Source organism: Streptomyces sp. NPDC043853 (assembly GCF_056436025.1).
In genome coordinates this window covers 1-57,671 of record NZ_JBWKDJ010000015.1, presented here as the reverse complement: position 1 = coordinate 57,671, position 57,671 = coordinate 1, and the positions used below count along the sequence as shown (strand labels likewise).

The 57,671-nt window shown below is 71.4% G+C and carries 50 protein-coding genes (1 of these 50 running past the window's edge); 15 read left to right on the top strand and 35 right to left on the bottom strand.

Annotated features, from left to right (window positions below; genetic code table 11):
• On the bottom strand, nt 1-11 hold the start of the coding sequence (locus AC067U_RS30650; protein WP_478833070.1) for a DivIVA domain-containing protein. The gene continues 313 nt to the left of window position 1, outside the view; only the first 11 of its 324 coding nucleotides appear in the window; the start codon lies at nt 9-11; its stop codon lies beyond the left edge, outside the window.
• A 146-nt stretch (nt 12-157) separates the two neighbouring features.
• On the opposite strand from AC067U_RS30650, the gene folP reads away from it, so the two are divergent.
• Complete coding sequence (gene folP / locus AC067U_RS30645) at nt 158-1,018, top strand: dihydropteroate synthase (RefSeq protein WP_478833069.1); 861 nt, start codon at nt 158-160, stop codon at nt 1,016-1,018.
• Nucleotides 1,019-1,052: 34 nt separating this feature from the next.
• On the opposite strand, the gene AC067U_RS30640 is transcribed toward folP, so the two are convergent.
• On the bottom strand, nt 1,053-1,808 hold the full coding sequence (locus AC067U_RS30640; protein ID WP_478833068.1) for an LOG family protein: 756 nt from the start codon (nt 1,806-1,808) through the stop codon (nt 1,053-1,055).
• A gap of 64 nt (nt 1,809-1,872) precedes the next feature.
• Complete coding sequence (dapE, locus tag AC067U_RS30635) at nt 1,873-2,952, bottom strand: succinyl-diaminopimelate desuccinylase (RefSeq protein WP_478833067.1); 1,080 nt, start codon at nt 2,950-2,952, stop codon at nt 1,873-1,875.
• A 75-nt stretch (nt 2,953-3,027) separates the two neighbouring features.
• Here dapE and AC067U_RS30630 point away from each other — a divergent pair, with 75 nt between their 5' ends.
• The gene (locus AC067U_RS30630; protein WP_478833066.1) at nt 3,028-3,996 is read left to right on the top strand and encodes a hypothetical protein; all 969 of its coding nucleotides are present in this window, start codon (nt 3,028-3,030) and stop codon (nt 3,994-3,996) included.
• A gap of 178 nt (nt 3,997-4,174) precedes the next feature.
• A complete protein-coding gene (locus AC067U_RS30625; protein ID WP_478833065.1) occupies nt 4,175-4,474 on the top strand; it encodes an ATP-binding protein in 300 nt (99 codons plus the stop codon).
• Between the two features lie 143 nt (nt 4,475-4,617).
• Here AC067U_RS30625 and dapC read toward each other — a convergent pair whose 3' ends face one another.
• Both dapC and fdxA read right to left on the bottom strand, forming a co-directional pair.
• The gene (dapC, locus tag AC067U_RS30620; protein WP_478833064.1) at nt 4,618-5,715 is read right to left on the bottom strand and encodes a succinyldiaminopimelate transaminase; all 1,098 of its coding nucleotides are present in this window, start codon (nt 5,713-5,715) and stop codon (nt 4,618-4,620) included.
• A gap of 96 nt (nt 5,716-5,811) precedes the next feature.
• Complete coding sequence (gene fdxA, locus AC067U_RS30615) at nt 5,812-6,141, bottom strand: ferredoxin (protein ID WP_393574358.1); 330 nt, start codon at nt 6,139-6,141, stop codon at nt 5,812-5,814.
• A gap of 115 nt (nt 6,142-6,256) precedes the next feature.
• Here fdxA and AC067U_RS30610 point away from each other — a divergent pair, with 115 nt between their 5' ends.
• Nucleotides 6,257-7,282 carry a GNAT family N-acetyltransferase gene (locus AC067U_RS30610; protein WP_478833063.1) on the top strand — a complete coding sequence of 342 codons (1,026 nt, stop codon included), beginning with the start codon at nt 6,257-6,259 and terminating at the stop codon, nt 7,280-7,282.
• The gene (locus tag AC067U_RS30605) at nt 7,279-8,067 is read left to right on the top strand and encodes a transglutaminase family protein (protein ID WP_478833062.1); all 789 of its coding nucleotides are present in this window, start codon (nt 7,279-7,281) and stop codon (nt 8,065-8,067) included. Before AC067U_RS30610 ends, AC067U_RS30605 begins: the two co-directional genes overlap by 4 nt.
• 111 nt (nt 8,068-8,178) lie before the next feature.
• Here the strand turns inward: AC067U_RS30605 and AC067U_RS30600 are convergent, their stop codons facing one another.
• From AC067U_RS30600 to AC067U_RS30520, 17 genes are all read right to left on the bottom strand, one after another.
• On the bottom strand, nt 8,179-10,377 hold the full coding sequence (locus AC067U_RS30600) for a peptidoglycan binding domain-containing protein (RefSeq protein WP_478833061.1): 2,199 nt from the start codon (nt 10,375-10,377) through the stop codon (nt 8,179-8,181).
• 207 nt (nt 10,378-10,584) lie between these two features.
• The gene (locus AC067U_RS30595) at nt 10,585-10,968 is read right to left on the bottom strand and encodes a DUF6113 family protein (RefSeq protein WP_478833060.1); all 384 of its coding nucleotides are present in this window, start codon (nt 10,966-10,968) and stop codon (nt 10,585-10,587) included.
• Nucleotides 10,965-11,915: an N-acetyl-1-D-myo-inositol-2-amino-2-deoxy-alpha-D-glucopyranoside deacetylase gene (mshB, locus tag AC067U_RS30590; RefSeq protein ID WP_478833059.1), complete on the bottom strand. Its 951-nt coding sequence runs from the start codon at nt 11,913-11,915 to the stop codon at nt 10,965-10,967. Before mshB ends, AC067U_RS30595 begins: the two co-directional genes overlap by 4 nt.
• Nucleotides 11,916-12,043: 128 nt before the next feature.
• Nucleotides 12,044-12,238: a hypothetical protein gene (locus tag AC067U_RS30585; protein ID WP_478833058.1), complete on the bottom strand. Its 195-nt coding sequence runs from the start codon at nt 12,236-12,238 to the stop codon at nt 12,044-12,046.
• Between the two features lie 255 nt (nt 12,239-12,493).
• On the bottom strand, nt 12,494-13,558 hold the full coding sequence (locus tag AC067U_RS30580) for an ABC transporter ATP-binding protein (protein WP_478833057.1): 1,065 nt from the start codon (nt 13,556-13,558) through the stop codon (nt 12,494-12,496).
• Complete coding sequence (locus AC067U_RS30575) at nt 13,542-14,534, bottom strand: ABC transporter ATP-binding protein (RefSeq protein WP_478833056.1); 993 nt, start codon at nt 14,532-14,534, stop codon at nt 13,542-13,544. The genes AC067U_RS30580 and AC067U_RS30575 overlap by 17 nt, the downstream gene beginning before the upstream one ends.
• 14 nt (nt 14,535-14,548) lie before the next feature.
• Complete coding sequence (locus AC067U_RS30570) at nt 14,549-15,466, bottom strand: ABC transporter permease (protein WP_478833180.1); 918 nt, start codon at nt 15,464-15,466, stop codon at nt 14,549-14,551.
• Between the two features lie 136 nt (nt 15,467-15,602).
• Nucleotides 15,603-16,526 (bottom strand): ABC transporter permease, encoded by a 924-nt coding sequence (locus AC067U_RS30565; protein ID WP_478833055.1) that lies wholly within the window; start codon nt 16,524-16,526, stop codon nt 15,603-15,605.
• A gap of 34 nt (nt 16,527-16,560) precedes the next feature.
• A complete protein-coding gene (locus AC067U_RS30560) occupies nt 16,561-18,183 on the bottom strand; it encodes a peptide ABC transporter substrate-binding protein (RefSeq protein ID WP_478833054.1) in 1,623 nt (540 codons plus the stop codon).
• Nucleotides 18,184-18,286: 103 nt separating this feature from the next.
• Nucleotides 18,287-19,210 carry a GNAT family N-acetyltransferase gene (locus AC067U_RS30555; RefSeq protein WP_478833053.1) on the bottom strand — a complete coding sequence of 308 codons (924 nt, stop codon included), beginning with the start codon at nt 19,208-19,210 and terminating at the stop codon, nt 18,287-18,289.
• A 106-nt stretch (nt 19,211-19,316) separates the two neighbouring features.
• Nucleotides 19,317-20,399, bottom strand: coding sequence for an ABC transporter ATP-binding protein (locus tag AC067U_RS30550; protein WP_478833052.1), 1,083 nt, complete (start codon nt 20,397-20,399; stop codon nt 19,317-19,319).
• Nucleotides 20,400-20,430: 31 nt separating this feature from the next.
• Nucleotides 20,431-21,492, bottom strand: a complete 1,062-nt coding sequence (locus tag AC067U_RS30545) for an ABC transporter ATP-binding protein (RefSeq protein WP_478833051.1) — start codon at nt 21,490-21,492, stop codon at nt 20,431-20,433.
• Nucleotides 21,493-21,502: 10 nt separating this feature from the next.
• The gene (locus tag AC067U_RS30540; RefSeq protein ID WP_478833050.1) at nt 21,503-22,480 is read right to left on the bottom strand and encodes an ABC transporter permease; all 978 of its coding nucleotides are present in this window, start codon (nt 22,478-22,480) and stop codon (nt 21,503-21,505) included.
• A 114-nt stretch (nt 22,481-22,594) separates the two neighbouring features.
• Entirely contained in the window at nt 22,595-24,400 is a 1,806-nt protein-coding gene (locus tag AC067U_RS30535) for an ABC transporter substrate-binding protein (protein ID WP_478833049.1), read from the bottom strand.
• Between the two features lie 98 nt (nt 24,401-24,498).
• Nucleotides 24,499-25,479: an ABC transporter permease gene (locus tag AC067U_RS30530; protein ID WP_478833179.1), complete on the bottom strand. Its 981-nt coding sequence runs from the start codon at nt 25,477-25,479 to the stop codon at nt 24,499-24,501.
• 566 nt (nt 25,480-26,045) lie between these two features.
• Nucleotides 26,046-27,950, bottom strand: coding sequence for a translational GTPase TypA (typA, locus tag AC067U_RS30525; RefSeq protein WP_478833048.1), 1,905 nt, complete (start codon nt 27,948-27,950; stop codon nt 26,046-26,048).
• Between the two features lie 358 nt (nt 27,951-28,308).
• Nucleotides 28,309-30,888 (bottom strand): ABC transporter substrate-binding protein, encoded by a 2,580-nt coding sequence (locus AC067U_RS30520; RefSeq protein WP_478833178.1) that lies wholly within the window; start codon nt 30,886-30,888, stop codon nt 28,309-28,311.
• Nucleotides 30,889-31,289: 401 nt separating this feature from the next.
• On the opposite strand from AC067U_RS30520, the gene AC067U_RS30515 reads away from it, so the two are divergent.
• The 6 genes from AC067U_RS30515 (at nt 31,290) to AC067U_RS30490 (ending at nt 38,350) form a co-directional block, all read left to right on the top strand.
• Nucleotides 31,290-31,520, top strand: a complete 231-nt coding sequence (locus AC067U_RS30515) for a hypothetical protein (RefSeq protein WP_478833047.1) — start codon at nt 31,290-31,292, stop codon at nt 31,518-31,520.
• A gap of 106 nt (nt 31,521-31,626) precedes the next feature.
• Nucleotides 31,627-32,448, top strand: a complete 822-nt coding sequence (locus tag AC067U_RS30510) for a hypothetical protein (RefSeq protein ID WP_478833046.1) — start codon at nt 31,627-31,629, stop codon at nt 32,446-32,448.
• 1 nt (nt 32,449) lies between these two features.
• Complete coding sequence (locus tag AC067U_RS30505) at nt 32,450-34,348, top strand: fumarate reductase/succinate dehydrogenase flavoprotein subunit (protein ID WP_478833045.1); 1,899 nt, start codon at nt 32,450-32,452, stop codon at nt 34,346-34,348.
• Entirely contained in the window at nt 34,345-35,154 is an 810-nt protein-coding gene (locus AC067U_RS30500; RefSeq protein ID WP_478833044.1) for a succinate dehydrogenase/fumarate reductase iron-sulfur subunit, read from the top strand. The genes AC067U_RS30505 and AC067U_RS30500 overlap by 4 nt, the downstream gene beginning before the upstream one ends.
• Before the next feature lie 211 nt (nt 35,155-35,365).
• A complete protein-coding gene (locus AC067U_RS30495; protein WP_478833043.1) occupies nt 35,366-37,591 on the top strand; it encodes a TPM domain-containing protein in 2,226 nt (741 codons plus the stop codon).
• 45 nt (nt 37,592-37,636) lie between these two features.
• On the top strand, nt 37,637-38,350 hold the full coding sequence (locus AC067U_RS30490; RefSeq protein WP_478833042.1) for a PspA/IM30 family protein: 714 nt from the start codon (nt 37,637-37,639) through the stop codon (nt 38,348-38,350).
• Between the two features lie 95 nt (nt 38,351-38,445).
• On the opposite strand, the gene AC067U_RS30485 is transcribed toward AC067U_RS30490, so the two are convergent.
• The 7 genes from AC067U_RS30485 to AC067U_RS30455 form a co-directional block, all read right to left on the bottom strand.
• On the bottom strand, nt 38,446-41,058 hold the full coding sequence (locus AC067U_RS30485; RefSeq protein WP_478833041.1) for a SpoIIE family protein phosphatase: 2,613 nt from the start codon (nt 41,056-41,058) through the stop codon (nt 38,446-38,448).
• Nucleotides 41,059-41,257: 199 nt separating this feature from the next.
• Complete coding sequence (locus tag AC067U_RS30480; RefSeq protein WP_478833040.1) at nt 41,258-41,686, bottom strand: ATP-binding protein; 429 nt, start codon at nt 41,684-41,686, stop codon at nt 41,258-41,260.
• Between the two features lie 240 nt (nt 41,687-41,926).
• The gene (locus AC067U_RS30475) at nt 41,927-42,334 is read right to left on the bottom strand and encodes a (deoxy)nucleoside triphosphate pyrophosphohydrolase (protein WP_478833039.1); all 408 of its coding nucleotides are present in this window, start codon (nt 42,332-42,334) and stop codon (nt 41,927-41,929) included.
• A 27-nt stretch (nt 42,335-42,361) separates the two neighbouring features.
• Nucleotides 42,362-42,547 carry an SPOR domain-containing protein gene (locus tag AC067U_RS30470; RefSeq protein WP_393574384.1) on the bottom strand — a complete coding sequence of 62 codons (186 nt, stop codon included), beginning with the start codon at nt 42,545-42,547 and terminating at the stop codon, nt 42,362-42,364.
• A gap of 237 nt (nt 42,548-42,784) precedes the next feature.
• Nucleotides 42,785-43,537 carry a GntR family transcriptional regulator gene (locus AC067U_RS30465; protein WP_478833038.1) on the bottom strand — a complete coding sequence of 251 codons (753 nt, stop codon included), beginning with the start codon at nt 43,535-43,537 and terminating at the stop codon, nt 42,785-42,787.
• A 156-nt stretch (nt 43,538-43,693) separates the two neighbouring features.
• A complete protein-coding gene (locus AC067U_RS30460) occupies nt 43,694-44,764 on the bottom strand; it encodes a septum formation family protein (protein WP_478833037.1) in 1,071 nt (356 codons plus the stop codon).
• A gap of 71 nt (nt 44,765-44,835) precedes the next feature.
• Nucleotides 44,836-46,410 (bottom strand): S8 family peptidase, encoded by a 1,575-nt coding sequence (locus tag AC067U_RS30455; protein WP_478833036.1) that lies wholly within the window; start codon nt 46,408-46,410, stop codon nt 44,836-44,838.
• Nucleotides 46,411-46,977: 567 nt separating this feature from the next.
• Here AC067U_RS30455 and AC067U_RS30450 point away from each other — a divergent pair.
• Together AC067U_RS30450 and AC067U_RS30445 are read left to right on the top strand one after the other, a co-directional pair.
• Nucleotides 46,978-47,817 carry an isocitrate lyase/PEP mutase family protein gene (locus AC067U_RS30450; protein WP_478833035.1) on the top strand — a complete coding sequence of 280 codons (840 nt, stop codon included), beginning with the start codon at nt 46,978-46,980 and terminating at the stop codon, nt 47,815-47,817.
• An 89-nt stretch (nt 47,818-47,906) separates the two neighbouring features.
• The gene (locus AC067U_RS30445; RefSeq protein WP_478833034.1) at nt 47,907-48,926 is read left to right on the top strand and encodes an EamA family transporter; all 1,020 of its coding nucleotides are present in this window, start codon (nt 47,907-47,909) and stop codon (nt 48,924-48,926) included.
• Between the two features lie 62 nt (nt 48,927-48,988).
• Here AC067U_RS30445 and AC067U_RS30440 read toward each other — a convergent pair whose 3' ends face one another.
• The 4 genes from AC067U_RS30440 to AC067U_RS30425 form a co-directional block, all read right to left on the bottom strand.
• Nucleotides 48,989-49,774 (bottom strand): trypsin-like serine peptidase, encoded by a 786-nt coding sequence (locus AC067U_RS30440; protein ID WP_478833033.1) that lies wholly within the window; start codon nt 49,772-49,774, stop codon nt 48,989-48,991.
• Entirely contained in the window at nt 49,771-50,922 is a 1,152-nt protein-coding gene (locus AC067U_RS30435; protein WP_478833032.1) for an alpha/beta hydrolase, read from the bottom strand. The genes AC067U_RS30440 and AC067U_RS30435 overlap by 4 nt, the downstream gene beginning before the upstream one ends.
• A gap of 209 nt (nt 50,923-51,131) precedes the next feature.
• On the bottom strand, nt 51,132-52,376 hold the full coding sequence (locus tag AC067U_RS30430; protein WP_478833031.1) for an alpha/beta hydrolase: 1,245 nt from the start codon (nt 52,374-52,376) through the stop codon (nt 51,132-51,134).
• A 154-nt stretch (nt 52,377-52,530) separates the two neighbouring features.
• A complete protein-coding gene (locus tag AC067U_RS30425) occupies nt 52,531-52,968 on the bottom strand; it encodes a MarR family winged helix-turn-helix transcriptional regulator (protein WP_478833030.1) in 438 nt (145 codons plus the stop codon).
• A gap of 80 nt (nt 52,969-53,048) precedes the next feature.
• Between AC067U_RS30425 and AC067U_RS30420 the strand changes: the two genes are divergently transcribed.
• The gene (locus tag AC067U_RS30420) at nt 53,049-54,026 is read left to right on the top strand and encodes an SMP-30/gluconolactonase/LRE family protein (RefSeq protein WP_478833029.1); all 978 of its coding nucleotides are present in this window, start codon (nt 53,049-53,051) and stop codon (nt 54,024-54,026) included.
• 65 nt (nt 54,027-54,091) lie between these two features.
• On the opposite strand, the gene AC067U_RS30415 is transcribed toward AC067U_RS30420, so the two are convergent.
• Entirely contained in the window at nt 54,092-55,237 is a 1,146-nt protein-coding gene (locus tag AC067U_RS30415) for a hypothetical protein (RefSeq protein ID WP_478833028.1), read from the bottom strand.
• A gap of 70 nt (nt 55,238-55,307) precedes the next feature.
• Entirely contained in the window at nt 55,308-55,721 is a 414-nt protein-coding gene (locus tag AC067U_RS30410; RefSeq protein ID WP_478833027.1) for a hypothetical protein, read from the bottom strand.
• A gap of 572 nt (nt 55,722-56,293) precedes the next feature.
• Between AC067U_RS30410 and AC067U_RS30405 the strand changes: the two genes are divergently transcribed.
• Nucleotides 56,294-57,532, top strand: a complete 1,239-nt coding sequence (locus AC067U_RS30405) for a M14 family zinc carboxypeptidase (RefSeq protein ID WP_478833026.1) — start codon at nt 56,294-56,296, stop codon at nt 57,530-57,532.
• The last annotated feature ends 139 nt before the right edge of the window (nt 57,533-57,671 follow it).

The window sequence follows — 57,671 nt, the reverse complement described above, 5'->3', positions numbered from 1 at the left end:
AACACGATCACTCCCTCTGTCCAGGACGGCCCAGGACGGCCCTCGACGGCCCATGACGGCCGACCACCTCCGGCGACGACACCTCCGGGGTCTCGATCGTCGCACGGACCCGCGGCGGTTAAGGTCGCAGGCGGACCGTCAAAGGAGGAAACAGGGGATGCTGCGACTGGGCAGGCGCGAGTTCGACACCCACGAGCCGGTCATCATGGCCATCGTGAACCGGACCCCGGACTCCTTCTACGACCAGGGCGCCACCTTCCGGGACGAGCCGGCCCTGGACCGGGTCGAGCAGGCGGTGGCCGAGGGTGCCGCGATCATCGACATCGGCGGGGTGAAGGCCGGTCCGGGCGAGCACGTGGACGCGGCCGAGGAGGCCCGCCGGACCGTCGGCTTCGTGGCCGAGGTGCGGCGGCGGCACCCGGACGTGGTGATCAGCGTGGACACCTGGCGGCACGAGGTCGGCGAGGCCGTCTGCGAGGCGGGCGCCGACCTGCTGAACGACGCCTGGGGCGGGGTCGATCCGAAGCTGGCCGAGGTCGCCGCCCGGCACGGCGTGGGCCTGGTCTGCACGCACGCGGGCGGGGTCGAGCCCCGCACGCGGCCGCACCGGACCGAGTACGCGGACGTGATGGCGGACATCCTCGGGGTCACCCTGGGGCTGGCCCAGCGTGCCGCCGCCCTGGGCGTGCGCCGCGACGCGATCCTGATCGACCCGGGCCACGACTTCGGGAAGAACACCCGGCACTCGCTGGAAGCCACCCGCCGGCTGGGCGAGATGACGGAGACCGGCTGGCCGGTCCTGGTCTCCCTGTCCAACAAGGACTTCGTCGGCGAGACCCTCGACATGCCGGTCAAAGAGCGCCTGCTGGGGACCCTGGCGACCACCGCCGTCTCGGCCTGGCTGGGCGCCCAGGTCTACCGCGTCCACGAGGTCGCGGAGACCCGGCAGATCCTGGACATGGTCCGGTCCATCCAGGGGCTGCGTCCCCCGGCGGTCGCCCGCCGGGGGCTCGCCTGACGGCCCCCCTACGGGGGCTCCGGCGCCGGGCGGGTTACTTCCCGACTTCCTTGGTGACCAGGGCGATGGCCTCGTCCACGTCGTCGGTGACGTGGAAGAGGAACAGGTCGTGCGGCGAGGCCTTGCCCTGTGCCACCACCGTGTTCTTCAGCCAGTCGACCAGGCCCTGCCAGTACTCGGTGCCGAACAGCACGATCGGGAACCGGGTGATCTTCTGGGTCTGGACCAGGGTCAGCGCCTCGAACAGCTCGTCCAGCGTGCCGAGGCCGCCGGGCAGGACCACGAACCCCTGCGAGTACTTCACGAACATCGTCTTCCGGACGAAGAAGTACCGGAAGTTCAGACCCAGGTCGACGTGCGCGTTGAGGCCCTGCTCGAAGGGCAGCTCGATACCGAGGCCGACGGAGATCCCGTTGGCCTCCCGGGCGCCCTTGTTCGCGGCCTCCATCGCCCCCGGACCGCCGCCGGTGATCACCGCGAAGCCGGCGTCGACCAGCGCCCGGCCGATCCGTACGCCGGCCTCGTACTCCGGCGAGTCCACCGGAGTACGGGCCGATCCGAACACGCTGATCGCGGGCGGCAGCTCCGCCAGCGTCCCGAAGCCCTCGATGAACTCGGACTGGATGCGCAGCACCCGCCAGGGATCGGTGTGCACCCACTCCGTCGGACCGGCCGAGTCCAGCAGCCGCTGGTCGGTCGTACTGCCCGCCTGCACCTGGCCACGCCTCCGCAGCACCGGTCCGAGCTGTTGCTCCTCCGGCTTCCGGCGGCCGTTCTCAGGGTTGGCCATCGTGTGCTCCCTCCTGACGATCGTCCGGCAAGGGTAGGCGCACGAAGGTGGCCGGGAGCGGAATTCAGTCCGTCAACCAGGCACGGAGTCGTTCTTCGCAGTGGAGGATGGCCTTGGTCTCGACCCGCTCGTCGACCTTGTGGGCGAGCAGCGCGTCACCGGGGCCGTAGTTCACCGCGGGCACGCCGAGCGCGCTGAACCGGGAGACGTCCGTCCAGCCGAACTTCGGCATGGCACGGCCGCCGACCGCCTCCATGAAGGCCGCCGCGGCCGGGTGGGACAGGCCGGGCAGGGCGCCGCCGGAGGAGTCGTCGACCACGAACTCGTCGATCGGGCAGTCCGCGAAGACCTCCTTCACGTGCGCCAGCGCCTCCTCCTCGCTGCGGTCGGGGGCGTAGCGGAAGTTCACGGTCACGGTGCAGGAGTCGGGGATGACGTTGTTGGCGACGCCGCCCTCGATGCGGACCGCGTTCAGGCCCTCGTGGTACTCCAGGCCGTCGATCACCGGCTTGCGCGGCTCGTACGCGGCCAGCCTGGCCAGGATCGGCGAGGCCGTGTGGATGGCGTTGGAGCCCATCCAGCTCCGGGCGGAGTGGGCGCGCTCCCCGGAGGTGCGGAGCAGCACCCGCAGGGTGCCCTGGCAGCCGCCCTCGACCTCCGCGTCGGAGGGTTCGAGGAGCACCGCGAAGTCCCCGGCCAGCCAGTCGGGGTGGGCCTCGGCGACCTTGCCGAGGCCGTTCAGGTCGGCGGCGACTTCTTCCTGGTCGTAGAAGACGAACGTCAGGTCGCGGTTCGGCTCCGGCACGGTGGCCGCGATGCGGAGCTGGACGGCGACCCCGGACTTCATGTCGGTGGTGCCGCAGCCCCACAGCACGTCGTTCTCGTCCAGCCGGGACGGCACGTTGTCGGCGATGGGCACGGTGTCCAGGTGTCCGGCGAGTACGACGCGCTCGGCGCGGCCGAGGTGCGTACGGGCCACGACGTTGTTGCCGTAGCGGTCCACGGTGAGGTGCGGCAGCTTGCGCAGTGCTTCCTCGACGGCGTCGGCGAGGACCTTCTCGTCGCCGCTCACGGACGGGATGTCGACGAGCCGGGCGGTCAGCTCGGCGGCGTCCAGGGTGAGGTCGAGCTCGGATTCGGTCATGAGGCACCCTAACTCCAGGAGCTTTGGCCAAGGGGTCTCGTCCGGACACTGGACGTGTCGTGCGGCTCAAGTACGGTGGGCCGCGTGTCCCCCAACGATCAGCGAAGACCACGCTCCCGCCGCCGTCCGGCCCGCCTGGTGGGCGGTTCGCTGGTGCTGCTCGGTCTGGCCGGATATTTCCTGGCGCAGTACGACTCGACGGGTGGTGCCGGGGCCCCGCACTGCACCGTCCGGGCCGCGGACGGCTCGTCCGCCGGGGAGGGTTCCTCCTACGAGCTCAGTCCGGAGCAGGCGGCGCACGCGGCGACCATCGCCGCCGTCGGCACCGCCAAGGGGCTGCCCGAGCGGGCCGTGACGATCGCGATGGCCACGGCCATGCAGGAGTCCGCGCTGCGCAACCTCGACCACGGCGACCGGGATTCGCTGGGGCTGTTCCAGCAGCGCCCTTCGATGGGCTGGGGCACCCCGGACCAGATCAGGGACCCGGTGTACTCGGCGGGGATCTTCTACGACCGGCTGGCGAAGGTGCCGGGCTATTCGCGGCTGCCGCTGACGGTGGCCGCGCAGAAGGTCCAGAAGAGCGGCTTCCCGCAGGCGTACGCCAAGCACGAGCCGGACGCGGTGCTGCTGGCCGCGGCCCTGACCGGCCGCGCGCCGGCCGCGCTGAGCTGCAGCGGGCCCGTACCGCAGACCGCGGGAGACCGGGCGGAGGTGGCGGCGCGCCTGGAGCGGGTGTTCGGCGAGGGGGTGCGGGCGGGTTCCGGCACCGAGGACGACGGGGCGGTGTCCGTGCCCCTGCTGCCGGCGTCCGGCAAGGGCGCTTCGGGCGGGGCCGACGGGGACGAGCGGCGCGGCTGGGAGATAGCCCACTGGGCGGTGGCGAACTCGTCGGGGCTGGGCATCGAGCGGGTGGCGTACGCGGGCCGGGCCTGGACCGCGGGGAACAAGGGGCGCTGGCAGGAGACCGGCGGGCAGGGGAAGTCCGGGGACGGCGATCCGCGGAACGCGGACGACGGCACGGTCCGGATTTTCCTCGCACGGTAGGGCGCGCGGGGGTTCGCACCACAGTTCAGGGAGTCACCTGTCCGGGGTGCGGAATCCCGGTACGGGGCCGATAAAACGACGCATTGCCAGGTCTTTACCCGGCAATTCCGCAACCTCGGCCGCCCCTGGAGGAGTTGTTCACGGCGTAATCGGCAAGCCAACGCTAGGAGCACGCACCATGTCCCTCCCCCTGACCCGTCGGATCGCCCGTGCCGCGCTGCTCGTCGCGGCCGGAGCCGCCCCCGTGGTCGTGGCGGCCGGATCGGCGAGCGCCGCGGGCGTCGAATCCGCCCCCGTCCCCGCGCTGGGTTCGATCGGCGCTCTGGACTCCGCGACCGGCCTCGTCGGCGGCGCCACCCAGGACGGCGGCCTGCCGACCGAGCAGCTGCTCGGCGGTGTGCCGGCCGGCCAGGCGCTGTCCGCCGTGCCCACCACGGACGCGCTGTCGGCGACGCAGAGCCTGCCGCTCGGCGGCTGACCACCGCCGCCGCTCCGTACGGGCGCCGAAGCCGCACGGAACGCACGAACACCGAGAAACACCGGAAACACCGGAAACACCGGAAACACCGAGGGGGCCCGGAGCGTGCGCTCCGGGCCCCCTCGGGCTGTCCGCGGGACCGTTCAGCCCAGGCGCTTGACCGCGGCCTCGACCCGCTCGTCGGTCGCGGTGAACGCGACCCGGACGTGGCTGCCGCCCGCCTCGCCGTAGAAGTCGCCGGGCGCGACCAGGATGCCGAGGTCCGCGAGGTGGGCGACGGTGTCCCAGCAGGGCTCGTCCCTGGTCGCCCACAGGTAGAGGCTGGCCTCGCTGTGCTCGATCCGGAAGCCGTGCGCCTCCAGCGCGGCCCGCAGGGCGGCCCGCCGGGCGGCGTACCGCTCCCGCTGCTCGTGGACGTGCACGTCGTCACCCAGGGCCGCGACCGTGGCCGCCTGCACCGGCGCGGCGGTCATCATGCCGCCGTGCTTGCGGATCTGCAGGAGCTCGCCGAGCACCTCGGCGTCGCCGGCCAGGAAAGCGGCACGGTAGCCCGCCAGGTTGGAGCGCTTGGACAGCGAGTGCACGGCGACCAGGCCCTCGAAGGAACCGCCGCAGACGTCCTCGTGCAGCACCGAGACCGGTTCGGCCTCCCAGCCCAGCTCCAGGTAGCACTCGTCGCTGAAGACCAGGATCCCGTGCTCCCGGGCCCAGGCGACGATCCGGACCAGTTCCTCCTTGGGGAGCACCTTGCCGGTCGGGTTGGACGGGGAGTTGAGCCACAGCAGCTTGACCCGCGCGGGGTCGAGGTCGGCCACCGGGTCCTCGTAGACGACCGGTTCGGCACCGCACAGCCGGGCGCCGACCTCGTACGTCGGGTAGGCGAGCCGGGGGTAGGCGACCTGGTCACCGGCGCCGAGGCCGAGCTGGGTCGGCAGCCAGGCCACCAGCTCCTTGGAGCCGACCACCGGCAGCACGTTGCGGTGGGCGGCCCCGCGGGCGCCCAGACGCCGCTCCACCCAGCCGGAGATCGCGTCGCGCAGCTCGGGCGTCCCCCACACCGTGGGATAGCCCGGGGAGTCGGCGGCGGCGACCAGGGCCTGCTGGATCAGCTCCGGCACCGGGTCCACGGGGGTGCCGACGGACAGGTCGACGATGCCGTCCGGGTGGGCGGCGGCGGTTGCCTTGTACGGCTCCAGCTTGTCCCAGGGGAAGACGGGCAGACGGGACGATACTGCGGCCACGGTGCTGTGCTCGCTTTCTGCGGAGGCTCCGGAGGGCTCTTCCGAAACAAGCCCGGTCCTGGCGGCAGGACTGCCGCGCAGGACCGGGATGGTGGTTCAGTGCCCGGCGTTGATGTCCGCCGGCTGGGACGCGACGAAGGGGTGGTCGCGCTCGATCAGGCCGAGCTTGGAGGCACCACCGGGCGAACCGAGCTCGTCGAAGAACTCGACGTTCGCCTTGTAGTAGTCCTTCCACTCCTCCGGAGTGTCGTCCTCGTAGAAGATCGCCTCGACGGGGCACACCGGCTCACAGGCGCCGCAGTCGACGCATTCGTCCGGGTGGATGTACAAGGACCGCTGGCCCTCGTAGATGCAGTCGACGGGGCACTCTTCGATGCATGCCTTGTCCTTGACGTCGACACAAGGCTCCGCGATGACGTAGGTCACGCTCTGTTCCTCCTCGGTAGGGCTGTCCATATCGCGCGGGAGCGCGGCGTCGTCGATGCCCGCACCTAGTATCGCCGTTCCCGGCCACGAACCGAACAAGAGGGGCTACAGAGCTGTGGAGATCACTGGTGGAGCACTGCTGGAGATTCGCATCACCCCTGCTGACGTGGGTAAACGAGTCTCCGTGCGAAGCCTGCTGTCTGCTCGTGCCGGGGGTGCGGCGTTCACGGATGCGGTCGGTGTTCTCACATCATGGACCAACGGTGTGCTGGTGATCACACGAAAGAGCGGGGAAACCGTCCGGATCGCGGAATCCTCCCTGGTCGCGGGCAAGGTCGTGCCGCCGGCTCCGGCCCGCCGCAGGGGTCCGGCCGCCCGTTTCGAGGAGCTCGCGCGGGTGGGCGCGCGGGCCTGGCAGCCGCTGGAGACCGAGCCCCTGGGCGGCTGGACACTGCGCGCGGCGGCGGGTTTCACCCGGCGGGCGAACTCCGTACTCCCCCTCGGCGACCTGGGGATACCGCTGGACGAAGCACTCGCGCGGGTGACGGCCTGGTATGCGGAACGGGGACTTCCGCCCTATCTGCAGACCTCGACCGGTGCCGCTGACACCCAGGAGGCGCTGTGCGCGGCACTGGAGGAGCGCGGCTGGGTGCGGGAGGTGTCCACGGAGGTCCGGATCGCCTCGCTGGCCCCGATCGCCGACGCGACGGCGCCGGGGGATGTGTCAGGTCCCGGCTCGGGTGCCGCCCCGGGGGCCGGGCCGCAGGTCCTGCTGTCGCGGGAGTGCGACGAGGAGTGGCTGGCGCACTACGGAAAGGTCTCCGACCCCGAGGTGGCCCGCAGGGTCCTGTCGTCCGGCCCCTCCGTCTGGTTCGCGAAGGTGCCCGGGAAGGCGATCGGACGGCTGGTGGTCGACGGCCGGTGGGCCGGGTTCGGCGCGCTGGAGGTCGCCCCGGAGCACCGCCGGCAGGGCCTGGCCACCGCCGTGATGGCCGCACTGGCCCGGCAGGCGCTGGCGGAGGGCGCATCGGCGGCCTGGCTCCAGGTGGAGACCGGCAACGGCGGCGCCCGCGGCCTGTACGACGGCATGGGTTTCGCGACGCACCACCTCTACCACCACTTCCGGGCGGCGGGCTCGTGAGCGACTTCCGGGACGCCTTCGCGGAGGAGGCCCGGTCCGAGCGCCCCGACCTGTCGCTGCTCTGCCTCTACCTGGCCGCGGAGGCCGATCCGGAGCTGGACGAGCGGGCGGTCGACGAGGCGCAGATCGAACTGGACCGGCTGGCCGGAATGCTGCCGTACGGGCGGCGCAGCCCGCGGGCCTGGGCGGCGGCGGTGACGGAACTGCTGGGCGGGCGGCTGGGCTTCCACGGCACCCCGGCGGACTACGGCCGGCTGTCGTCCTCCCTCCTGCACCGGGTGCTCCGGCGGCGGCGCGGGCTGCCGATCCTGCTGTCGGTGGTGTGGCTGGAGGTGGCCCGGAGGGCCGGTGCGCCGGTCTACGGGCTGGGCCTGCCGGGCCACTTCGTGGTGGGCTTCGGCGATCCGGAGGAGCGGGTCACGGTGGACCCGTTCGCGGGCGGGGCCTCGCTGGGCGCGGGGCCGGCGGAACTGGCCTCGGAGCCGCTCGAACCGGCCCGCACCCTGGACATCGTGCTGCGGATCCTGAACAACATCCGGGCCTGGGCGGCGACCCGGCCGGAGCAGTCCGCGGTGGCGCTGTGGGCGCTGGACCTGTCGCTGCTGCTGCCCTCGCACCCCGCGGCGCTCCGCTACGAGCGGGCCCGGCTGCTGGTGGACCGGGGCGAGTTCCTGGGCGGCGCGGCCGAACTGGAGGCGTACGCGGAGGTGGTCGGGGCCGTGGACGAGGGGGCGGCCGCCCGTATCCGCGCGGAGGCCCGCGCCGCCCGCGCACTGCTGAACTGAAGAGGCTGAAGACGCCGAAGACGCCGAAGACGCCGAGAGCCCCTGCCGGGTACGGGCAGGGGCTCTCGGTACGGACGGCCGGTCGGCCGGTCGGCCGACCGGTCAGCCGCGTCAGCTGGGGTCGGTCTCGATGACGGCGACCCGCTCGGCCGCGGTCTTGCCCCGCAGCGCCTTGCCCAGCGCACCCGCGACGTCCTGCGGGGTGACGGCGGTCTTCTCGCCGTTGCCGCGCGTGATCAGGACCCCGTCGAAGGTGTTCCCGTAGAGCTCCTTGAGCGCCTCCAGGTCGTACTTCTCGACCAGCTTCCCGCCTTCCACGGCGGTCATGCTCAGGATCTTGGGGAGGGACTTGCCCGGTCCGAACGGGATGGACTTCCCGCCCGCCTTGACGATGACGTTCCCGGACATCGCCGGCTTGGCGAACTCGTCCATCGCGCGGTCGAGTTCGGCCTGGCTGACGGTCGGGGCCTTGTCGGTCACCGGGAGGTCCACGGGCACGGCCCTGCCGGTCTCCACCTGGGCCCGGTACGCCTCGGTCACCTTCGCGATCGAGGCGTCCACGTCCAGGCTCTTGCCGGCCTTCCCGGGGACCGGGGTGACCTTGTTCGGCTCGAACTTGATGGTGGCCTCGGTGGCGCTGCCGGAGCTGCCGGCCAGTTCCTGGAGGGCGACCAGCAGCTTCTCCTCGTCCACCGGGATGACCGGGGTGGCCGGGCGCTCCTGGCCGATGAGGGAACCGATCACGGTGACCGGGTTGTAGTCGCTGCCGGTCGCGTTGCGCACGGTGGTCTGGCTGTCGAGGGCGAGCCCGGCCTTCTCCGGCTTCAGCTCGACCTGCTTGCCGCCGACGTTCAGCTGGAGCGGCGAGGAGGCGCGGTTGCCGAACGCGGTCTGCATCTTGGCGACGGCCTCCTCGCGGGTGCCGCTGATGTCCACGCCGAGGACCGTGGTGCCCTTGGGTACGTCGGAGTGGTTGAGCAGCAGCCCGGCGCCGTAGGCGACGCCGAGCAGGACGACGATCCCGACGCCGGCCAGGACCAGCTTGGAGCGGCCCTTCTTCTTGGCCGGCCCGGCGGAGGCCGGGGTGCCGGCGGCGGGCCGGCGGGGCGGCGGCAGCGGGTCGTCGAAGACCGGTACGGGGGCCGGGGCGGGCCGGGGCATGGCGGCCGCGGCCACGGCGGCCGGGCTGTCGACGCGCGGCAGGGTCCCGGTGCCGACCTCGGGGCCGGGCCAGCGGGGGGCGTTCGGGTCGGTCTCGGCCGGGGGGCCGGCGACGGGCATACCGCCGAAAGCGGGGCCGCCGGTGGGGCCGCCCGGCCCCCCGGCCGGGACCGCGGCGGCGCCCGGAACGGGGCCGGCGCCGGGCACGGGGCCGGGAACAGGTCCGGCGCCGGGCACGAAACCGCCTCCGGGAACGCCGGGAACGCCGGGGACGCCGGGTGCCGCGCCCTGGCCGGGGCCGGGGGGTGCGAAGCCGCCGTGGGCGGCGGGGGCACCGGCGGCCTGGCCGGCGCCCGGGCCGGGCGGGAAGCCACCGGGCGCGGCGGGGCCGCCGGGCGCCGGGGTGCCCGGGGCTTCGGCCTGGAAGCGGTTCGGGAGCGGGGGGGTGCCCGGGCCGGGACCCTGGCCGAAGCCCTGCCCGGGGCCCTGGGCCGGACCCCGGCCGGGCGCGCCGCCCGGGCCGGCGAAGCCCTCGGGGGCCGGGGCCGGAGCACCGGTGCGGCCCGAGGGGGCGGAGCCGGCGGGGGCGCCGGGACCGGTGCCGCGCGGGCCCGCGCCCACACCGGGACCGCCCGGGCGGGTCGGCAGGCCGGGCCGGGGAGCCGGCGCGGCCTGGGGCGCCGGTGCGGCCGCGCCGGCCGAGGACTTGCGCGGGGCGAACCAGTTGCTGCCCTCGGCGGCGGCCGGTGCCTTCTCGGCGGCGGGCGCGGACTCGCCCCCGGTCGGCAGGGCCCGGGGCGAGGGGGGCGGCGAGGCGGGCGCGGCCTTGGCGGCCGGGGCCTCGGCCCCGCCGTCGGCCTCGCTCTCGCCGACCGGCTTGCGGACGACCACGGGCGGGATCGGCCGGGAGCCCGGAATGTTGATCCGGATCCGGGTCGTCAGCGTGGTCTCGGTCTTCGGCACGTCGGAGTCGGCCGCGTCGCCTGCGGCGCGGCCTGCGGCAGGACCAGTCGGCTTGGAAGTCACAGTGTTCCCCTCCGGGGCGTTCGCCGGGTGCTGGCGTGATCCGTACGGCGGCATACCCGACGGGTAAGCGGCTCCACCGCGCCCCTGGGGCCCGGAGGACGAACTGTCAGTTTCACGACTCAAGGCAGGTTCTCCCGGTTGGCTCCGCCGCCCGTCATACCGTGCGCGGGCAGCTCGGCGGCCCGTACACCATACTGTCCGCCGCCGTGGCGCAACCGGTGGGCGGCGCAAGCGGGGTTCCGGCCGCGGCCGGGGCGGTGTCCACGTGCCCGTTCCGCAACCCCGGGCGCTGTTCCGGGCACTGATGCCGGGACCACCCCGAACGGGACGTCACCTGCCGGGCCGCGCGGCCGAAAACGTTCGGTCGGCGGGCCCGCGCATCGTGGCGCACATCACAGCGGCCGCAGCGCCACCCAAAAGGTATGCATACATGCCGATTCCGGTTGATCCCAGCAGGAAGTCCCCTTCCGGACGCGGCACGCTGAGCACCACGTAGGTGAGGAACCATCCGGCGGCGGCCACACCGACCCCGAGGCCGCTGCCGGTGGCGATCCGGCCCGCCAGGAACACCCCGAGAACCGCCACCAGGGCCAGCAGCAGCCCGCCCGGGAACCACAGGCCGACCACGAGCCAGCCCGCCGCGCCGGTCACCGCTCCGGCCACCAGCAGGGCCAGCAGCGCCGCGATCCGCCCGGCGGTGAAGGTGCCGCTCATGCGGGGACCCCCTCGGCCCCGGCGGCTCCGGTCCCGGCCGGTTCGATTCCGGCGAACAGGTCGTGTTCGCGCGTGCCGGCCGGGGCTCCGGAGCGGCCGGCGGCCAACTCGTAGTACTCGCGCGCGAAGAGCGGCTGGGCCAGGTCGTTGGAGAGCGCGAAGAACGGGCCGTCGACGGCGATCTGGGTGACGTGGGCGCGCATCGCGGCCGCCTTGGCGGCCCGGTAGGCGGTGTCGCCGGCGGCCTCGTCGTCGCCGATCTCGGCGGTGATCCGGTCGTCGTCCACGACCCCCGGCACGTCCGTCGGGCTCGCGACCCCGGGGAACCGGCCCTCGGCGCCGGCCGCCCGGAGCTTCTCGAAGCCCTCCTCGACCACCGAGCGCGGGACCCGGTTCCAGTAGATCTTGGCGATCGCGTGCGGTTCGCCGAGGTCGCGCCGGAACGCCTTCTCCCCGGCCAGTTCGGCGGCGCGCATGGCGACCCGGTGGGCCTGGATGTGGTCGGGGTGGCCGTAGCCGCCATCGGGGTCGTAGGTGACCAGCACCTGCGGACGGAGGGACCGGATCACCTCCACGAGGTACGCGGCGGCCTCGTCGACGTCGGCCGCCCAGAAGGCGCCGGGCCGGTGGTTCTGCTCCACGCCCATCATCCCGGAGTCGCGGAACCGTCCCGGGCCGCCGAGGAACCGGTGGTCGGCGACCCCCAGCTCGGCCATCGCCGCGGCGAGCTCGCCCACCCGGTGCTCCCCCAGGCCGTCCTCGCGGTCGGCCGCCAGGTGCGCCAGCTCCGGCGGGATGACCTCACCCTCCTCGCCCAGCGTGCAGGTGACCAGGGCGACATGGGCTCCCTCGGCCGCGTACTTGGCCATGGTGACGCCGTTGTTGATGGACTCGTCGTCCGGGTGCGCGTGCACGAGGAGCAGACGCCGGGCTGGAAGAGCGTTCATGGGGGTCAGCCTAGGCGCACCCGCTCACCGCGTCAGGCGCACTCCGCGAGGCTCAACGCGTCCGGCTCACGGGGCCCGTCACGGGGTCCTGTCACGGGTCCGGTCCCTGGTCGGGCTCGCGGGTCCGGTCAGAGCTTCAGCCCGCTGATCATCCCCGCCACGCTGTTGGTGAGTTGGCTCATCGTGGGGGCGATGGAGGAACTGGCGAGGTAGAAGCCGAGCAGGATGCAGACGACGGCGTGCCCGGCCTTCAGTCCTGACTTCTTCACCAGCAGGAAGACGATGACAGCCAGCAGCACCGCCGCCGAGATCGAGAGTGCCACGGCGTTTCACCTCCACGTCGGACGGATATCGGGTACGCGCACACGACGGAGTCATACCCACCATGCGCTACGGATCATAACTATCCGTGCGTGAGATCCGGTCGAACTCCGGCAGCATGAGGGGCGCATGCCGCGCATGGGTGGTGCACGGGCATGCCGGCCAGGGTCGGTTTCACGCCGCCCCGGCCGGCCACGGCACCCGCACGGACCGTACGGCGCCCAGCTTCGCCGGTCCGGATATCGCGGGCGAATCGGTCATGTTGCCTGCGGGTAACGCGGGTTGACGGCGGCGAAGTGGCAGGCCGAGGGGTGGGCGGCGGGCCCTCCCATGCGGGCGAACTCCTCGGGGACCGCCAGCGGCGGGACCTCGACGGCGCACCGGGCCTGCGCCTTCCAGCAGCGGGTACGGAAGGGGCAGCCGGACGGCGGGTCGGCCGGGGAGGGCACGTCGCCGCTGAGGATGATCCTCCCCCCTGCCTCACCCGGGAGACCCGCACGGCGCTCGCGGGCCTCCGGGTCGGGCACCGGGACGGCGGAGAGCAGGGCCTGGGTGTAGGGGTGGGTGGGGTGCTCGTAGATCTCGGTGTCGGTGCCGGTCTCGACGATCCGGCCCAGGTACATCACCCCCACCCGGTCGGAGATGTGCCGGACGATCGAGAGGTCGTGCGCGATGAACACGTAGGCGAGCCCGAATTCGGACTGGAGGCGTTCCAGCAGGTTGACCACCTGGGCCTGGACGGAGACGTCCAGCGCGGACACCGGTTCGTCGGCGACGATGATCTGCGGCTGGAGGGCCAGGCCCCGGGCGATGCCGATGCGCTGTCGTTGGCCGCCGGAGAACTGGTGCGGATAGCGGTTGATGTACTCCGGGTTGAGGCCGACCACGTCGAGGAGTTCCCGCACCCTGCGGCGCCGGTCGCCCTTGGGCGCGGCCTCGGGGTGGATCTCGTAGGGCTCGCCGATGATGTCGCCGACCGTCATCCGCGGGTTGAGGGAGGTGTACGGGTCCTGGAACACCATCTGGATGTTGCGGCGGACCGCCTTCAGGGCCCGGCCGGACAGCCGGGTGATGTCCTCGCCCTGGTAACGGATCGCGCCGGCGGTGGGGCGTTCGAGGTGGACCAGCAGCCGGGCCACGGTGGACTTGCCGCAGCCGGACTCCCCGACGATGCCGAGGGTCTCGCCGGCGGCGAGGGTGAAGTCCACCCCGTCGACGGCCTTGACGGCGCCGACCTGCTTCCGGAAGAGGACGCCGCGGGTGAGCGGGTAGTGCTTGACGAGGCCGCTGACCTCGAGGATGGCCTCAGCTGTGCCGGGCATGGAGGCAGTCCTTCCAGAAGTGGCAGGCGCTGGACCGGGGTACGGGCGACGGTGTGACCGGGTGGAGCGGCGGGACGTCCGTGCGGCAGACGTCCTGCGCCATCGGGCAGCGCGGGTGGAAGGCGCAGCCCGGCGGGATGGCCAGCAGGTTGGGCGGCAGGCCCTTGATCGCGTAGAGCTCCTGGCCCTTGCGGTCCAGGCGGGGGATCGAGTCGAGCAGGCCCCGGGTGTAGGGGTGGGCGGGGGCCTTGTAGATCTCGTGGACCCCGGCCGCCTCCACGATCCGGCCGGCGTACATGACGGCGATGCGGTCGGCGACGTCGGCGACCACCCCGAGGTCGTGGGTGATCAGGATCAGGCCCATGTCGAGCTCGCGCTGGAGTTCCGCGAGCAGGTCCATCACCTGGGCCTGGACGGTGACGTCGAGGGCGGTGGTGGGTTCGTCGGCGATGATCAGCGCGGGTTCCAGGGCCAGCGCCATGGCGATCATGATGCGCTGCCGCATGCCGCCGGAGAACTGGTGGGGATAGTCCCCGACCCGCTGCTTCGCGGCCGGAATCCGCACCCGGTCCATCAGTTCCACGGCCTTGGCCCGGGCGTCCTTGCGGGACATGCCTCGGTGGACCTCGAACATCTCCCCGAGCTGGCTGCCCACGGACAGCACCGGGTTGAGGGAGGACAGCGCGTCCTGGAAGATCATCGCCATCTCGGCGCCGCGGATCCGCCGCCGCTCCTCCTCCTTCATCCGGAGCAGGTCCTGCCCCTTGAAGAGGATCTCGCCGCCGGTGATCTTCCCGGGCGGGGAGTCCAGGATGCCCATCACCGCCTGGGCGGTCACCGACTTGCCGGAGCCGGACTCGCCGAGCACGGCGAGGGTCTCCCCCACGTCCACCGCGTAGCCCACCCCGTTGACCGCCTTGGCGATGCCGTCCCGGGTGCGGAACTCCACGTGCAGGTCGCGTACTTCGAGCAGCATGGACGTCGGGCTCCTCAGCGCAGCTTGGGGTCGAGGGCGTCGCGCACCGCGTCGCCGAGCATGATGAAGGCCAGCACGGTGATGCTCAGCGCGCCCGCGGGCCACAGCAGCATGTGCGGGGCGTTGCGGATCTGCGGGGCCGCGTTGGAGATGTCGATGCCCCAGGAGACGGTGGGCGGGCGCAGTCCCACGCCGAGGAAGGACAGGGTGGCCTCCAGGGCGATGTACGTGCCCAGGGCGATGGTCGCGACGACGATGACCGGGGCGACCGCGTTGGGGGCGACGTGCCGGGCCAGCATCCGGCCGTTGCCCGCGCCGAGGGCCCGCGCGGCCTGGACGTAGTCGTTCTGTTTGGCGGTGATCACGGAGCCGCGGGCGATACGGGCGATCTGTGGCCAGCCGAGCAGCACGATGAAGCCGACCACCGGCCAGACCGTGGTGCTGGTGACCACGGACAGGAAGACGAGGCCGCCCAGGACCACGGGGATGCCGAAGAAGATGTCGGCGACCCGGGAGAGGGTGGCGTCGCTCCAGCCGCCGAAGAAGCCGGCCAGGCCGCCGAGGAGGGAGCCGAGCAGGGCGGCCCCGACGGTGGCGCAGATGCCGACGGTGATGGAGGCCTTGGCGCCGTACACGGTGCGGGTGTAGACGTCGCAGCCCTGGGTGTCGTAGCCGAACGGGTGTCCCGGTTCGGAGCCCTGCTGCGATTTGGACAGGTCGCACTGGAGCGGGTCGCCGGAGGCGATGGCCTGCGGCCAGAGGGCGATGAAGACGAGGAAGAGGATCAGCAGCGCCGAGATGACGAACACCGGGTTGCGGCGCAGCTGGTGCCAGGCGTCGGACCACAGCGAGCGGGCCCGCTCGGTGGGGGGCGTCCGCTGTCCGGGAAGGGTCTTCTCCAGGCTTTCCGCATCGTCCAGGGCCAGGTCCATGGGTCCGCCCTGTCCGGTGGGAGCGATGGCTTCCCCCTCTCCGGGTTGCAGCGGGTCGTACGCCTCCGAGCGCCCGGGGGGCTCCAGGCGCTCGGCGTGCTCCAGCTGGTCGGGGTGCTCGGGGCCCTGGTGACGCTCAGGCATACCGGATCCTCGGGTCCAGGACCGCGTAGAGCAGGTCGACGAGCAGGTTCGCCAGCAGGAAGACGATGACCAGGATGGTCACGAACCCCACCACGGTGGGGGAGTTGTTGCGCAGGATGCCCTGGTAGAGCTGGTAGCCCACGCCGTGGATGTTGAAGATCCGCTCGGTGACGATGGCGCCGCCCATCAGGGCGCCGATGTCGGTGCCGATGAAGGTGACGACGGGGATGAGGGAGTTGCGGAGCAGGTGCCGGGTGATCACCCGGTGGCGGGGCAGGCCCTTGGCCACGGCGGTGCGGACGTAGTCGGCCTTGGTGTTCTCGGCGATGGAGGTCCGGGTGAGCCGGGTGACGTAGGCGAGGGAGACCAGGGCGAGCACGATGCCGGGCAGCAGCAGTTCGCCGAAGCCGGCCTCGGAGGAGACCGTGGGCCGCACCCAGCCCCATTTCACGCCGAAGAGGTACTGCAGCAAGTAGCCGGTGACGAAGGTGGGCACCGAGATGACGACCAGGGTGAGCACCAGCACGGTGGTGTCCACGGACCGGCCCCGGCGCAGTCCGCTGACCACGCCGAGGGTGATGCCGACGAGGATCTCGATGACGATCGCGACGCAGGTCAGCCGGAGGGTGACGGGGAAGGCGGTCGCCATCAGCTCGGTGACCGGCTGTCCGTTGAACGCGGTGCCGAAGTCCCCCTGGAAGATCTGCCCCATGTAGTGGAGGTACTGCTTCCACAGGGGTTGGTCGAGGTAGAGGTCCTTGCGGATGCGGGCGGCGGTGGCGGGGTCGGGGGCCTTGTCGCCGAACAGCGCCGCCACCGGGTCGCCGAGCGCGTACACCATGAAGAAGATCAGGAACGTGCTGCCGATGAACACCGGGATCATCTGGAGCAGCCGCCGGATCACATAACGTCCCATGCAATGCTCCGGGGTGTGCGGCGGGAGCGGGAGCTCAGCCGACCGTGATGCGGTCGTACACGGGGACGCTGAACTGGTTCAGCTCCACGTTGCTCAGCCGGTCCGAGTAGCCGGCGCTGCCGTTCTGGTACCAGAGCGGGATCGATGGCATCTGTGCGGCGAGGATCTTCTCGGCGTCCTGGAAGAGCGAGATGGCCTTGGCGGTGTCGGACTCGCGGTTGGCCTCGTCGACGAGCCGGTCGAAATCGGGGTCGGAGAACTTGCCGTAGTTGGAGGAGGCGCCCGTGTAGTACAGCGGCTGCAGGAAGTTCTGGATGAGCGGGTAGTCGCCCTGCCAGCCCGACCGGAACGGGCCGGTCAGCTTGAAGGAGGTGGTCTGGTTGCGGAAGTCCGCGAAGGTGCCGATCGGGTTGACGGTGCAGACGGGGCCCTTGCCGAGGGCGTTGTTGATGCTGTTGCAGACGGCGTCCATCCAGGCGCGGTGCGAGCCGGTGTCCACGTTCGAGGTGAGGGTCATCTTCCCGCCGGGCAGACCGCCGCCCTCCTCGATGAGCTGCTTGGCGGCCGCCGGGTCGTAGGTGCACAGCTCCCCGCACATGTCCTTGAAGCCGCCGGCCGCGCCGAGCGCGGAGGAGGTCCAGTCCTGGGCGGGGCTGCGGGTGTTCTGGAAGATCTGCTTGGTGATCTCGGGGCGGTTGATGGCCCGGGAGATGCCCTGGCGGACCTTCTCCATGCCCGGTTTGCCCCACTGGGGGTCGTAGAGCGGGAAGGTGAGGGTCTGGATGATCAGCGCGGGCTGGTTGATGTAGCGGTCGCCGAGGTCGTTCTTGACGTTCTTGAGCTGCGAGGCCGGCACGTCGTCGACCAGGTCGAGGTTGCCGGCGATGAGGTCCGTGTAGGCGGTGTTGTTGTCGGTGTAGACCTTCAGGTCGACCCCGTCGTTCTGCGCCTTGTCCGGGCCGGTGTAGCCGTCCCAGGCGCGCAGCTGCATGGCGGTGCCCTTGGTGTACGACTCCACCGTGTACGGGCCGTTGCCGACGGGTTTGGCGAGCCAGCCGGCGTGGTCGGTGAAGAAGGACTTCGGCAGCGGGGAGAACGCCTGGTAGCCCAGCGTCTGCGGCCAGGTGGAGAACTTGTCCTTGAGGGCGACGGTGAAGGTCTTCGGGTCCTTGACCACCAGGCCGGACATGGTCTTGGCCTTGGGTTCGCCGGAGGCCGGGTGCAGGTCGTCGTAACCGACGATGTCGGCGAAGAACGGCGCGTTGTTCTGCTTGTTGCGGACGTCCGCGGCGTAGTTCCAGGCGTCCACGAAGGACTGGGCGGTGACGGCTTCGCCGTTGCTGAACTTCCAGCCGTCCTTCAGGGTGACGGTGAAGTGCTGGCTGTCGGTGGTGTCGATGCTCGCGGCCACCATGTCCTGGGCCGCGCCGGTCTTCGGGTCGTACCGCTTCAGTCCGCGGAAGAGCATGTCGAGGACCTTGCCGCCCTGCACCTCGTTGGTGTTGGCGGGCTCCAGCGGGTTCTGCGGGTCGCCCCAGGAGGAGCTGACGATGCCGGCGCCGGCCCCGCTGGTGTCGCTGCCGCCGCCGCAGCCGGTCGCCGCGAGGGCGACGGCCACGGCGCAGGCGGCCCAGGTGGCGTGGGTGGCTCCGCGCATCGTGCCTCCTTGGTGCTGACTGCTCGACTGGGAGCAATGTCACCGCATGGAGACGCCGTCGCACTCCAGGCGGGTCCGATTGGACCCGCGCGTCCCGCCCCTGTCACCCCTTGGAGTGCAACGGCAGCTCCCAGGTGTTCACCGAGAAGTGCAGGCGCATGCCGTGCGCCTCGTAGAGGGCGAGGGCGCCGGTGGCGTTGAGGGTGTCCACGCCGAGGCCCAGGGTGTCCCGGCCGCGGGCGGCGTAGACGGCGAAGGCGTGCCGGAGCAGGTGTCCGCCGATGCCCCGGCCGCGCATGTCCTTGCGCACGCCGAGGTGGTTGACCCAGGCCATGGAGGTGCGGTCGTCACGGGAGAGGAGCACGCCCACGTCACCCTCGCCGGGGAGGGAGGCGATCCAGGCCAGGGACCAGTCCAGCTCGCGGAGGGAGTAGTGGTCGAGCCAGGCCCCGTACTCCCGGTGCACGTGTCCGAAGTGCTCCGCGAAGGAGTCCTCGACCAGGGCGTGGGCACGGCGCCGGTCCTCCTCGTCGGTGCCGCAGTGCCGCAGGGTGAGGCCCGCGGGGGCCTCGCCGGGGCCGGCCGCCGGGTCCAGGGACCGGACCATCACCTGGTAGCGGCGTACGGTCTGCCAGCCGCGGGTGGTCAGCAGGGCGGTGTCGAGGGTCGGCCCGGTGTTGAGCTGCATCCGCAGGCTGCCCGGGACCCCGCCGGCCATCTCCCGCGCCCTCGCCTCCATCAGGGACAGCATCCGAGCGGCGGCGTCCTGGTGCTCGGGCAGTACGTACTGGTCGGCGCCGACCAGCCCGGGCTCGCCCTCGGGCCAGACCATGCCGTAGGCGACCAGGCGGCCGCCGTCGTGGGCGAGCCAGGAGTCGGTGGCCAGGTCCACGTCGGGGTGGTTGAGGTCGGCCTCCACCTCGTGGAGGTCGGTCTCGGGGCGGCCGATCTCGATCATGTCGACGGTGTTGAGGAGGGCGCAGATGTCGCCCGCGTCTCCGGGGCCCGCGGGCCGGACAGTCAGCATCCGTCCACTGTCCCGGGCCGTCCGCCTCCCGGACAACCCAATAACGGGCCGGGAAAAGCGCAGGGCCCCGCACGTGGGTGCGGGGCCCTGCGCCGGAGGGGTGCGCTTACGCGTCACCCTCCAGCGCCTGCAGCGCCGGGTCGAGGACGATGTCCTCGGCGTGCTTCTCGGTGGTCGGGTCCTCCGGGAAGTGGCAGGCCGTCAGGTGGCCGGGCTTGCTGGTGGAGAGCTGCACCAGCGGCGGCTCCTGCGAGGCGCAGATGTCCTGCGCCTTCCAGCACCGGGTGCGGAAGCGGCAGCCGGACGGCGGCATGATCGGCGAGGGGACGTCGCCGGAGAGGCGGATCCGCTCGCGCTTGGTGCCGTCCAGGTCGTCCGTCTCCGGCACGGCCGACAGCAGCGCGTGCGTGTACGGGTGCCGCGGCCGGTTGTAGAGCGAGTCCCGGTCGGCGATCTCCACGATCTTGCCGAGGTACATGACCGCGACGCGCTCGGAGAAGTGCCGGACGATCGACAGGTCGTGCGCGATGAACACGAAAGCGATGCCGCGGTCCCGCTGGAGCTCCTGGAGCAGGTTGACGACCTGCGCCTGGATCGACACGTCGAGGGCCGAGACCGGCTCGTCCGCGATGATCAGCTTCGGCTCCAGCGCGAGGGCGCGGGCGACGCCGATGCGCTGGCGCTGGCCGCCGGAGAACTCGTGCGGGAAGCGGTTGTAGTGCTCCGGGTTCAGACCCACGGTCTCCAGGAGCTCGCGGACCTTCTTCTCCCGGCCGCCGGGCGGGTTGATCCCGTTGATCTCCATCGGGCTGGAGATGATCGTGCCGACCGTCTGCCGCGGGTTCAGCGAGGCGTACGGGTCCTGGAAGATCATCTGGATCTCGGACCGGATCGGCGCCAGCTTCTTGCGGCCGGCGTGGGTGATGTCCTGGCCGCGGTAGGTGATCTTGCCGCCGGTCGGCTCCATCAGCCGGGTGATCAGCCGGCCGGTGGTCGACTTGCCGCAGCCGGACTCGCCGACGAGGCCCAGGCTCTCGCCCGGCTTGATGTCGAAGGTCAGGCCGTCGACGGCCTGGACCGCGCCGACCTTCCGCTTGATCGGGAATCCGCCCATGATCGGGAAGTGCTTCTGCAGCCCTTCCACGACCATCAGCGGCTCAACGGCCTTGGTGGTGGTGTTCTCGGTCATGGTCTTAGCCCCAGTCGCTGGTGATCAGCTATCAGCCCAGCCGGGGCTGAATCGTCTCGAAGAAAGCCTGCTGCTTCTGCTCCGCCGTCAGGTGGCACGCCGCCGCTCGCCCGTCCGGAAGCTGCGGACGCTCGGAGGTGCACAGGCCGCCGGCAACCAGGTCCGTGTAGGAGCAGCGGGCGCTGAAGGCGCAGCCGGGCGGCGGGTTGAGCAGGCTCGGCGGCGATCCGGGGATCGGCATGAGCGGCTCGTTGACGTCGGAGGTCAGGCTCGGCATCGACCGGAGCAGACCCACGGTGTACGGGTGCGAGGGCTTCTGGAGCACCTCGCGGACGGTGCCGCGCTCCACGGCCCGGCCCGCGTACATGACCAGGAGGTCGTCGGCCATGTTGGCCACGACGCCGAGGTCGTGCGTGATCATGATGATCGCGGAGCCGAACTCCTGCTGGAGGTCCTTGAGCAGGTCGAGGATCTGCGCCTGGACGGTCACGTCGAGGGCCGTGGTCGGCTCGTCGGCGATCAGCAGCTCGGGGTTGCAGACCAGGGACATGGCGATCATCGCGCGCTGGCGCATACCGCCGGAGAACTGGTGCGGGTAGTCGTCCACGCGGCGCTTGGGGTCGGGGATGCCGACCTTGCCGAGCATCTCGATGGCCCGGTCCCGGGCCTCCTTCTTGCTCGCGCCGGTGTGCTTGCGGAACGGCTCGGAGATCTGGCGGCCGATGGTGTAGTACGGCGACAGGGCGGTGAGCGCGTCCTGGAAGATCATCGCCATCTTGTTGCCGCGGAGCTTCTCCAGCTCCTTGTCCTTCAGGTCGGTCACTTCCTGACCGTCCAGCCGGATGGAGCCGGTGATGTTGGTGCTCCGCGGGTTGTGCAGGCCCAGCACGGTCAGGTTGGTCACCGACTTGCCGGAGCCGGACTCGCCCACGATGCCCAGCGTCTGGCCGCGCTTCAGGTCGAAGGACAGGCCGTCGACCGCCTTGACGATGCCGTCCTCGGTGGAGAACTGAACCCGCAGGTCGCGCACCGACAGGAAGGCGTCGGACTCGTTCTGAGCCGGGACGTCCTCGGTCTTGGTGAGTGTGGTCACGGTCGTTCTCCTAGGCCAGACGCACGCGCGGGTCGATGACGGCGTACAGCGCGTCCACAACGATGTTGAAGAAGAGGATGAGCGCGGCGCTGAACACCATGACGCCCATCGTCAGCGGCAGGTCCTTGTCCTTGACGGACTCGACGGCAAGGCGCCCGATGCCGGCCAGGTTGAACGTGAACTCGGTGACCACCGCGCCGCCGAGCAGGGCGCCGAGGTCGATGCCGAGGATGGTGACGATCGGGATCAGCGAACCGCGCCAGGCGTACCGGAAGAAGACGTACCTGTTGCTCATGCCCTTGGCGCGGGCGGCACGGACGTACTCCTCCTGGAGCTGCTCGATCATCGTCGAACGCGCCATACGGGTGTAGTTGGCCGTGAAGATGACCGACATGACGAGCCATGGGATCAGCAGACCCATGAACCAGCCGCCGAAACTCTCGGAGAACGGCACGTACTTGGGCTTCTCCAGCCAGCCGGTGCTGTAGACGAAGATGCCGAGGACCACCGGGCCGAGGAAGTAGATCTGGAGCGAGGACAGCACCAGCGAGGAACCACTGAAGAACTTGTCGATCCAGGTGCCCTTGCGAGCGGCGGCGATCATGCCGGCGCCGAGGCCGACGATCAGGAAGACGATCAGGCCGCCGACGGACAGCGAGATGGTCAGCGGGAGGCGGTCGACCAGGGTGTCCCAGACCATCTGCTGGTTGTCGAAGGAGACACCGAAGCAGGGGGCGGCGCAGTGGCCGACGGAGAAGTCACGTCCGGCGAAGATGCCGACCATGTAGTCCCAGAACTGGACGGGGACCGGCTTGTCCAGGCCCATGTTCTTGTGGATCACCTCGAGGGCGTCCGGGGTGCAGTTCTTGCCACAGGCCAGCATGGCCGGGTCCTGCGGGATGGCGAAGAACATGAAGAAGGTGAAGGCACTGATCAGGAACAGGATCAGCACTGCGCCGAACGTCCGGCGAAGAAGGAATTGAAGCATGGGGTCGCTGCTCTCAGGACGGCGGCGTGAGGGGTCGAATGGGATCGGACCGGTGCCCCGGGGGTGTGCAGACCGCCGTCTGCACACCCGCCGGGGCTTCGGCCTGAGAGAGTGTTAGCTCTTCAGGAAGACGCGGGTGACGTCAATCGCGCTCAGGTCGTTCGAGTAGCGAGCGCCACCGACGTTCGAGCCCTGGATCTGCAGCGACTTGGTGAAGTACAGCGGGGCGGCCGGGTTGATGCGCTCCACGATGTCGTGGTGCAGCGCCGTCCACGCCTTCTGCGCCTCGGCCGGGTCGACGATCTTCTTCGCCGCGGCGATCGCCTCGTTGACCTTCGGGTCGTTGATGTGCGAGTAGACCGAGGAACCGTCCTGCAGCTGCTTGCCGTCGTACAGCGGCGGGATGACGGTGGAGGCGGACGGCCAGTCCTGGCCCCAGCCGGTCATGTAGAGGTCGAGACCGTTGTCGACCTTGCCGACCTGCTCGTACCAGGTCGCGCCGTCGATCTCCTTCTTCTGGACGTCGAGACCGATCTTCTGCAGGGCGTCGGCGATGAACTGGGCCTGCTGCTGACGCTTCGGGGTGTTGGCGTAGGCGTAGGTCAGCTTCATGCCAGTGGCGCCGGCCTCCTGGATGAGCTTCTTCGCGGCCTCGATGTCACCCATCGGCTTCTTCAGCTTGCCGAAGGGGTCGTAGTCCTTCTCGAAGCCCGGGGTGGTGGGGGAGATGAGACCGGTCGCGACCTCACCGCCGTACGCACCGCCGTCCGGCTGGTAGACGTTCTTGTTCGGCATGGCCAGGGTGATGGCGTCGCGGATGCGCTTGTCCTTGACCCGGTCCAGGTTGAAGTTCAGCTGCCAGACGTAGGGCTGGTAGCCGGAGATCGTCCGGGCCTTGGCCGCGGCGTCGTTGACCACGTTCTGCACCTGCGTGGTGGCGACGGTGCCGGTCAGCTGGATGCCGTTCTTGGCCTCGTCACGGTCGGCCAGGATCGCCTTGGTCTGCGCCTCGTCCGGCGTGTTGAACTGGATGTTGAAGCCGTCGACGTACTGGTGACGGACCGAGTCGGTCTTCGGGTCCCAGTTCTCGTTCTTGACGAGCTTCATCTCCTTGCCCGGCTTGAAGTCCGCGATCTTGTAGGGACCGAGGGAAACCGGAGCGGTGTCGTACTTCTCCTTCGAGTCCGTCTTGGCGGGCACGATGGAGTAGCCGGTCATCGCCAGGGCCTGGGGCAGGTCGGCCTGCGGCTCCTTGAACTTGAAGACGATGGTCTTCTCGTCCGGGGTCTCCAGGACGTCGTTCGGCAGGTGCTGGCCGCCGTACGGGCCCTCCGGCAGCGCCTTGCGGTACGTGGTGCCCTCGCCGGACAGCCAGTTCTGCAGGTAGACCGGGCCGTCGGTGACGAACGGCGTGTACAGGCGCTCGACCGTGTGGCGGACGTCCGCCGAGGTGATCGCGGTGCCGTTCTGGTCCTTGATGCCGTCCTTCAGGGTGAAGGTCCAGGTCTTGCCACCGTCGGTGGTCTTGCCGGAGTCGGTGGCGAGGTCACCGACGACGGTCATCTTGCCGTTCTCGTCCTCCTGGTACTGGGTCAGACCACGGTGGATGAGACGGCCCAGGATGCGGGCGTCGGAGACGTAGCTCTGCGCCGGGTCCAGGTGGGAGAAGTCGTCCGTCTGGTAGACGGTCACGGTGCCGCCGGCACGGGAGCCGGGAACGTCGGCGGCCGGGCCGGTGGACGCCTTGGCGTCACCGAAGGCGACGGCCGCGGACTGCTTGGCGGCGTCTTCCTTGGTCTTGCCCTGGGTCTTGGAGGTGTCGCTCTTGTTGTCGTTGCCACCGCAGGCGGTCAGGACGAGCGAGCCCGCCGCAACCGCGATGACGATCGCGGTCGCCTTGCGCGTGCCGAAGATGCTCATGGTGATGAGTACCTATCTGTAGGTAGTGATCCAACTGTGCTGCCTGACACGCCGTCAACGAGGCGTGGCTGGGCGGCAGCTGTCCCGCTGCAGTGACGTCAGCGTCCGGACTTCGGGTCGAACGCGTCCCGAACCGAGTCGCCGAGCAGGTTGAAGGCCACCACGAAGACGACCATCGCGATACCCGGGTAGAACATGTACGCCGGGTCCTGCTCGTAGATCTCGGCGCCGATGGCGAACATCCGGCCCCAGTCCGGAGTGGGCTCGACGTAGCCGACACCCACGTAGGAGAGGAAGGCCACCGAAAGGATCGTGGCGGGCAGCATGAGCGTCGCCTGCACGAGAATCGGTGTCACCAGGTTCGGCAGCAGCTCCTTGCGGATGATCCGCCAGGGAGATGCACCCGCGATCTTGGCTGCCTCGACGAACTCCCGCTCGCGCAGGGAGAGCGTCGCGGCCCGGATCAGCCGGGAGAGGCCCATCCAGCCCAGGAACGAGAGCACCACGATGATGGCTCCCGCACGCAGGGCGGTCGGGGTCTCGCGGTCCGGACGGACGAAGGCGGCCACCACCACGGGCATCGAGGCGATGAAGAACAGCTGGCTGGGGATACCGAGCATGAAGTCGGTCAGCCGGCCGAGCCAGTAGTCCACCTTCCCGCCGTAGTAGCCGCCGACCAGACCGATCACCACGCCGAGGACGACCATGACGATCGTCGCCGCCAGGGCCGTGAAGATCGACGTCCGCATGCCGTACAGCAGCTGCGTGAAGACGTCACGGCCGAGCGTGGGCTCGATACCGAACCAGAAGTCGCCAGAGATTCCTCCGAACGACCCCACCGGCATGTTGAACTCATCAAGGAGTCCTTCGGTGTTCGCCCCGTACAGCTCGTACGGGTTCTTCCCGTACAGCTTGGCGATCACCGGCGCGAGCAGCGCCACGGCGAAGAAGAAGATGACGATGAACGCGGAGATCACTCCGGCCTTGTCACGCTTGAATCGTCGCCACATGAGCTGCCCGGGGGACAGCCCAGCGGGGTCCTTGGCCTTCGGAGCGTCCTTGGACGGCTCCTCGACCAGGACATTGGGCGCTGCCGCGCCCTCAGTCTGCGCAGGGCTGGTCACGATCGCGTCGCCCCCAGAGCGATCACAGTCGCGCGCGTGACCCAGTTGGCGCTTTTGGCACCACGCATGGGGTCCTCCTCATGAGTTCACTTGTCACTACGTGAGGGGCACTCAGAGGGATCGCCGACACCCCTGACGGCTATTTCTCCAGTACCCCAAGTGTGCTCGTGAGTCGGCACTCCCCACAGTGCGTGACCCATTGACCCGAGCTCATTGGAGCCATCCTCAGGGACGTCCCCCGGACGAAACCACACCTGGCCGGTCTCGTTTTCACAACATCACCCCACCCCAGAAAACCGATATCCGGACAAAGCGAGCAGAGACAGACACGCCCGAAACGGACTGTTAGCACACCTTCCGGAGTGTGACGACCGGTATCCGGACACCTGAACGAGATAATCCGTTTGACAAAAGCGAACAGCCCCCCTACCACGGAACACCGTGGCAGAGGGGCTGTGAGCAGGCAATAAGAACCTGACGGAACCCTCTGGGGTTGCTCGCCGACTACGCGGGCTACGGGCCTACTTGGCGGCCTTGGCGCGCGAGGCGGTGCGCGAGCGCTCCTTCTGGTCCAGGACGACCTTGCGGATGCGCACGGCCTCCGGGGTCACCTCAACGCACTCGTCGTCGCGGCAGAACTCCAGGGACTGCTCCAGGGAGAGCTTGCGCGGCGGGACGATCGCCTCGAAGGAGTCGGCCGACGAGGACCGCATGTTGGTGAGCTTCTTCTCCTTGGTGATGTTCACGTCCATGTCGTCGGAGCGCGAGTTCTCGCCGACGATCATGCCCTCGTACACCTCGGTGCCGGGGTCGGTGAACAGGACACCGCGCTCCTGGAGGTTGGTCATCGCGAAGGCGGTGACCGCGCCGGCGCGGTCGGCGACCAGGGAGCCGTTGTTACGGGTCTGCAGGGCGCCGAACCACGGCTCGTGGCCCTCGTGGATGGAGTGGGCGATACCGGTACCGCGGGTCTGGGTCAGGAACTCCGTACGGAAGCCGATCAGACCGCGGGACGGGACGACGAACTCCATGCGGACCCAGCCGGAGCCGTGGTTGGACATGTTGTCCATCCGGCCCTTGCGGACGCCCATGAGCTGGGTGACGGCGCCCATGTGCTCCTCGGGCACGTCGATGGTCATGCGCTCGACGGGCTCGTGGGTCTTGCCGTCGACCTCGCGGGTGACGACCTGCGGCTTGCCGATGGTCAGCTCGAAGCCCTCGCGGCGCATCTGCTCGACCAGGATGGCGAGCGCGAGCTCACCGCGGCCCTGGACCTCCCAGGCGTCGGGACGCTCGGTGTCCAGGACGCGCAGCGAGACGTTACCGATCAGCTCGCGGTCCAGACGGTCCTTGACCTGGCGGGCGGTGACCTTGCGGTCCTTGACCGCGGCCTTGGCGTCCGCGCCCTTGCCGGTGCCGCCGCGGCCGACCAGCGGGGAGGTGTTGGTGCCGATGGTCATGGAGATGGCCGGCTCGTCCACCGTGATCAGCGGGAGCGCGACCGGGTTCTCCGGGTCGGCCAGGGTCTCGCCGATCATGATGTCCGGGATACCGGCGACGGCGCAGATGTCACCGGGGCCGGCGACCTCGGCCGGCTTGCGGGTGAGCGCCTCGGTCATCATCAGCTCGGTGATGCGGACGTTGGAGATCGAGCCGTCACGCTTGATCCACGCGACCGTCTGGCCCTTGCGCAGCTCGCCCTGCTCGACGCGGAGCAGCGCGATGCGGCCGAGGAAGTTGTCGGCGTCGAGGTTGGTGACGTGGGCCTGGAGCGGCGCCTCGTCCTCGTACGTCGGGGCCGGGACGTGCTCCAGGATGGTGGAGAAGAACGGCTCCAGGTTCTCGCTGTCGGCGGGGACGGTGCCGTCCTCCGGCTTGGTCAGCGAGGCGATGCCGTCACGGCCGCAGGCGTAGACGATCGGGAACTCGATCTGGTCCTCGTCCGCGTCCAGGTCCAGGAACAGGTCGTAGGTCTCGTTGACGACCTCGTCGATCCGGGAGTCCGGGCGGTCCGTCTTGTTGATGCAGAGGATGACGGGCATCCGGGCCTGCAGCGCCTTGCGGAGCACGAAGCGGGTCTGCGGCAGCGGGCCCTCGGAGGCGTCCACCAGCAGCACGACGGCGTCGACCATCGACAGACCGCGCTCGACCTCGCCACCGAAGTCGGCGTGGCCGGGAGTGTCGATGATGTTGATCGTGATCGGGGCCCCGCCGTCCTTGGGGTGATACTTCACCGCCGTGTTCTTGGCGAGGATCGTGATGCCCTTCTCACGCTCCAGGTCGTTCGAGTCCATCATGCGGTCGTCGAGCTGCTGGTGGGCGGCGAAGGCGCCGGCCTGCTTCAGCATGGCGTCGACGATGGTCGTCTTGCCGTGGTCGACGTGGGCGACGATGGCTACGTTACGGATGTCGTGGCGCGTGGGCACTGCGGCGCTTCTCCCGGGATCGTGGATGGCGTCACGTACGGCCTGGTACGCGAGCCTGCCGGGCGGAAAACCTGCCACGGCCTTACCCCATGGTACGTCGCGTGGCGCGATCTGCCCGCCGGGGGGTCTGTCAAGAGGCCGGACGGCTGAGTGCGGGGTGGAGCAACCGGGCCGGTCAGGAGGCGGGGCGCGAGTGCGGGGAAAGCCGGAAAAAAGTGGGGAAAAGCGCTGGGGAAGCGGTGTGGAGCCGGGTCAATGGGCCGGGCACGACCTTGCCCGCCGGGTGATCCGGCGGGCAAGGGAATTGAGTCACTTCTGAGCTAGCTACCGAGGAGTTCACGCGGCCTGCACGGGGCCGCTACTTGTTCTTCCCGTTCTTTTCCTTGGCGGAGGCGGGCTTCTTCCATCCGATGTCCTGGTAGCGGGGGGCGCCGAGACCGAAGGCGCCGGCGTTGACCACGCCCGGCTTCGCACCCACCAGCTCCGGGCGCTGGTAGAGCGGAATCGATCCGGCGACCGCCCAGATCCGGGCATCGGCCTTCTGCATCAGCTCCCGTGCCTTGGCCTCGTCCAGCTCGCCGGCGGCCTGGTCGAAGAGCTGGTCGATGTGGTCGGTGCCCACCCGGGTGTAGTTCTGCTCGACGAGCAGCGAGCCGTCCGCCGCCGGCTCCGGCTTGGCGTAGATGGGACGGGCGTCGGTGGCCGGGAAGGCCGTCGCCGGCCAGGAGTACAGGGCCAGGTCGTACGCCCCGGAGGCGATGTGGTCCTTGAAGAAGCTCTCGTCGGCGACCTTGGTCAGCTCGGTGCGGATGCCGATCGCCTTGAGCATCTGCGCGATCCGCTCGCCCACGGCCCGCAGCGGTTCGGAGCCGGGCCCGGAGGGGAGCACGAACCTCAGGCTGAGCGGCTTGCCGTCCTTGGTGAGCACGGCCGCCGCGCCGGCCGCGGCCTGCTCGGCCGGTGCCCCGCTGGCCTTGACGCCGCGGTCGCCGTCCCGGGCGGGGTTCCGCTTGCCGTCGTCCGCGGCGTCGGCCCGGGCGAGCAGCGGTGCGTCCTTGTGCTCGGTGAGCGGTGCGGGCGCGAGCACGGTCTCCGGCCCCGGTCCGGGCTGTCCCGGCCGGTCCGCGCCCGGACGGCCGGCCCCGTACCGGTCCGGGACGGCGAAGGGGTCCGCGACGGCGAAGCGGTCCGCGTCGACGATCTCCCCGTCGGGGCCGTACGGGACGGCCTCGGGCTGCACCGGCTCGGCCGGCAGCACCGCGCCGCTGCCCTCGGGCCCGAACTCGTCACCCGGCTCGGCGGGGCGTGCGGGCGCCCCGGCGGCCGCCCGGGCCCCCTGGAACGCGGCCCCGAGCACCGGCGCGGCCCGGCCGAGCCGGCCCACCGCCGCCTGGTCGGCCGACCGGTCCGCCGCCGCCCTGGCGGCCTGCGCCGCCGAGGACAGGTCCCCGTTGCGCTCGTCGTGCTGCCCGACGATGTACAGGCCGTCGTTGCCGGTGCCCGGACCCGGCGGCCGCGCGTCGTCCTTCTTCTCCGCGGCGCTGCCCGCCTTGGTGGTGTCCTTCGGCGCGGTGCCCCGGGTGCCCCGCCGCCAGCCCGCGTCCGCCAGCAGCGCCTGGGCCTCCTTGGTGTCCTGCTTGCCCAGCGCCCCGCTGTTGTCGGTGTACCCGCGCTGCCCGGCCAGGGCCAGGTGGCTGCCGACCGGCTTGGCCGGCAGCCCCAGCGGCTTCAGCACGATCTCGGCCAGCGCCTGCCGGTCCAGGGCCCGGGCCACCGCCCGGCGCACCCGCTCGTCGGCCAGCGGCCCGGACGCCCCGTTCAGCGCCAGCTGCGTGTACGCGGGCTCCAGGGACTTCCGTACGGTGAACCCGCGCAGCGCCTTCTGCTCGTCGGCGTAGCGCCGTACGGCCTCCGCGCCCTTGCGGCGCGCGTCCTGCTCCGCCGCCGCCTTCTCCTCGTCCGCGCCGTGGGCCAGCGCCCACGAGCGCATCGCCTCGGCCGGGGTCACCGAGGTCCCCGGACCGTGCGCCGGGGCGCCCTGCGCGGCCGGGTCCTGCCCGGCCGCGTTCTTCCTGGCCTCCTCTTCCTTGGCCGCGTCCCGCTTGGCCAGCGCGATCCGGTCCACGCCCGCCCGGTCGAGCTCGGCCAGGTCCACCTTCCCGGAGGCCAGCGCCGAGGCCCGCTCGGCCCGCGGCACGGCGGTCAGCACCAGGGTGTCCAGCTTGGCCGGTGCCCCCCACCAGCGCGGGTTGCGGGACAGCGTGACCGTGCCCGCCTTCTTGTCGACGGCGCCGACGGCGAAGGGTCCGGCCGTCACCTTCAGGGTCTCCCGGGCTCCCTCGTTGAAGGACTCCGGCCGGGAGGTGACCTGCTTGGGGTAGAGCGGGGAGAACAGCGAGCGCCAGTCGGCGTAGGGCTTGGCGAAGGTGACCCGGACCTCCAGGTTGTTGGCGCCGCGTTCGATCTTCTCGATCCGGTCGTAGCCGGCGTTGCGGGCCGTCCAGAACGCCGAGTCCTTGCCGCTCAGGGCCCGCCACTGGGCGAGGAAGTCGGGCGCGCCGATCTCCCGGCCGTCGCTCCACACCGCCTTCTGGTTCAGCTTGTACAGCACGACCTGCTTCGGCTCGCGCTCGACGACCTCGGCCTTCTCCAGGTAGTCCGGGTTGACCGCCGGACGGCCCTTGGCGTCCAGGGTGAACAGGTGCGGCAGCACCGCACCGGCGACCCGGGTCGTGGTGGTGTCCGCGTCCGCCTGGTAGGCGTTCAGCGTCCCCGGGGCGGAGTCCACCGCCCAGCGCAGCACTCCGCCGTCGGCGACCTCCGCGCGCACGGTCGTCGCGATGTCCGGGCCGGCGGTGACGGAGCCGCCTTCCTCCTCGCCGGAGCTGCAGCCGGCCAGCAGCGGCAGTGCCAGGACGCCCGAGGTCAGGAGCGCCATGGAGGCCATGGATCTGCGCCTTCTCTGGCTCTGGGACATGGGTGGTACCTCCGGGGCGAGCGGGGCGTGAGGGGCGTGGGGGTTCGCGTACGTGATCACGTACGGCGGTATATGGAGCTGATCACACCGGTGACCTGACCCACTGAAATCGACGCCGGACCGCAGGGACGGCAGCCGGCCCGCGCCACGCCGCGAACCCCACCCGTGCGGACCAATCCCGGTACGGCCGGACAGCGCTTTCCCCCGCCCGAGGGATGACAATGGGAGCAGGGAGGGGCGCACAGATCAGGCCCGCGCGCCCGGAATCGTTGCACGTCCCTTCACAACCGGGGACAGGAGGAGCGACACTCGCAGGCGCACTTGGGCGTTGCCACCGCAACCTGCGGAAGTGAGGGCAAGTCATGTCCCTGCAGGACGATTTGAATGCCGTACGCCGCAACCTCGACGAGCTGAACCGCAAGGTGGAGCAGCTCGAACAGAAGGCCGCCCGGCAGCGTGGGGAGGAGCGCGGCACGTCCGCACCCCCCGACACGTCCCGGATGGTGCCCGTTCCGGACACCCCGTACGACAACGCGCTGTGGACGGACACCGATGACGAGGGCCTGGGCGCCCGCGACCGTCGGGCACCCTGATTCCGCAGCCGTAACCTTCCGCCTACCCCCATCAGGCCCAGCCGCCGCACCCCGCGGACGGCTGGGTCTCCTGGGCCACCCCTGACCACTCCTCCCGGAGTTCCCTTTGGCCACAGGCACCGAACCACCCCAGCAGCTGACCGGCGTCCACGACGCCTCGCGGGCCGCGATCCCGGCCCGCCACCTCCGTACCGACCGCTATTGGCTGGCCCCCGCCGCCACCGCGGCCGGGCTGCTCGCCTTCATCGTCTACTCGACCTGGCGGGCCTTCGCCAACGCCGACTACTACGCGGCGCCGTACGTCTCGCCCTTCTACTCCCCGTGCCTCGCGGAGAACTGCGTCCCGATGAAGGGCGGGCCCAACTGGGAGATCTTCGGCAGCTGGTGGGTGCTCTCGCCCGCCCTGCTGATCCTGGTCTTCCCGCTCGGCTTCCGGCTGACCTGCTACTACTACCGCAAGGCGTACTACCGGAGCTTCTGGGCCTCGCCGCCCGCCTGCGCGGTCGCCGAGCCGCACGCGAAGTACACCGGCGAGACCCGCTTCCCGCTGGTCTTCCAGAACATGCACCGCTACTTCTTCTACACGGCGCTGCCGGTGGCGGCCATCCTCACGTACGACGCGGTGCTGACCTTCCGCAACGACCAGTACGAGTGGGGCCACATGGGCCTCGGCACCCTGATCTTCCTCGTCAACTCCGTGCTCATCTGGGCGTACACCCTCTCGTGCCATTCCTGCCGGCACATCATCGGCGGCCGGCTGCGGCACTTCTCCAAACACCCGGTGCGCTACCGGCTGTGGGGCTGGGCGGGGAAGCTCAACGCCCGGCACATGCAGCTCGCCTGGGCCTCCCTCATCACCGTGGCGCTCTGCGACTTCTACGTGTACCTGCTCGCCACCGGCACGATCACCGACCCGAGGATCTTCTGACATGGCTCAAGTCGACCGGCAGCAGTGGGACGTGGTCGTGGTCGGCGCGGGAGGCGCCGGCCTGCGCGCCGCGATCGAGGCCCGTGAGCAGGGCGCCCGTACGGCCGTGATCTGCAAGTCCCTGTTCGGCAAGGCCCACACGGTGATGGCCGAGGGCGGCATCGCCGCCTCCATGGGCAACGTCAACGAGGGCGACAACTGGCAGGTGCACTTCCGCGACACCATGCGCGGCGGGAAGTTCCTCAACCAGTGGCGGATGGCCGAGCTGCACGCGAAGGAAGCACCGGACCGGGTCTGGGAACTGGAGACCTGGGGCGCGCTGTTCGACCGTACGCCCGACGGGCGGATCTCCCAGCGCAACTTCGGCGGACACGAGTACCCGCGGCTCGCGCACGTGGGCGACCGCACCGGCCTCGAACTGATCCGCACCCTGCAGCAGAAGATCGTCCAGCTGCAGCAGCAGGACTTCAAGGAGACCGGGGACTACGAGTCCCGTCTGAAGGTCTTCCAGGAGTGCACGGTCACCCAGGTGCTGAAGGACGGCGACCGGGTGTCCGGAACGTTCTGCTACGAACGCGAATCCGGCCGATTCTTCGTCCTGGAGGCCCCCGCGGTGGTCCTGGCCACCGGCGGCATCGGCAAGTCCTTCAAGACCACCTCCAACTCCTGGGAGTACACCGGCGACGGCCACGCCCTGGCCCTGCTCGCCGGCGCGCCCCTGCTCAACATGGAGTTCATCCAGTTCCACCCGACGGGCATGGTCTGGCCGCCTTCGGTGAAGGGCATCCTCGTCACCGAGTCGGTCCGCGGTGACGGCGGGGTCCTGCGCAACAGCGAGGGCAAGCGGTTCATGTTCGACTACGTCCCGGACGTCTTCAAGGAGAAGTACGCGGAGACGGAGGCCGAGGGCGACCGCTGGTACGAGGACCCGGACAACAACCGGCGGCCACCGGAGCTGCTCCCCCGCGACGAGGTGGCCCGCGCCATCAACTCCGAGGTCAAGGCGGGCCGGGGCACCCCGCACGGCGGCGTCTTCCTGGACGTCTCCACCCGCATGCCCGCGGAGCGGATCAAGCGCCGGCTGCCCTCGATGTACCACCAGTTCAAGGAACTGGCGGACGTGGACATCACGGCCGAACCGATGGAGGTCGGCCCCACCTGCCACTACGTGATGGGCGGGATCGCCGTCGACTCCGACACGGCGGCGACCGTGGGCGTGCCCGGCCTGTTCGCGGCCGGCGAGGTCGCGGGCGGCATGCACGGCTCGAACCGCCTGGGCGGCAACTCCCTGTCCGACCTGCTCGTGTTCGGACGCCGGGCCGGACGGCACGCCGCGGACTACGCCGCCGCGCACGACCGCCCCGTCGTCGACCAGGCACAGGTGGACGAGGCCGCGGCCGAGGCGCTGGCGCCCTTCCACGCCGACGAGGGCGCGGAGAACCCGTACACGCTGCACCAGGAACTGCAGCAGACCATGAACGACCTCGTCGGGATCATCCGGCGGGAGGCCGAGATGCAGCAGGCCCTGGGCAGGCTGCGCGCCCTGCGGGTCCGGGCCGCCAAGGCCGGGGTCGAGGGCCACCGCCAGTTCAACCCGGGCTGGCACCTGGCCCTGGACCTGCGGAACATGCTGCTGGTCAGCGAGTGCGTGGCGCGCGCCGCGCTGGAACGCACCGAGAGCCGCGGCGGCCACACCCGCGAGGACTGCCCCGCCATGGACCGCGACTGGCGCCCGGTGAACCTGGTCTGCCACCCGGTCTCCCCCGTCCCCGCCGACCCGGCGGCCGACCGCATCCGGCTGGTCCGCCAGCGGACCGAACCCATCCGCCCCGACCTGCTCGCCCTCTTCGAAAAGGAGGAGCTGGTCAAGTACCTCGCCGAAGAGGAGCTCTACGAGTGACTGCGACTGACACCGGAGCCGGAACCGGAACCGGACGGGGCTACGAGGCCCGGTTCCGCATCTGGCGGGGCGACGCGGAGGGCGGCGAACTGCGGGACTTCCGCGTAGAGGTCCACGAGGGCGAGGTCGTCCTGGACATCGTCCACCGCCTCCAGGCCACGCAGGCGGCGGACCTGGCGGTCCGCTGGAACTGCAAGGCGGGCAAGTGCGGTTCGTGCAGTGCGGAGGTCAACGGCCGCCCGCGCCTGATGTGCATGACCCGCATGTCGACCTTCTCGCGCGAGGAGACGATCACGGTCACCCCGCTGCGCGCCTTCCCGGTCATCCGCGACCTGGTCACGGACGTCTCCTTCAACTACCAGAAGGCCAGGGAAGTCCCGGCGTTCGTTCCGCCCCAGGGCCTGGCCCCGGGCGAGTACCGGATGCAGCAGGTGGACGTGGACCGCTCGCAGGAGTTCCGGAAGTGCATCGAGTGCTTCCTGTGCCAGGACACCTGCCACGTGGTCCGCGACCACGAGGAGAACAAGCCGGCCTTCGCCGGCCCCCGCTTCCTGATGCGCGTGGCCGAGCTCGACATGCACCCCCTGGACGCCGCCGAGGACGAGGGTCTGGACCGCAAGCGGACCGCCCAGGAGGAGCACGGCCTGGGCTACTGCAACATCACCAAGTGCTGCACGGAGGTCTGCCCGGAGGGCATCAAGATCACCGACAACGCCCTGATCCCGCTGAAGGAGCGCGCGGTGGACCGCAAGTACGACCCCCTGGTCTGGCTGGGCTCGAAGATCTCGCGACGCAAGACCAGCTGACCCGCCCGCCCCGGCCCGCGCCTCTCCAGCTCGCGAGAGGGGCGGGCCGGGGCTTGCCGTCCGGCCCCTACCCCCCGTGGTGGAGCACGTTGCCGTTGGTGCAGTGGTCGACGGTGTTGCCCGTCCAAGACGGATCCTCGGCCGGGTCACGGAACGTGACCTCCTTTTCCGGTCGCGATCGGGCGAAACCGCCCATACGCTCCCACATGTGATGCCGCCGAGGAGATCGATCACCGGGATCGCCGCGCGGGCCGCGTTCACGGGAGCCGCCGTGCTGCTCGGGGCCTGGGCCGGTGCCCCGGCATCCGCTGCCGCCGGCCTCGCACCGCAGGCGCCCTCCGTGCCGGTGTTCTCCCTGCCGGCGTTCTCCGTGCCCGCTGACGACCCCGTCGCCCTCGACCGGCAGGGGCAGATCACCGACCGGGTCGGAGCCCTCGGTGACCGGAGGGACGAGGTCGCCGCCGCCCTCGACGAGCTGTACGCCGACCGGCGCATCCAGCTCTTCGTCGTCTACGTCCGTGACTTCTCCGGCCGCTCCGCCCAGAGCTGGGCCGATGCCACCGCCGAGCGCAACGGCCTCGGCCAGAACGACGTCCTGCTCGCCGTCGGGACCGGGGCGCGCCAGTACGCCTACTCGGCGGACGTCGACTCCGGTTTCACCGAGGACCAGCTGGCCGAGGTCGCGCGGACCGCGATCGAGCCGGCCCTGCGGCAGAACGACTGGGCCGGTGCCGCCATCGGTGCCGCCAACGGCTACGACGCGGTGCTCGGCGGCCGCCCGGTCCCCGTCCCCACCCTCACCCCCGGCCCGGCCGACCCCGGCGGTTCCGCCGCGGACGGCGAGGAGGGCGGCGAGAGCGGTGCCGGGGACTACGTGCTGCCGGTGGTCGCGGTCGGCGCGGCCGGCGCCCTCGCCGTGTACGCGTACTCCCGCAGCAAGAGGAGGAAAGGGCGCGGCGGGACGGAAGGAACGCAGCCCGCGGGATGGGGCGAGCGGGCCGCCGCCGGACTGCCGCTGCCCGAGCTCGACGCCCGGGCGAAGGCGCTGCTCGTGGAGACCGACGACGCGGTCCGCACCAGCACCGAGGAACTCGGCTTCGCCTCGGCCCAGTTCGGCGAGGAGGCGGCCAAGCCCTTCGAGGCGGCCGTGGCGCACGCCAAGGACGAGCTGACGCACGCGTTCCGGCTGCGCCAGCAGCTGGACGACGCCTACCCCGAGGAGGATGCCACCCGGCGCCGGATGCTCGACGAGATCACGGCCCGGTGCACCGAGGCGAACCGCCGCCTGGACGCCGAGGCCGCGGCCTTCGACCGGCTGCGCGACCTGGAGAGGAACGCCCCGCAGGCGCTCGCCGTGGTGGAGGAGCACTACCGGGCCCTTTCCGGACGCACCGTCACCGCCGAGGCCACCCTCACCGCGCTGTCCCGGCGGTACGCCGATTCCGCCGCCGCGCCCGTCGCCTCCAACCCCGCGCAGGCCAGGGAACGCCTGTTGTTCGTCACCACGAACCTGGACGAGGCGCGGGCCGCGGTCGCGGCGGGCGACAACGCGCGGGCCGCGGTGCACGTACGGGCCGCCGAGGGTGCCGTGGACCAGGCGGTGACGCTGGTGGACGCGGTGGAGCGGCGCGCGCAGGAACTGGCCGAGGCGGCCGGGAAGCTGGACGGTGCACTGACCGAGACCGAAGCCGACCTGGCCGATGCCCGGGGGCTGATCGGCGGGACGCCGGAGGGGGTGTCGACCGCGGACCTGCGGGGCCGGATCGGCCGGGCGGAGGCCGTGCTGGCCGACGTACGCGGGGAGCGGGACGGCGGGGAGGGAGACGGCGGAGGGCGGTACGACCCGATCGACGCGCTGCGCCGGGTGGAGGAGGCGGACGCGGCGCTGGACGAGGCGCTGGCCGGGGCGCGGGAGCGGGAGACCGCGAACCGGCGGGCCCTGGCCCTGCTGGACCAGGCGCTGCTGTCCGCGCGCAGTGCGATCGGCGCGGCCACGGACTACGTCACCACCAGCAGGGGCGCCGTCGGGGCCACCGCCCGGACCCGGCTGGCAGAGGCCCAGCGGCACCTGCGGCTGTCCTCCGAACTGGCCGGCTCGGACGCGCCGAGCGCGCTGGCGGAGGCGCAGCGGGCGGACGCGCTGGCCCGGGAGGCTCAGCGGCTGGCCGAGCAGGACGTACGCGGGTACGAGAGCCCCTACGCGGGGCGCGGGCCCGGGAGCGGGGGCATGGGCGGCATGAACGGGGCGGTGCTCGGCGGGATCATCCTGGGCGAGCTCCTGCGCGGCGGTCGGGGCGGGGGCGGCTACCCGGGGAACCGCGGCGGGGGCTTCGGCGGGGGCTTCGGCGGGGGTTCCGGGGGCGGCTTCGGTCCCGGCCCCGGCTCCTTCGGGGGCGGCGGGACCCGGGGCCGGATGGGCGGTGGCGGCCGCTTCTGAAACCACGCACGCCCTTCACCACTTGAACCACGAGGAGCAGGACGCATGAGCAAGCAGAGCATTCTCGGCCGGGTCGCCCAGCTCGCGAAGGCCAACATCAACGCGCTGCTGGACCAGGCGGAGGACCCGCAGAAGATGCTGGACCAGCTGATCCGCGACTACACGGACAACATCGCGGAGGCGGAGCAGGCGGTCGCCACCACCATCGGCAATCTGCGGCTGCTGGAGCAGGACCACCAGGAGGACGTGGAGGCGGCGGAGGAGTGGGGCGGCAAGGCGCTCGCGGCGAGCCGGAAGGCGGACGAACTGCGGACTTCCGGCGCGACGGCGGACGCGGACCGGTTCGACGGCCTGGCGAAGGTGGCGCTGGGACGGCAGCTCAGGTCCGAGCAGGAGGCGTCGACGGCCGAGCCGGTGATCGCGGCGCAGACGGAGGTGGTCGACAAGCTGAAGGCGGGGCTGGACGCGATGAAGGACAAGCTGTCCGAGCTGCGGGCCAAGCGGGACGAGCTGGTGGCCCGGGCCAGGACGGCGGCCGCGCAGAACACGATGATGGACGCGGTGAAGAGCATCGACGTGCTGGACCCGACGAGCGAGATCAGCCGGTTCGAGGACAAGGTGCGCCGGGAGGAGGCGCGGGCGCTGGGCAAGCAGGAGCTGGCGGCGTCCTCGCTGGACGCGCAGTTCGAGGCCCTGGACGACCTCGGCCGGCAGTCGGAGATCGAGGCCCGCCTGGCCGCGCTGAAGCGCGCGGCGTAGCGGGGCCTTGCCGGCTGCCGGCGCCGCTGTCGCTGCCCTGCGGGCCTCTCTCCCCTCCCCGCCCCCCGCGCCGCCCCCGCGCCGGCGGCGCCAAGTCAGCCGTACATGTTCAGCAATTGCTCCGCCGAGAGTTCCGTCGTCGCTTCGGTGCCGGCGCCCGGCAGGGGGAGTTCGAACCACACCGTCTTGCCGCGGTGGGTGCGGCGCGTGCCCCAGCCGGCCGAGAGGAGGCCGACGAGCTGGAGACCGCGGCCGCCCTCGTCGGTGTCGCGGGCGCGGCGGCGCCGGGGCTGGACCAGGTTCCCGTCCCAGACCTCGCAGACCAGGGTGCGGTCCAGCAGCAGGCGGAGCCGTATCTCGCCCTCGCCGTACCGGAGGGCGTTCGTCACCAGTTCGCTGACCAGCAGTTCGGTGGTGTCGAGCAGTCCTTCCAGGCCCCAGGCGGGGAGTTTGGCGCGGGCCAGTTCCCGGGCCCGGCCCACCGAGCGGGCTTCCCTCGGCAGCTGCCAGTCGCCGACCGCGTCGCCCGGCAGGCCCTGGACGCGGGCCATGAGCAGGGCGATGTCGTCCTCGCCGTGCCGGGTCTCCAGGGTGGCCAGGACGTGGTCGGCCACGTCCTCCAGCGGGCGGACGGGGTCGGCGAGGGCGTCACGGAGGCCGCGCAGCCCTTCCTCCAGCGGGTGGTCGCGGGATTCGACCAGGCCGTCGGTGTAGAGGGCGAGCAGGGCGCCCTCGGGGAGCTCCACCTCGACCTCCTCGAAGGGTTCGCCGCCCACCCCGAGCGGCATGCCCGGCGGTATCTCCAGCAGCAGGCCGGGCGGCGCTTCGGAGCCGGGTTCGCCGGGTTCCACCAGGACCGGGGGCATGTGACCGGCGTTGGCGATGGTGCAGCGCCGGGTCACCGGGTCGTAGACGGCGTACACGCAGGTGGCGAGGTAGACCTCGGACAGGTCGGCGTCGCGGGAGTGCAGGGCGGCCCGGGAGGGCTGCCGGCCGCCGCCGGGTGCGCCGAGGCCGCGGGCGACCTCGTCGAGGGCGGAGAGCACCTCGGCCGGTTCCAGGTCCAGCAGGGCGAGGGTGCGTACGGCGGTGCGCAGTTCGCCCATGGCGACGGCGGCGCGCAGGCCGCGGCCCATGACGTCGCCGACGACGAGGGCGGTGCGGTGGCCGGGGAGTTCGATGACGTCGAACCAGTCGCCGCCGACCTCGGTGGCCGCGTTGCCGGGGAGGTAGCGGCAGGCGATGTCCAGGCCGGCGGCCTCGGGGTCGCCGGGGGGCAGCAGGCTGCGCTGGAGGATGAGGGCGCGTTCGTGTTCGCGCCGGTAGAGGCGGGCGTTGTCGATGCACACGGCGGCGCGGGCGGTGAGTTCGACGGCGACGGCCCGGTCGCGTTCGCCGAAGGGTTCGCTGCCCTTGGTGCGGGAGAACTGGGCGAGTCCGACCACGGTGTCGTGGGCGACCAGCGGGACGACGAGGGTGGACTGGACGAGGTCCTCGGAACTGCCGCCTTCGAGCAGCCGGGTGCGGGCGGTGCGCAGGGCGAGGGCGCCGGGGGTGGCGGCCGGGTAGCGGTGGGTCTCCCCGACGGCGACGGGCGGGCCGGACAGCGGGGCGTCGGAGACGGCGCTGGCGAAGGCGACGCGGCGCAGCGGGGCGGAGGGGGCGCGGCCGGAGCCGCGGCCGGGGAGGCTGGGCACGCCGGGGCCCTGGGGGCGGGCGGGGCGGTCGTCGTCGCCGAGGAGCAGGCCTTCGTAGAGGTCGACGGAGGCGAGGTCGCAGAAGCCGGGGACGGTGACGTCGAGGAGTTCGCGGGCGGTGGTCTCCAGGTCGAGGGAGTTGCCGATGCGGTGGCCGGCCTCGTTGAGCAGGGCGAGGTTGCGGCGTACGCCGGCGGCCTCGCGGGCGGCGAGGTGGCGGCGGGTGACGTCGGTGCCGAGGCCGGCGACGCCGACCGGGCGGCCGGACCCGCCGTGGACGCGGTAGAGGTTGATGGACCAGTGGCGGTTCTCGCGGCTGCCGGGGGCGGCGCCGCTGATCTGGAGGTCGGTGACGGACTCGCCGGTTTCCAGGACCCGCCGCAGGGCGGCGGTCATCCGGTCGGCCTCGCGCTTGGGCAGGTAGTCGTGGACGGTGCGGCCGCGGTGGTCCTCGGCGACGCCGCCGAAGACGGTGGCGAAGCGGCGGTTGGCTCGCTGCACGGTGAGATCGGTACCGAAGAGGAGGAAGCCGAAGGGAGATTGTCCGAATATCGCCTGCGAGGCCGCCAGATCGGATTCGATCCGGCGGAGTGCGCGCACGTCGACCACGACGCAGAGCGCGGCCCGCTCGCCGGTCTCGGTCTCGGTGGGCATCACATAGATCTCGGCCACGCCGTGCCGGCCGGATCCGTCGGGCATGCGGAACGGGATGAGGCCCGTCCATTCCTTGCCGTCGAGGATCTCGGCCACCTTGCGGTGCCCGTCGGCGCGCAGCTCCGCCGGCATGAAGGCGTCGACCGGGTCGCGGCCGACGGCCTGGTCCGGCGTCAGCCCGAAGAGTTCCCCGGCGCGCAGGCTCCACTGGTCGATGAGCCCGTCGGGCCCGATCGAGAAGGACGCGACCTTGATGAAGTCATATATCGAGCCAGGCGGGCTGCTGTGCCACAGCGAATCGTGCCACGTCTCCCGGGGCATACGGGCCTGATGTGCCTGCGCAGGTATTTCGCTCACGCGACCGTCCCCTCCAGCTCACCGCAACCGGACCGGCCATGACCGAAGTATTCAGCACCACGGGCACGCCTCGCACGGCGTTCACGATCACAGCAAGGTCTCGTTGCTTTTGAGCCATTGCCCGCGATCTTCCCCGGGGCCCTCCGGCCGGTGCCGGGCGGTGCCGTCCGGGGTGTCCCCCGTGCCGTCCTTCCCCTTGTTACTCACCAGGAAGAGCCAATTCGAACCACACTGTCTTCCCCGTCTTGCCGCGCCGGGTCCCCCAGCGCTGTGCCGAGACCGCCACGAGATGAAGTCCGCGGCCGCCCTCGTCGTCGGACGTGGCGGCCCGCTCGCGGGGCGGATCCGGAAGCGGATCGGAAACCTCCACGAGCAGGGCGGGGTCTCCGGCGTGGTCGTCGGTGGCCGGATAGCGCCGGACCAGGCGGACTCCGATGGGCCCGGAGGCGTACCGGAGGGAGTTGGTCACCAGCTCGCTGACCAGCAGGACGGTCACTTCGCAGAGCGGGTCCAGCCCCCAGGCCAGCAGCTTGCCGAGCACCGCGTGGCGGGCGGTACGGACGGCACCCGGTTCGGCGGGAAAGGCCCACTCGGCGCACTCGCCGTCTGTCTCGATCACGCCGATCACTTCCCGGGCCGACAGCGGACCCCAGTGCGGTTCTTCAGGGACGAGATAGGGACTAATGACGACATACCCGATATCCCGGGCGTCGTACCGTCCGATGCCCCATCCACCGGCGCACTGTGGCACGTACGGGCTACGGCGTGCACCTCATGCGCCCCCGTGTGCGGCGGGCGCGGAGGGCCCTGCGGATTCGGCGGGTTCGGAGGCTTCTGCGGGTTCGGCGGGTTCGGCGGGTTCGGCCGGTCAGGCGGGTTCGGCATCCCGCAGCCGGCGGCCGGCCTCGGCGACCGCCGGGCGGTCCTGGTCGAGCCAGTCCACGCTGTCCAGCTCGTCCGGGGCGAGCCAGCGCACTTCGTCGTGGTCCTCCAGCGGCTCCGGCGCACCGGACAGCAGCCGCGCGGTCCACACGTGGAGCACCAGGCCGGGCTTCAGCGGCCACTGCCCCGGGATCCGCTCCAGGGCCTCGGTCTCCACACCGAGCTCCTCACGCAGCTCGCGGACCAGGGCGTCGGGTCCGCTCTCGCCGGGCTCGGCCTTCCCGCCGGGCAGCTCCCAGCGGCCGGCCAGCTCCGGCGGCGCACTGCGCCGGGCAGCCAGCAGGCGCCCTTCATGGAAAAGGGCTCCGCCCACGACCACTCGTTCCGTCGTCATGGGCGGAGCCTACGTTCTTCCGGCCGGTCAGTTCGTGGTGGCTGTCTGCCCCAGTCGTTCGACCCAGTAGAGCTGCTTGTGTCCGCGGTCGTCGAGGCTGTCGATGACCTTCTGGGCCTCGGCCCGGGTGGCGTAGCGGCCCACCCGGTAGCGGTTGCCGTTGTCGTCCTGCCGTATGACCAGCCACGGGAGCAGGGCACCGCTGTCGTTCATCGCGCTTCACCCTCCGCCGACGTACCGTCCCAGGAAACCGCATTGCGCATATGCCTGAGCTTACGCCCGACCTTCACTCAGCGGATATGAGTTTTCACCAAGAGATACCTCACAGGCGTACGCATCCGGCCATGCGTACGAGTGGGCCGTGCGCGCCGGGGCGCGGGGCGCGAACGGCCCGCCCCCGAAAGGCTGCTGAGGGTGCGGGGCCCGGCGGGTCCCCCGGGGCGGCGGGGCCTATCTGACGGGCAGGTGGTAGGCGAGGCGGTAGCGGTCCGCCGGGATCACCACGTCCGCCGTCTCCACGGCCCGGCCGGAGGCGAAGTACGTCCGCCCGATGACCATGACCACGTGGCCCGGCACGCCGCCCAGGGCCTGGAGCTCGTCCGCGAGGCCGGGCCGGGCCCCCACCTCCTCGACCACGTTGTCCACGACCACGTCGATCGCCGCCATCCGGTCGACCACGCCGCAGCCCCCGAGCGGACCCTCCTCGGGGAGCATCACCGGGGTACGGCCGGTCACGGACAGCGGCTCCCAGGAGGTGGAGAGCATCATCGGTTCACCGGCCTCCCGGAAGACGTAGCGGGTGCGCATCACACGGTCGCCGGGGGCGATGCCCAGCCGCTCGGCGATCCCCTCCGGGGCTTCGGCCTGCTCACTGCTGGAGTCCCAGGTGCCGCGCGCCCCGGCCTCCGCCTGCTCCTGGCGGAAGGGCGTGGAAGCGCCGGCCGAACGGTACGCGGAGCGGTGCACCCGGCGCGGCACCGGCTGCTCGCGCACGTAGGTGCCGGAACCGGAGCGGCCCTCGACCAGCCCCTCGGCCATCAGGACCTTGCGGGCCTCCAGCGCGACGGTGTCGGAGACCCCGTACTCCTCCCGGATCCGCGCCTGCGAGGGGAGCCGGGTATGCGGAGGCAGGGACCCATCGACGATCTTCCGCCGCAGATCCCCGGCGACGCGCAGATAGGCCGGCTGCTCACCGAAAGTCACGGGCCACTCCCCTCAGGTTGACAGACAGCTACAGCCTGGCAACCGATGGTTGAGCGCCGCAAGCAAGGGCCAGAGTTTCACCCGATGTGATGAAGTGAGGTCACTCAAACCCTCCCCGAGTTCGCACTTCGCTCCCACGGGGGACCTGCACCCGCCTCACGCCGATTCGCGCGCCGGACCCCCGCCGGAACCGCCTCCCGGGCCGCCGCGCCCGTCCTCGAATTCCTGCAGCCACTCCGGAATCCTGTCCGAAAGCCCCAGCTCACGCCGTAGATCCTGCTCCGCCTCCACCGAAAGCGCCAAGACCCCCGCGTCGCTCTGCTCCTCGAAGGCCGGCGTCCCCTTCGCCCGCGCGGCCAGGTCCCAGGCGCGCCGGGACTTACCGACGGCCGCCAGTTGCGCCGCCGCGGCCCGGCGCACCCCGGCCGAACCCTTCAGCCCGCCCAGCGCCCGCTCCTCGGCGGCGAGTGCGCCGTCCACCCGGCGGGCCCAGTCACGGTAGGCCGCGGGGGCCTGCTCCGGCTCCGGCCGCGGCTGGTCGGCGAGCACGAAGTCCACCCGGTTCGCCGCGCCGAGGAAGGTCCTCTGCTCGGCCGTGAACCCCGCCTCGGGCTGCCGGAGGCTCCCCCGGTGCTCCTCCGCCGTGGTGACGATGACGCACACCGTGGTCCGGTTCCCGGCGCGCCAGCCGTCCCGGGAGGGCGCGTAGTAGTGGCTCTCCGCGTACCCCGGCAGCGCCCAGGCGTCCATGGCGTACCGGTCCTGGGCCTCCCAGCAGCGGTCACCGGCGCGGTCGTCGAGCGCCTCCTCGCCCGGGTACGGCCGCCGCGGCTCGTCGAGGACCGCCGTGACCTCGGCGTCGTGCGGCTCGGCGCAGCCGACCGTGAACACCCTGGGGGTGGGCCCGTCCACCTCCCCGCCCGGCACGTTGAAGCAGTCCCCGGCCTCGACCTCGCCGAGGCCCGCGGCCGTCCCGACGGCCCCGCCGCGCGCGGCGGGGGACGCTCCGGCCGACTCGTCGAGGAGGGCGGCGAACTCCCGGACCGTCAGCACCGCCGCGGTGCCGGCCGTCAGCACCGCGAGCGCGACCGCCGCGGCCACCAGCACCGTGGTGCGCCGTTTTCGCGGCGCTCGGGCGGGCGCCGTCCAGGGCGTCCGCCCGGCGGGCTCGGACCGGGGGGAAAGGTGGACGGGCGGTGCCCAGGGACCGGGCGTCTGGTCGCTCACGGGTGCGCATGGTACGCAGCGGGGGCGGCCGCCGGAACGGTCGCCCCCGCCTCACGTGCTCGGACCCGGGCTCAGAACTGCAGCGACCAGGCGTCGATCTTGCCGGTGTCGATGTTCGCGTTGTCGTTCACCCGCAGCTTCCAGGTGCCGTTGGCGACCTCGCTGGAGGCATTGACCGTGTAGGTCTGCGCGATGTTGTCCGTGCTGCCGCCGCCGCGGTTGTGCAGCGTGTAGGCGGTGCCGTCGGGGGCGATCAGGTCGACCTTCAGGTCACCGATGTAGGTGTGCTTGATGTCCACCGAGACCTGCAGGGCGGCCGGCGCGTTGCCCGCCACTCCGCTCACCGTGACCGGGGACTCCACCGTGGAGTTGTCGTTGATCGCATAGTCCCCGGTGTTCTCGAACTTCGGCCCGGGCGGGTTGGTGCTCCCGCCGCCGACCCGGAGCAGCCGGTTCGGCGAGCCGGTGCCGGGGCTGCCCACCACGTTGGGCGTGGCCGCGTTCACGAGTGCGGTGCTCACCTGGGCCGGGGTGCTGGAGGGGTTCTGCGACAGGTACACCGCCGCCGCGCCCGCGACGTGCGGCGAGGCCATCGACGTACCGGAGATGGTGTTGGTGGCGGTGTCGTTCGTGTTCCACGACGAGGTGATGTTCGAGCCCGGCGCGAAGAGGTCCAGGATGGCGCCGTAGTTGGAGTAGCTGGCGCGCGCGTCCGTGTTGGTGGTCGCGCCGACCGTGATCGCCTCGGCGACCCGGGCCGGGGACTTGGTGTTGGCGTTGGTGTTCTCGTTGCCGGCCGCGACCGCGTAGGTGATGCCGGCGGCTATGGAGTTCTTCACGGCGGTGTCGAGCGCGGTGTCGGCGCCCCCGCCGAGGGACATGTTCGCCACGGCCGGCTTGACCGCGTTCTGGGTCACCCAGTCGATGCCCGCGACCACCTGGGCGGTGGTGCCGGAGCCCTGGTTGTTGAGCACGCGGACGCCGACGATCTTCGCCTTCTTGGCCACGCCGTACGCGGTGCCGCCGACGGTACCGGCCACGTGCGTGCCGTGGCCGTGGCCGTCCTGGGCGACGTTGTCGTTGTCGATGGCGTCGTAGCCGTTGAAGGCACGGCCGCCGAAGTCGCCGTGGCTGATCCGGACACCGGTGTCGATGATGTACGCGGTGACGCCCTCGCCGGCCTTGTCCGGGTAGGTGTAGCTCTGGTTGAGCGGGAGTGCCGCCTGGTCGATGCGGTCCAGGCCCCAGGACGGCGGGTTGGGCTGGGTGGCGCTGACGGTGAACGTCCGGTTCTGCACCACGGTCTTGACGGCCGGGTCGGCGGCGATCTTCCTGGCCTGCGCCTCCGAGGCGGAGATCGCGTACCCGTTGAGCGCGGCCTTGTACACGCGCTCGATCTTCGCGCCGTGGCGCTCGGCCACGGACCTGCCGCTCGCGAGGGTGGAGCGGGCGGCGGAGTCCTTCAGGATCACGATGTAGCTGCCGGCGACCGTGCCGGAGGCTCCGGCGTTCTCGATCGCGCCTTCCGCGGCGGTTCCGCCGGCGGCCGTGGCCGGGAACGTGGCGGCCGTGCCGATGGCGAGCGCGGCGACGGCGATCGCGCCGATACCGGCGAGCTTCCGGCGGGTGTGACGCATCACGGACATGTGAGGGGTCCTCCTCATAGGTGGTGCGCTGCGGGGGGTGTGCGGCATGCCCATGACAATCGATTGCGCCGTTGGGCCCGCCGCTCCCGAAAGACTGACCCAGCATCAGGCGGCCCCACAAGGGGCGGACAATCGTGTAATGCGCGCGTCACGCCACGGCCACGAACCGGCAAGGACCGCTGCACATCCGGCCCCCCGTGCCCAGATCCCGTTCCGGCCAAGCCCGCCGGCCCGCACCGTACGCCGCCCCGCACGCCCGGAGCAGGGGCCACCGCGGGATGAGGTGCACCGAGGCCGCCGGACCGGCCGAACGGACCGGGGTCGGAATCCCGCCACCCCCGGACCGACGGAACACCCGGTTCCGAAGTCTCCGGAAACCGGACGGAGTTGTGCATTTTTCGTGCGCACGCCATACGACGGGAACACGGCACCGGACGGCGGGCGGGAGCACCGCCCACCCTGGCGTCCGAGTGGGTCCTCAAGGGGTGCGGGTATACGGCCCTGCCGTGCGGCGTCGATGTCGGAAATCCGCCGGACCTGCGCGGGTTTCCCTGATCGAATGGCCCCATGGCCACTCACGCATCCTCCGCCTCCGAACTCACCGCCAGGGCCCGCGCCTTCGCCGCACTGCACACCCCCGCCTCCCCGCTCGCCCTCGCCAACGCCTGGGACGTGGCCACGGCCCGGATCGTCCAGGCCGCCGGGGCGCCCGCCATCGCCACCACGAGCGCCGGGGTGGCCTGGTCCCTCGGCGCGCCCGACGGGGACGCGCTCGCCCGGGACCGCGCGCTGGACCTGATCCGCCGGGTGGTGGACGCCGTTTCCGTGCCGGTCACCGCCGACATCGAAGGCGGCTTCGGCGCCGACGCCGCCGCCGTCGGCGAGACCGTCGCGGGAGTGCTGGACGCCGGTGCCGTCGGGATCAACATCGAGGACCGACACCGCTCCCCCGCCGAGCACGCCGAGCGGCTGGCGGCGGCGCGGGCGGCCGCCGACTCGGCCGGCGTCCCGCTGTACGTCAACGCCCGCATCGACACCTACCTCCGCGGGTACGGCGCGAACGACGCCGCCCGCCTGGACGAGACCCTGGCCCGGGCGGCCCGCTACCTGGAGGCGGGGGCCAGCGGCGTCTTCGTCCCCGGGGTGCACGACCCGGCGACGGTGGCCGAACTCGCCGGGGGCATCCCCGCCCCGCTGAACGTCCTGGCAGGACCGGGCGCCCCGGCCGTCGCCGAACTGGGCGCCCTGGGCGTGTCCCGGGTCAGCCTCGGATCGTGGGTCGCCGAGGCGGCCCATGCCCTGGTGAAGCGGGCGGCCGGGGAACTGCTGGCGAACGGCACCTACGGGGCGCTCGCCGACTCCCTGCCGTACGGGGAGCTCAACGCCCTGCTCGAGGGAGGCAACTGAGCGGAGGCGGGGGCGGGAACCGAACGGGCGTGCGTTCCGGGGGTGGAAATTCAGATACATGCATCCGCCAACGACCATAGGATCCGGACGTGCCCCCATCGAACGCTGCGGAGAGCAGCCCAGAAGCCCCGCCCGCCGGCACGGCCGCCGACACAGCCGCCGATACAGCCGCCCGCACAGCCGCCGACGAGGCCGCCGGCAGGTCCCCCGCCCCGGGCACCCGCAAGGTCACCGGCGCGGTCTGGGCGGCGCTCGCCGTCGTCTACGTGGTCTGGGGCTCCACCTACCTCGGCATCCGGATCACGGTCGAGACGATCCCGCCCTTCGTCTCCTCGGGCATCCGGTTCGTGATCGCCGGCCTGCTGCTGGCCGCACTGGTGGCCTGGCGGAGCGGCCCGGCCGCGCTCAGGGTCAGCGGCCGGCAGCTGGGCTCGGCGGTCCTGGTCGGCCTGCTGCTGGTGCTCGGCGGCAACGGCCTGGTCGTGCTGGCCGAGACGGAGATCCCGTCCGGCCTCGCCGCGCTCCTGGTCGCGGCCGTACCGATGTGGGTCGTGCTGCTGCGGGTCTGGAGCGGAGACCGGCCGGCGCCCAGCACGCTGGCCGGGGTCCTGGTCGGCATCGCCGGGCTCGCGGTGCTGTGCAGTCCGGGGCTGACCGGGGACGTTCGGCTGTGGGGCGTGCTGCTGGTGCTGGGCGCCTCCCTGGCCTGGTCGCTGGGCTCGTTCGCCTCGGGGCGGCTGCCCCTGCCCTCCCATCCGTTCACGGCCAGCGCGTACGAGATGCTGGCGGGCGGCATCGCGGGCCTGCTGGTGGGCCTCTGCCGGGGCGATCTGCAGGAGTTCGACGCCGGCGCCGTGTCGGCCGCCTCGTGGACGGCCCTCGGCGGACTGATCGTGTTCGGTTCGCTGATGGGCTTCACCGCGTACGTGTGGCTGCTCAATGCCGCGCCGCTCTCGCTGGTCGCCACCTACGCGTACGTCAATCCGGTGGTCGCCGTGGCGCTGGGCGCGCTGGTCCTCGACGAGGCGGTCACCTGGCCGATCGCGGTCGGCGGCGCGATCGTGGTGGCGGCCGTCTGCGTGATCGTACGGACCGAGCGGCGGGGCTGAGCCGGGCCGGACCTCTCCGCCGTGGGCGGGTCGGGACCGGGCGCCGGGTGACCGCGGGCGCGTCAGCCGCGGGCGGCCCGCTCGTACAGGGCCTCGGCCCGGTCGTCGAACAGCGCGGCGGTCGAATCCACGTCGGTGTCCCCGCCGCTGAGCACCCCGATCAGGCGCCCCGCCCGGTCGGGGGCGCGGTCGGCGATCCACGGACTGCCGCTGGTCCCCGTCCAGAAGCCCGCGCAGCTGATGTACAGCATGTCCGGATCGTCCTCGTCGTGGCCGGTGCGGGTGGTGCAGGAGATCGGCTCGTTCTCCGGATTGTGGTCCTCCTCCGGGTATCCGACCACCGTGACCTCCCGCTCGTACCCGGAGTGCCAGTCCGGCCGCGGGGCCCGGTCACGGCCCACCACGTCCTGCAGGCTGCGGCCGTCCTCGTCCGGCTCGACCGTCAGGAAGGCGTAGTCCGCCGTGTCCTCGCCCCATTTGGACCAGCGGTCGTCGACGTGCACGGAGCTGACCCGCCACAGGCCGAGCGGCTGCCGGCCGGATCCCTCCCCGGAGAAGGCGGGAGCGAAGGACAGTTCGCCGATGGCGAGGCCGTCGTGCGCGACCTCGCCCGGCTCCCCGTCCTTGCCCTCGGGGGCCACGCAGTGCGCGGCGGTGGCGACCACGTTGCCATTCGGGCTGTCGACCACGCTCGCCGTGCACCAGTGCTCCCCACCGGCCATGAGCACGCCCACGGTCGGGAAGGGGTGCTCGGCGGCCTTCCCGGGGCTGGGTTTGAACAGGGCCACCGTGACCATCGCCAGCACGGTGGCGACGACCGCGGATATGCCCTTGCCGAGTGGGCTCATCGCGCCGCGCGGTCCGGGGTGGGCGCGAGCAGTACCTTGCTGATCCACTCCAGCGAGCCCTCCCTCATGCCCCGTACGTACGACTTGCCGTTGTGCGATCCATCCTGGATCACCTGCAGGCGAGTGTGCACGGGTCCCCGGGTGAAGCGGCGCATGAACTTCTCGGCGATGTCCCGTCCGGTCTCCTTGGTACCGATCTGGAAGTTGAGGTAGACGTCCGGGCCGCCCGCCGCGATCAGCTTCTCGGCCAACCGCTCCGGGTCGTTCGCCTCCATCGCCTGCCTGTTCCCCTTCCACAGCGGGGAGTCGGGGACGGTGTCGACCCCGCTGGCGATGACCGCCTTGAACCGGTCGGGGTGTTTCAGGACGTGCTTGAGCGCGCCGAAGCCACCCGAGGAGGAGCCCATGAAGGCCCAGCCGTCGCGGGAGGTGAAGGTGCGGAAATTGGCCCGCACGAAATCCGGTACGTCTTCGGCCATCCAGGTGCCCATCCTGGGCTGCCCGGGGATGTCCGAGCCGTCGAAGTGGTTCTTGGTGTCGGCGTTGATCACCGGCATGACGAGGACGAACGGCAGGCTGCGGCCGGCCTTCACGCCGTCCGTGACGGCCTGCTGGAGTCCGAGGCCGGGGCCGGTCCCCCAGTAGTTGTTCGGATAGCCACGGCCGCCGGGGAGCGAGATCAGCACCGGGAAGGCGCTGCGCGCGTAGGCCGGGTCGTCGTACTCCTTGGGCACCCAGACCCAGACGTCGCCGGTGAAGCCGGACTTGCCGCCCTTGAGGGTGGCCTTGCCGATCTCGGTGCCGTCGGGCAGGCGGGCCTGCCGGACGAACTTCGCGGCCGGCCCGGTGGGCATGCGGATGCCGGGGTCGGCCACGGTGGCCGCGGCATCGCCCTCGCCCCGGCCGAAGCTCATCGGCTCCCCTATGTCGCTGAACACGTCGAACTGGTACGCCGCGACGCCGCCCCCGGCGGCGAGGGCGAGCGCGAGGGCCCCGCAGATCAGGAGCAGGCGCTTGCGGCGGGGCCGGCCTGCGGGACGGGTCCGGCCGGTCGGGCCGGGCTCACCGCTCGCGGGCTCACCGCTCAGGCCGGGCTCACCGCTCGGGGCGGGCTCACCGCTCGGGCCGCCCTGCTGGTCATGGTGCACGGAACATCTCCGATGGTTACCGATTGATCCCCCTTACACACGATAGAGAGCCCGAAATCCGCTCCTGGGTTGCCTGCGGGGCGGGGCGTGTGCCGGGAACGGACGTGGCACTCGCCACGTCCGCCGGGATACGGCGCCGGGGGTGCCGCCGCCCCGTGCCGTCGGAGTCCGGCAGCCGGTGCCGGGGAGTCACCCGGTGGGGTGACGGCTCACCCCGCCTCCGGCTTGGGCGCCTTCATCACCTTGCTGGTCTTCTCCAGGGCGCTCTCCTTCATGCCCCGCACGTAGTCCCAGCCGTTGTGGTCGCCGCCCTGGATCTCGTGGATGTCCACCTTTACCGGCCCCTTGCCGTACTTCTGCCGGAACTGCTCCAGCCGGGCCCGGCCGCCCTCCTTGGTGCCGTACTGGAAGTTGACGTACACCTCGGGGCTCTTGGGGTCGTCGATCAGCTTCTGGGCCAGCTTCTCCGGGTTGTTGGCGTCCATCTCCTTCTGGTGGCCCCTCCAGAGCGGGGAGTCGGGGACGAGATCACCGCCGTTGGCGATCACCGCCTTGAAGCGGTCCGGGTGCTGCATGAGCTGCTTGAGGCCGACGAAGGCGCCGGAGGAGTTGCCCATGAAGGCCCAGCCGTCGCGGGACTTCCAGGTGCGGAAGTTGGCCTTGGCGAAGTCCGGGATGTCCTCGGCCATCCAGGTGCCCATCTTGGCCCGGCCGGGGATGTCGGAGCCGTCGTAGTAGTACTTGGCGTCCGGGTTGAGGACCGGCATGACCACCACGAAGGGCAGGCTGGTGCCCTTCTTCACGCCCTCGCTGATCGCCTTCTGCAGGCCGAGGCTGCGGTCGGACCAGTAGTTGTTCGGGTAGCCGTTGCCGCCGGGGAGGGCGATGAGCACCGGGAAACCGCTCTTGGCGTACTTCGGGTCCTCGTACTCCTTGGGCGTCCACACCCATACGTCGCCCTCGAAGCCGGACTTGGCGCCCTTGAGGCGGGTCTTGGATATCCGGGTGCCGTCGTCGAGCTTGCTGCTCTGCTTGAACGTCGCGGCAGGGCCGGTGGGCAGGGACAGGTCCGGGTCGCCGGAGGGGGCCGGGGCGTTGCCGCCGCCGGTCTTCCCGCCCTGGGCCGCGGGCGGCGTGCCGTAACTCACCGTCTCGCCGTTGCCGTCGAACCAGTCCGTCTTGAAGTAGGCCCAGCCGGCGCCGGCGCCGGCGAGCAGGGCGACGACGACCGCCGCGCCGGTCCACACCTTCGCGCGGGACCGCTTGGGCGGGCGCGGGGGCTCGTCGTCGTACGGGGGCTGCTGCTGCGGCTGCTGCCCGTACGGCGGCGGAGGGTACTGCGGAGCTCTGTACTGCGGAGGCTGGTGCTGCGGAGGCTGGTGCTGCGGAGCCTGGCGCTGCGGCGGGTACGGCTGCGGCGGCTGGTGCGGCTGCTGCTGCTGGTACTGGTGCACGGGCTTCGCTCCGAACGGTCATGGCTGCCCCGCGCATCGCGCCGGACAAACGGCTGGTCATCCCATTGGTCCTGATGCAGCCATGCCACGAGGGGTTGCAAAACCCGGCAAAAAGATGATGTGAATCCCATATGAACGGCGCGCGGGCCCGGGCTCAGCGCTGCGCGTCGAGCAGGTCGGCGCACCGCCCCAGCAGCGCGACCAGCAGCTCCCGCTCCTCCTCGGTGAAGGTGGCGGCGAGCGCCCGCTCGACCCGTACGGCCGCCTCGTCCGCCACGCCCATCACGGCCCGGCCCTCGTCGGTGAGCCGGGTCTCCAGCACGTTGCGGTGCCACTCGTGCGGGGTGCGCTCGATGAGCCCGCGCTCCTGGAGGTTCTTCAGCACGGTGTTCATCGTCGGCGGCGTGACCCCGCACATCCGGGCCAGCGCCGCGGCGGAGATCCCCGGATTCTCGGTGAGGCAGAGCAGCGCGGCGTACTGCGGAACCGTTACTCCGGCCGGCTTGAGCGCGGCGTGCTTCGCCGCCATCAGAGCCTGCTCGGCGCGCTTGAGGTGGGAGCCGACTCGCTGCTCGGCGGGCATGGAGGTCATGACCGAATCCTAAAGCCCTTGCATCCATTAGAGCTCTAACATACATTCGCTCTCACATCGACACGAGAGGTCTGATTACCATGCGAGCACACCTGAAGCGCACCGCGGCCATCGCGACTGCCCTGCTGGCGGCACTGGCTACGGCACCCTCGGCCTCGGCGGCGGCAGCCACACCGGCACCCTGCCCCCACATATCGACGGCGTTCGCCCTGCCGGGCGCGAAGGTCTATCCGGAGGGCATCGCAGCGGACGCCCGCACCGGCGACGTCTACGTCGGCTCCTACGCCGACGGCACGGTCTACCGGGCCCGCCCCGGGCAGCGCACGGCCGAGGTCTTCCTGCCCTCCGGCACCGACGGCCGGGACACCGCCAACGGACTGCGGGTGGACGACCGGGGACGGCTCTGGGTGACGGACTCCACCACCGGCGTGGCGGTCTACGACCCGTCCACCCGCACCCGCATCGCCCACTTCGAAGCGACGGGCACCGATCCCTTCTTCATCAACGACCTGACGATCACGCCGGACGGCACGGCCTGGCTGACGGACAGCTTCCGCTCCGCCGTCTACCGGGTCACCCCCGCCGACCTGGCCCGCGGCACCGGCGAACTCCGGGCGGCGTACGACCTGGACCTCCCGGCCGGCTCCGTCACGTTGAACGGCATCGTCTCCGACCCGGCCGGCCGCTACCTGCTCACCGTGGACATGACCGGCGGCGGGCTGTACCGGATCGACCTCCGCTCGGGAGCGATCACCCGGGTGGCCCTCCAGGGCGGGGACATGAAGGCCGCCGACGGCCTGCACCTCTCCCCCGGCGGCACCCTGCGGGTGGCCCACAACACCACCAACACCCTGAGCCGCTGGCAGCTTTCCGCCGACGGCACCCGCGCCCGCCTCACCCACAGCCTGACCGACCCGTCCCTGCAGATCCCCACCACCCTGACCCGCAGCCACGGCAGCACCCTGGTCGTCCGCTCCCAGTTCGACAAGGGCGGCCCCATGACCCCCTCGACGGGCACCCCGACCACCTTCACGATCGCCGCGGTGCGCGGCCTCTGAGCCGCGTCCTTTCGGATCGGACCACCCGGCGTGATCCGGAGAACGCGGCCTGGCCACCCGCACGATCACCGCGGCCCGCGGTCCCTCCGGCCCCTCAGCCATGCCACCGCCCACAGAAGGTGCCCGCCACCCAGGCATGCCAGCACGGCCACGGCATCAAGCCGCTCCGCGGGAGAGTGGCTGCCGCCAAGGGCATGTGCAGCCCGGAACAGCAGCGTTGTGTCCGCGGGAAGAGTGACAAGAGCGAGGAAGCCCAGACAACCGCTCGTGCCGAGGACCAGCACCACGCCATACGCACGGACGGCTGCCCGCTCCAAGGCAGGCCGTCCGGCAGCTCGGCCCGCGCCGACAGGGCCGTCCCCTTTCGACGCGGGCCGAAGTCGCCGAAGGGCGTTCAGGACGAACGCCCGACCGTCCTTGTGCAAGTCCCGGCAGCCGGCGAGATCCTCCAGGACGAAGTAGAGGTCGGTGCGGAGGAAGACGAGCAGCTGAAAGGGCAGCATCAGCAGGGCCAGCATCGCCAGGGCCAAAAGGAAGCGGTGGAGCGTCGTTGAGGGTCCGGTCACCGCAGCGAGCAGTACGGCCACGGAGAACACGGTGAGGTCAGCACCGATGCCGGCCAGGTATCCCGTGATCCGGATACGGCGCGGAGCCAATTCGATGCCGCTCACATCCGTCTGCACGACCAGGAACTGCAGGCGCGTTCCCCACCGCATCCGGCCCGGCACCCCCACAGCCCGGGCGACCACGAGATGGGCGAGCTCGTGCCAGAACAGCAGGACCCAGCCCGCAACCGCAGCCGAAGCAAGCACGGGAGTTCCGTGCCGAGTCCATATCAGCTCCTGATAGCCGAGGGACACGTCGGGATGCCATACGGTCACCACGAGGGCAGTGAGAACGAGCTGCGCTACCAGCACCGGCACCAGGGGGCTCAACGTCCAACGCACATGTGCGGGCCGGATCCACGCGAAGGTGGGTTCCGGCAAGGGAGCGGGTGGCAGCGGTCGGCCGTCCACCTCCGCCACGAAACCGAGACCCATCAAGGCCTCCACAAAGTCCAGCACGTCGAAGTCCTCACCGTGCTCCTCGATCAGCGTGACCCGGACCCGCTCCGGGGTCATCCCGCGGTCGAGCAGATCCACAGCCCGCTTGCCGACGTCCGGCAAGGCCACACAGCTTCCGGCTGCCATGCGGCCCACGATCCATTCCACGCCGTCGCGTCGTACGCCGAGCCGGTGAAGGCGGACCGTCGACGTACTGACCACGGACGGGAAACGGCCATCAGTCATTCGGCCCCGCCACGACGCCACATGCCGGGCACTCGGGGCGCCGGGGGAACCGCTCGACCACCGGCTCCTCCGGCACGATGAGGTTCAGGCCGATCCTGCATCCGGGCTCGAGGACCGGTACACCCGTCAGCAGAGCGAGCGCGGCGTACGCCAGCAGGCCACCCGACAGACCGGCCGTCACAGCATTGGCGGGATTCCAGGCCATCCTGGGTGAAGCAACGGATTCGTCCTCTCCCACGGCGAGACGCAGGTCTCGGCGTTCGATCTCACCCGCGCGCAGGCACTCCCAGCAGGGCCCGTGGCCCGGCACATGCACTCCAGCAGTCACCAACGGACCGCGGTAGCCGCCTTCCACCCATGGCATCTCCGCGTCCAGGCAGACCGGCGGGGCGTGCGGTCCATCCACCTCAGCAGGGTGACCCCGCGGCTGTATCGGGTTCGGTCCCGTTCGCCCAGTTCCGGTGGCACAGCGGCACCGGCGTCCTCAAGGAAGCCCGCGCCCAGGAGATCGTCCAACGCATCGCGCAGATCGTCCTCACTCAGCTCCGCGTGCTCGCCCAGCACCACCCCGATGACCTCTCTCACGCCTCGGGTGCCGTCCAGGAGCTGCGTGAGGGTCCACACCCAGCCATCGGGGTCGCGGATCTCCGCACCGATGCCGTACACGACGCTTCCGATCCGCACATGCCCATCCGCCGTCCGGTAGGCACGATGCTCAGGTTTGACGCGCGGCCGCGCCATTCCGAAAACAGACCTCACATGCACCCCTCCCCCTCCGAAACGCATCCTTGACACTCTCGACCCACCGGCTCACCCTGACTGACAGATTGATTCAACTGCCAGTCCTGGCACCGACTTTGGCGAGAGGACTCCTGATGCCCAAGAAGATCGAGATACGCCCCCTGGACAAGAAGGAAACCACTGGCGCCAGCAACTCGACCGGTAGCTGAGCTCCGGGGGGACGGCGAAATTCACCCCGTGGACCTGTACCCGACGGCCGGTGCACTGATCGCGTCGGCGCGCCGCCTGGCTGATGCCCTGCCCGAGGTCGCGCGGCTCCGCGAAGTCGGGCGCTCGCGTGGCGGCCGGCCGGTGTGGCTGCTGTCCGTCGGACGGGAGGGACGCGACGTCCTCGTCGTCGCCGGGGCACACGCCAACGAGCCGGTCGGCGGACTCACCGCACTGCGCCTGGCGAGCCTGCCGCACGAGCTGGAACGCACAGGATGCACCTGGCACTTCCTGCTGTGCCTGGACCCCGACGGAATGGCCCTGAACGAGGACTGGATACGGCAACCGGACTCCCTGGAGACCTACTACCGGGGCCTGTTCCGGCCCGTGTCCACGGCCCAGCCGGAGTTCCTGCCGGCCGGCCGGGCGCGCGGATCGCTCATGCCGGAGTCGCGCGTCCTGGTGGACCTGCTGGACGAGCTGCGTCCGGCGGCGTACTTCTCGCTGCACGGTGTGGACGTCGGCGGCGCCTTCATCCAGCTGACCCGCGAAGTCCCGGGCGCGGCGGAGGAGTTCAGGGAGGCCGCCGCAATCCTGGGCATCCCGGTCGAGCACCGACCGTACGACGGCATCGACTGGGAGGTCCGGCATCCCGGCGTCCTGGTGCTGCCGGCGTCACAAGGCGGGAGCGAACGGGACCCGGCCGGCTTCTCGGCCGAGCCGACGTGGACGTACGCCATGCGCCACGGCACCGTGTCGGTGGTGGTCGAGGCACCGGCCTGGGCGGCGTACGGGGTGAGCGAGGCGGGCCCGCCAAAGACACCGCCACGGGACGGAATCGCGGCGGTCAGCGACCTGCTGCTCGAACGGGCGGACCGGGTGGAGCGGGCACTCGGCGGCCTGCACGGCCGGCCCGGCCCGTTCGCGGACGCCGCCGGGGAACTGCTCAACGCCTGCCAGGGCGTGGTGCACACCTGGAAGGACCTCGCCGACCAGGGCCTGCCGGGCCTCGCCGACACGGCCGGCAACTGCGCCTCACTCGGCATCGCGGCCCGTCGCATCCCCCTGCGCGCGGCCGCGATGATGCGCCGGTCCCTGGACCCGACGGGCCCGGCCGGGGCCCGCGCCACCGCCGCCCTGACGACCCTGGTGCACGACTGGTCCCGCGAACTGCGGTCGGCCTACGCCCCGGTCTGGATTCCGCCGACCGCCCAGGCATCGTTCCAGACCCGTGCGGTCCTCCACCTGGCCGCCCGCATCCTGGCATGACCTGCTGAAGCGCTCCGGGCGGAGTCCGGACAGGTGAATAACCCTGAACGCAGAAAAGCCCCGCACCGTATCCCGGAGGATCGGTGCGGGGCTTCCCGCAATGATTGTTCGGCGGCGTCCTACTCTCCCACAGGGTCCC

What these genes read in the sequence shown, in the direction of transcription:
- folP (WP_478833069.1), top strand. Translation starts at nt 158, where the DNA reads ATGCTGCGACTGGGCAGGCGCGAGTTCGACACCCACGAGCCGGTCATC.
- AC067U_RS30640 (WP_478833068.1), bottom strand. Translation starts at nt 1,808, where the DNA reads ATGGCCAACCCTGAGAACGGCCGCCGGAAGCCGGAGGAGCAACAGCTC.
- dapE (WP_478833067.1), bottom strand. Translation starts at nt 2,952, where the DNA reads ATGACCGAATCCGAGCTCGACCTCACCCTGGACGCCGCCGAGCTGACC.
- AC067U_RS30625 (WP_478833065.1), top strand. Translation starts at nt 4,175, where the DNA reads ATGTCCCTCCCCCTGACCCGTCGGATCGCCCGTGCCGCGCTGCTCGTC.
- AC067U_RS30595 (WP_478833060.1), bottom strand. Translation starts at nt 10,968, where the DNA reads ATGAGCGGCACCTTCACCGCCGGGCGGATCGCGGCGCTGCTGGCCCTG.
- mshB (WP_478833059.1), bottom strand. Translation starts at nt 11,915, where the DNA reads ATGAACGCTCTTCCAGCCCGGCGTCTGCTCCTCGTGCACGCGCACCCG.
- AC067U_RS30580 (WP_478833057.1), bottom strand. Translation starts at nt 13,558, where the DNA reads ATGCCCGGCACAGCTGAGGCCATCCTCGAGGTCAGCGGCCTCGTCAAG.
- AC067U_RS30575 (WP_478833056.1), bottom strand. Translation starts at nt 14,534, where the DNA reads ATGCTGCTCGAAGTACGCGACCTGCACGTGGAGTTCCGCACCCGGGAC.
- AC067U_RS30570 (WP_478833180.1), bottom strand. Translation starts at nt 15,466, where the DNA reads ATGGACCTGGCCCTGGACGATGCGGAAAGCCTGGAGAAGACCCTTCCC.
- AC067U_RS30565 (WP_478833055.1), bottom strand. Translation starts at nt 16,526, where the DNA reads ATGGGACGTTATGTGATCCGGCGGCTGCTCCAGATGATCCCGGTGTTC.
- AC067U_RS30560 (WP_478833054.1), bottom strand. Translation starts at nt 18,183, where the DNA reads ATGCGCGGAGCCACCCACGCCACCTGGGCCGCCTGCGCCGTGGCCGTC.
- AC067U_RS30555 (WP_478833053.1), bottom strand. Translation starts at nt 19,210, where the DNA reads ATGCTGACTGTCCGGCCCGCGGGCCCCGGAGACGCGGGCGACATCTGC.
- AC067U_RS30550 (WP_478833052.1), bottom strand. Translation starts at nt 20,399, where the DNA reads ATGACCGAGAACACCACCACCAAGGCCGTTGAGCCGCTGATGGTCGTG.
- AC067U_RS30540 (WP_478833050.1), bottom strand. Translation starts at nt 22,480, where the DNA reads ATGCTTCAATTCCTTCTTCGCCGGACGTTCGGCGCAGTGCTGATCCTG.
- AC067U_RS30535 (WP_478833049.1), bottom strand. Translation starts at nt 24,400, where the DNA reads ATGAGCATCTTCGGCACGCGCAAGGCGACCGCGATCGTCATCGCGGTT.
- AC067U_RS30520 (WP_478833178.1), bottom strand. Translation starts at nt 30,888, where the DNA reads ATGGCGCTCCTGACCTCGGGCGTCCTGGCACTGCCGCTGCTGGCCGGC.
- AC067U_RS30515 (WP_478833047.1), top strand. Translation starts at nt 31,290, where the DNA reads ATGTCCCTGCAGGACGATTTGAATGCCGTACGCCGCAACCTCGACGAG.
- AC067U_RS30505 (WP_478833045.1), top strand. Translation starts at nt 32,450, where the DNA reads ATGGCTCAAGTCGACCGGCAGCAGTGGGACGTGGTCGTGGTCGGCGCG.
- AC067U_RS30495 (WP_478833043.1), top strand. Translation starts at nt 35,366, where the DNA reads ATGCCGCCGAGGAGATCGATCACCGGGATCGCCGCGCGGGCCGCGTTC.
- AC067U_RS30490 (WP_478833042.1), top strand. Translation starts at nt 37,637, where the DNA reads ATGAGCAAGCAGAGCATTCTCGGCCGGGTCGCCCAGCTCGCGAAGGCC.
- AC067U_RS30475 (WP_478833039.1), bottom strand. Translation starts at nt 42,334, where the DNA reads ATGACGACGGAACGAGTGGTCGTGGGCGGAGCCCTTTTCCATGAAGGG.
- AC067U_RS30470 (WP_393574384.1), bottom strand. Translation starts at nt 42,547, where the DNA reads ATGAACGACAGCGGTGCCCTGCTCCCGTGGCTGGTCATACGGCAGGAC.
- AC067U_RS30455 (WP_478833036.1), bottom strand. Translation starts at nt 46,410, where the DNA reads ATGTCCGTGATGCGTCACACCCGCCGGAAGCTCGCCGGTATCGGCGCG.
- AC067U_RS30450 (WP_478833035.1), top strand. Translation starts at nt 46,978, where the DNA reads ATGGCCACTCACGCATCCTCCGCCTCCGAACTCACCGCCAGGGCCCGC.
- AC067U_RS30440 (WP_478833033.1), bottom strand. Translation starts at nt 49,774, where the DNA reads ATGAGCCCACTCGGCAAGGGCATATCCGCGGTCGTCGCCACCGTGCTG.
- AC067U_RS30425 (WP_478833030.1), bottom strand. Translation starts at nt 52,968, where the DNA reads ATGACCTCCATGCCCGCCGAGCAGCGAGTCGGCTCCCACCTCAAGCGC.
- AC067U_RS30420 (WP_478833029.1), top strand. Translation starts at nt 53,049, where the DNA reads ATGCGAGCACACCTGAAGCGCACCGCGGCCATCGCGACTGCCCTGCTG.